The organism is Rhodohalobacter sulfatireducens (genome assembly GCF_022012475.1).
Classification (GTDB): Bacteria; Bacteroidota; Rhodothermia; order Balneolales; family Balneolaceae; genus Rhodohalobacter; species Rhodohalobacter sulfatireducens.
In genome coordinates, this window is the sequence record NZ_JAKLWS010000009.1 from 57,672 (window position 1) to 115,342 (window position 57,671).

Genomic DNA, 57,671 nt, shown 5'->3' on the forward strand with positions numbered 1-57,671 from the left:
TGCACTTACTGATAAAAAATGGAGTGAACAAGATCCCGATTACCTCTGCCGGTTGATCAGGGTTATTCGTTTGACACGTCCTGAGGTATTGGTAACAATGTGGCCGGGGCCGGGTACACATGGTCACCATCAGCTTGCGGCTCGCTCTGCAATTCGTGCTTTTAATCTCTCAGCAGATCCAAATACATGCCCATCTCTGATCGAAGATGAATACCTGGAACCGTGGCAGCCTTTAAAAATATATATCTCAGCTCCGGGGGATCGATCGAGCATTGAAGTTCCCTTGAACGAATTTTCACGTTCCGCAGGTATGACTTATGCAAATTTACGAGCCATCGCACTTAGAAATTTTAGAACACAAGGTTGGGACCGATGGAATACCGTACCGTCTCAAAGAACCGATTCTGAGAAACGATTACTTGTAAAATCTCATGTACCGGTAGGGCACCCCGAAACACATTTTCTTGAAGGAACTCACATTCCGGCTGGTTCTTCGCCCCCGGGAGTATTATTAAAGATCGACACTGAATCTTACCAGGTATCTTCAAATGATCCATTTGAGGTGCATACTGAAATTGCAAACAATACTGAAAAAACATTCGAAAATGTTACAATTGAGCTGGTATTACCGGATGGATGGAACACCTCAGAGAATAATATCTCAGCTGGAAATCTTTCAACTGGTGATAGCAAAAAACACTCATTTGTAATTTCGCCCAAAGGCCAGGTGGAAGTGAATACTCAACAGAAGGTTTGGGTAAAATACACAGCAGAGACAGATGGAAATATTGTAAGCGGTCTTAATTATACCTGGATTGAACCCACCCCTCCTATTCATGTCCAGGTTCAACCACTTTTTGATATTCAGTATTACAGAGAATTTGCAGCTGAAACAGGAACAGAGTGGCTAACTCCCAATCTTCCTACAAGGCTTCCTGTAACCATAAACGGGGATAACACCGTAACCGTCCAGGTCTCAAATACGGGTACTGAAGAAATATCAGGGGAACTTGATTTTGACCTTCCGGACGGGCTGATTGCATCCGGAAATTATTCATTTTCACTTCAACCGGGTGAAACTTCAAATATCAAAGTAGGAATTGAAGTATCAGACACTGTTCTTCCAAACAATGAGCATTCTACAGCTTTGGCTGGAACAGTAATTGCCAAAACGGGATCATTCACCGATTCTGAGGAAATAAATATCTACGCTCTTCCATCTCTTGATGTATCAAGAACTGCTGACAACCCCGTTATTGACGGAGAACTTGGAGATATGTCAAACTTCAGTTCAGGCAGAATTAACCATGTGGATACTTGGTCGGGTGAAGCTGAAAGTAATGACGATGCCAGTTCTGACTTCCATCTTGCCTATGATGAAGAACATCTTTATGTAGGAGTTGAGGTTCGAGATAACGATGTACTCTGCCACATGCCTCCTGATCGGATTCGAAACCATTGGTATGGTGATGCTATTGAGTTAACAATTGACCCATTTGGAACTAGTACAGATGTTTCAACGACTTTTAGAGCAAGTATTTTCCCATGTTCAACTGAAAGTTTCGAACCCAATGCAGCCAGGTATGGAGATGAAAATTCAGGTGCTATGTCTGATGTTTCTCCGGGTACAAGAGTTGCTTCAAGTCAAACAGAGAGTGGTTATATCATTGAATTGGCTATACCGTGGGATGAAATGCCAAATAGACCATCTCAGGGAGATAATATTCGATTTAACTTGCTGGTCTATGATGCAGATGCAGATGACCCTGATGTAGGTGGTGACTATGGAAAAAGTCGAATTGGTTGGGGATCGGTTGTGGGTGCTCAACAGGCTACAACTTATTTATGGCCAACCGTTACACTCGAGTAATTTTATAGATTGTTTTACATGATTCAGAGATGCATGGATAAAACCATGTATCCCTGTTTTATAACAGTTTGTTCTCAATTCTTCTCCAATTAATAGCATTTTAGAACGGGTAATACGTAGAATATTTTAAACTTTTAATGGCTCGTTATCTAAATTCGGATTGTATTTTAAGATTTAAAATCGATCACTACTCATCAATTTGAACTTAAATTTACATTACATGACATGAGAATCATTGAAATATTTTCTTATGATGATAGTTGTATTCTTTGAAGTGATTTAGATGTTTCTAAGCAATAACTCAAACGGATTTTAAAAAACGACTCATTTCCCTCTCGAACGGGATATATCTACAATGATATGATTTAGATTTAGCTTTTAAACGGTATTTTTATTTCGTGGGTAGTTAAATATTTTAGTTAAGGTTTAACATTCATAGTTTACAAACTATCATTATCCGTTGTTTGATAGATCTGGAAAATGCCTCTTAGACAAGTAACACGATTAATTTTTTGATTAATGTTTAAAGTAGTATCTATTATTAAATCAAGCGTTTATCGATTTCAATTTCTGAATTTATATATTTTACTTTTTATTCTATCTGCTTTATTTGTTGTTTCATGTGAACCTAAAAATGAATATCAACAAAGGTTAGAGACTGAGTTAAGTAAAGATATACGTGTTGATTCACTCTTTCTTGGTTACTACTTGGGTATGTCTCAAGAAGAATTTTATGAGCACAGTTGGCAGCTGAATAAACAAGAAATTGTCACGGGGCAACAAACAATTCACTATAAACTTGAAAATTTGAAAAGTCCTGCCAGCATGGAATTCTATCCGCAGTTTAAAGAGGGCCAGATCTATCAAATGCCCGTTGAAATACATTATGACGGCTGGGCACCCTGGAATAGAGATCTCTTTGCAGATTCCCTAATGGTGGATGTAGCTCAGCTATATGAGGAAAAATATAGTGCTGATTTTTTTCAAGCCATACATCCGGAGAGCCAGAAAAAAGCACTCATTGATATACAGGGAAATAGGCGAATTTCTATATTTAAACGTGATGACCGAATACTAACCATTGAATTCTTAGATTTAACTGCTGTTGAAAATAACCTTTAACAGTTATTTCAATTTATGAGTATGAAATCACTCAGGTTGCTTTCCTTATTCTGCGTCCTACTTTCTTTTTTTCTATTAAAAGCTTGTTCATCAAAGGAAGACTCCCTCCCACTTTTTGAATCTCTTTCATCAGATCAAACAAACATAACATTCGAAAACAATTTAAGGTCGGATTCTGATTTTAATGTATATAAATACAGAAATTTTTATAACGGTGGCGGAGTGGCCATTGGTGATGTAAACCAAGATAGCTTGCCAGACATATATTTTACATCAAACAGAGATTCTAATCGACTCTATATGAATAATGGAGATTTAACATTTACGGATGTTACAGAAAAGGCAGGAGTATCCGGTTCAAAATCCTGGACAACAGGTGCAAGTTTCGTTGATATCAATGGTGACGGATTCCTGGATATTTATGTAAGTAATTCCGGTGAATTTGAAACAGATCAGAGAAGGAATGAACTCTTTATTAATAACGGTGATGGAACCTTTACTGAGTCGGCGGCAAAATACGGCCTCGATCATCCCGGGTACTCAATTCATGCTAATTTCTTTGATTACGACCTTGATGGGGATCTAGACCTGTACCTTTTGAATAATTCCGACGCATCCATTGTTGATTTTGATCTAAGCCTTGATCATCGATCAAAGCCTGATGAATTTGGTGGTGATAAACTATTCAGGAACGACGGTGAGTCGTTCACAGATGTTACTGAAGAAGCCGGTCTTTACAGCCCCGAAATTGGATTTGCCCTCAGTGCCTCCGTATCAGATCTCAACCGAGACGGTTTTCCCGATTTATATATTGCAAACGACTTTTTTGAATACGATTACCTCTATATGAATAACGGTGATGGTACTTACAGCGAGGTACTGAAAGAACAAATAAATGGTATAAGTGCCGCTTCAATGGGAACCGATATCGCTGATCTTACTAATAACGGATGGCCGGATATCTACGTAACAGATATGCTGCCAATGTCTGACGAAAGAATGAAAATGATCACCACATATGAGAACTGGGAATTATTTTCGCAAAAGCAGGAACAGGGTTATCACTACCAGTTCACGAGAAACACTCTTCAGCTCAATAATGGGAATGGAACCTACTCAGAGATTGGCAGACTTGCCGGCGTTGAAGCATCTGATTGGAGTTGGGCAACTCTGATAGCTGATTTTGATCAAAATGGACACAATGACATTATTGTCACTAATGGACTGTTACAGGATATTACAAATCTCGACTATATCGAAGATATTAACAATCCGGATATGGTTCGTTCAATAATATCTGATGACAATGTTGATTATGATAGACTGGTAGAAATGATACCATCAACCCCGATGCCGAATGTTGTGTATGCAAATTACGGTGGTTTAAACTTCCAAAATGTAACGGAAGAGTGGGGCTTGGGAGAACCCGGGTATTCGAGCGGCGCAGCATGGGCAGACCTGGATAACGATGGAGATCTTGATATTATCATTAATGATGTTAACGGCGTGGCTAAAGTTTATAAAAACAGAGCCAATGAATCTCCGGAACAAAACTGGCTGAAGATTCGGTTACACGGCAATTCCCCCAATACCTTTGCAATTGGGGCAAAAGTTGAAGCCTGGGCTGATTCATCATACTGGTTCAGGGAGCATTATCTGCAACGAGGATACCAATCAAGCGTTGAACCCGGTATTTTTATGGGACTTGGTAATCACCAAACCATTGATTCTTTGAAGGTTCACTGGCCAAATGGCAGTGTAACCAGCTTAACGGATTTAAGAGCTTCTCAAACCATTTCTTTGGAGCAACAGGAAGCTGATGTGAATACAGGGCATCAGTCTTATAACTTGCCGGCATATATCATGGGAGATATATCAAAAGACCAAGCTGATCATACACCTTTGTTTACGGATATTACAGATGAAGTAAATTTAAATTGGTCACACGAGGAGAACGAATATATCGACTTTAACAGGGAGCCACTTCTATTACATATGAGATCTACAGAAGGGCCTGCGCTTTGTTCTGACGATGTAAATGAAGATGGTTTTGATGACATCTACATAGGTGGAGGAAGAGGTCAAGCCGGCATTCTTGTGATTCAAACGGAAAACGGTTTTCAAATACGTAACTCTCCCATTTTTGAAGAGGATTCAATTTCAGAAGATACAGATTGCACCTTTTTGGATGCGAATGGAGACGGCTTCCAGGATCTCTATGTAACAAGCGGTGGAAACTCTTTTTCTACAGGAGCCTCTGCCCTGTTTGACAGGCTGTATATAAATGATGGTAATGGAAACTTTAAAAAGGATAATACTTTCGTCTCCCCTGGTGGTTATTCAACAAACTCAACAGTTTCATCCGCCGATTTTAATGGAGATGGTTCTACAGATCTTTTTGTTGGCGAACGAATGCGACCTTTTATGTTTGGAATGCCCGTTCGTGGATTTCTTTTGATAAACGATGGCAATGGTAGTTTTACAGAGCAATCAAGTCAATGGAATGCTGATTTCGAGCAGTTAGGATTGATTACAGACTCTGTTATTCTTGATTGGGATGGAGATACACTTCCTGATCTCGCAATTGCCGGTGAATGGATGCCAATCCGTATTTTCCGAAATACTGGGAATTCATTTGTTGAAATAACCAATGATCTCGGACTTCAGAATTCGAGAGGCCTCTGGAATACTCTTCATGTAGTGGATTTAAATGCTGATGGCAGAGATGATCTTGTTGCAGGTAATCTTGGACTGAATTCCAATTTTAAAACAGATGAAGAGAATCCACTGAAACTTTGGATACAGGATTTTGAAAATGATGGTATACCGGAACAAATTCTCACCAGGTCGTATCGGAGTTCTGATTATCCATTTGTATTAAAACACGATCTTTTAAATCAAATCCCCTCTCTCCGTGATAAATATCCCGACTATTCTGACTATTCCGATCAAACGATCAGTGACTTATTTTCTGCCGAAGTTTTAGAGACTTCAAATATTTTACAAGTAGATTTATTAGAAAGTGTTGTGATATTCAATACACGAGATGGATCAGATATTAAAAAACTCCCGTTAAGAAGCCAGTTTTCTTCCATATATGATTTTTGGAGTGGAAATTTAACCGGTGATAATGCGCATTTAGTTACCGTTGGAAATCTCTTCGAGGTTAAACCAATGGCAGGACAATATGATGCCAGTTACGGTTCCGTTGTTACTTCTGAACTCAGATCTGTACCAGAACTGATCAGTGGTTTTTCTGTTGAAGGAGCCTCAAGAAGAATTATTTCTGTTGAAAATTCGGCAGGCGAAACCATTCTTGTAGTTGCCAGAAACAGTAACTCTCCCCTCTTCTATAAAATTAACAGGTAAGATCTATTTTCAGGTACCTGTTAATAGCTTAAGCAAGACATAAAAAAAGGGTACATGCCAGAAGCATGCACCCTTCAATTAATTATACCTTAAACGTATGATTTAATATCCCGGATTCTGTACGAGATTAGGGTTGGTTTCTAATTGTACACGTGGAATTGGCATTACATTCCTGGTTTCAGGAGAAACATCCTTGAATTTCCATGAATCGTTGTACTCAGTTGGACCCTCATCACCCGCAAATCGAATCAAGTCTTGGCGGCGAGTCAGTTCAAAAAACATTTCTCTCATTCGTTCTCCGAGCAATCTGTCCGCTGTAAGCTCATCAAATCCATCGACACCGGCACGTTGCCGTACAGTATTTACCAGCATCAATGCTTCCGTATCGCTTTGATTCAATCTCCAAAGGGCTTCTGCTTTCATCAACAGCACGTCAGCATAACGATAAATAACATAATCGTTATTCATGGAAGTATTAATTCCATTTTCGAATTCATATTTACCGATACGTGCTCCACACTGACGACACCCACTGAATTGAAGGTCGTTAATAAACGGAGTAAATGTGAGTGGCGGCCCGTTCAAATCTGCTTCCGGGGCAAAAACACCACCATCCGTTAATCGTTCACCTGCAGCTGAAAACTGAGGTCCAACGATTAAATTTCCTTTACGATCATCGACCGTTCCCTGAACTCTTTCTAACCCGATATCATCAGCTGTTGGCATTATACCAAATACCTCAGCTTGCGGACCCGGATTTAAATCAGGCATGATGTAATGTTCATACAACTTTTGTGATCCTGACCAACCATTCCAAGGTTGTGACTGGAAGTTATATGTTGCCTGACTTGCATAATGCAATGTCATTACATTTAAGCTAAAGCCTGGAAGAAATACTTCGTCAAATGGTACAACAAACATATTTTCAGGAGATCCTGAATTGTTAATTGCAAAATTGTCCAGATAACTTGCAGCCAAGCTGTAATTACCTGAATCAATGATAGCATCTAATTCAGTGATTGCATCTTGCCATCGTTGTGTACCTGTATATACTTCAGCATTCAGATATAATTTTGCAAGTGCCATTCTAGCTACGTATTCATTCATCCGGCCGTATGTTGAACCGACATCATCACTAAGCTTAGGTATGCTATTCAGCAGTTCCTGTTCAACAAAATTGAATACTTCCTGCCGTCCCTGCTGAAAATCAGAACTTGGCTGCTCTGGATTTTCAGGAGCATCAGCAAAGCTCGTGATTATAGGAACGTTGCCATAAACATCAAGTAGGTTCAGGTAATAAAACGCCCTGAGTGCTTGAAGTTCAGCAATAATTGGGTCGGCAAGTGATGGCTCTGCGGCCCCCGCAGCAACAGCCTCCTCGAATTGGAAAATCAGTCGGTTGGCTGCATTAACACCGGAGTACATAAAAGTCCAGGCACCGTTGAATTCATCCGGTGTCCATGTATGTGTATTCACACGAAACCAGAATCCATTTTCAAACCAATCCTGACCACGAGCCGGAATTTGTATTTCATCAGTCGTCACCTCGTTTACCTGAGCAAAACCGCCACCTTCAATACCTGTTAAAGTACCGTATGCGTCACCCAGTGCAGAGATAAATTCTTCTTCCGTTTGGAAGAAATTATCAGCAGTCACCTCCGATTCGACCTCTTCAGTCAGATCTGTACAAGATGCCATCAACACCATCATTACCAGCCCGAGGGTAGTAATGAATTTTTTATGATTTAATGATTTATAAAACATAATGTTTGTTTTTATTATTTAAACTTTTTAGAAGCTCAGGTTAATACCCAGGTTAATAGATCGCGTAGTAAACCAGTTACTTCGTCGTTCAATCCCCGGGGCTAATGCTCCACCTGTTGTGAAACCAGTTGTAAGAATTCCGGGATTTTCATCTGTATGACGAACTTCTGGGTTAATTCCGCTATAACCGGTAATTGTGAACAGGTTATTACCGGATACATAGAGTCTCAGCCTGTCAACTTGGTTGATTGACGAGGTATTAAATGTATAACCAATAGACATATTCTGAAGACGAATGTAGTCTGCATCTTCTACATAAAAACTTGAATATTGCGGACTGTCTTTCAGTTCAGGTACATCTTTGGCTGATTGCAGAATATTATAAGATGCAATCTGGCGCGGAGCCTGGTAGAACAATCCAAACAGATTTACAAGCTGATGCCCAAAGGTTCCCTGAAGGAAAATATTCATATCCCAGTTACCATAGTTGAATGTGTTTGTCCATCCAATTTGGTAATCGGGTAAACCGTTACCGAGTAATTTTTCATCTTCAAGAGTAAGATCACCAAATGGCACCTCATTTCCACTTCCGTCTAAGAAAAGCCAGTTGCCATCAGGTCCGACTCTGGAGAATTTTGGCCCCCAAATTTGTCCGATAGGCTCACCCTCTTTTATACGGATTAAATCCGTACTGTTTTGTCCCGGAGAACCGGCTGTAGCAATGTAACGTACCTCATCGGTTTCAAACTTATTCAGCATGGTTTCGCCGAATGCCGTGAAGTTAACTTGCGTGCTCCAATTCAAACCGCCTGAGGTGGATTGAAGAGCATCTAACGCCAAAGAAATTTCCAGTCCACTATTTTCGAGTTCACCAACGTTTCTCCATGTTGTACCAAATAAGTTTGGAGGAACTGGCACACCTACTTCAAAAAGCAAGTCGCTCGTTGTTGAATTGTAGTATTCAACTGAACCTCTTAACCTGTTGCTAAGTGTTTCAAAATCAGCACCGATATTAATCTCTGTTTTTTCTTCCCATTTCAGATCGGGATTGGCATTACTAACTGGACCAAATGCCTGGATAAAACTTCCGTTCACAAAGAAGTTTCCACCCGTTGGGCCAAATCGTTGGGTTGCAATACCGGGATTGGGTGCGTTGTTACCTGTCTTACCAATACTACCCCTGACTCGTAACTCATCGAGAAAACCAATTTCTATAAGGTTTGATACCTGGATTCCAAGTCCGGCTGACCAGAAATTTCCCCACTTGTTATCTACACCAAATCTTGTAGAACCTTCTCTTCGAATACTACCATTTAGGAAGAAGGTGTCATCAATGTTAAAATTTGCACGGCTAAAGAATCCAATAATTTTACTGCTGTTTCTGTAACTATTCACAGAACCCGTACCAGCATCGAAATCCTGGGCAAAACCGAAATTATTAAATTCTACAGCGTCAGTCACAAAATCTCCACCAGATGCTGAAAAACCTTCAAAGATCTCTTCGTTATACGAATATCCTGCAAAAGCTTCCATATTAACCCTATCCGAAATATCATTCATGTAGTTCAGCGTAAATTCAAACAACTCGGCTTGCTCATCATCATAAAATTGCTGAGCCAGTCCTCGACCAAGAGCAGCTTGCGTTGCACTACCCTGAATCTTGTTGTTCTTGCTGAAGAAATTTCGCTGAATCTCGTCTTTGTTTTCAATAGAATAGAAAACTGACGCTTGAAGGTTTGGTATCAAATCCCTGAACTCATAATCTGCCCTGAAAGCAGCCGTATAGTTCTTGGTTTGTTCAATGCGCTCACCTGTTTCAATAATATTAACCGGGTTGAAATAATCAAACAGGTTCTGATCGAAATATCCACCCAACGTTTCAAAGCCTTCAGCAGTAACCGGTGCGGTTGGATTCATGATAAGTGCATAACGGAATGCGTCACCAAATCCCAAGTTTTCATCCCGGCTCGTAACAGCTAATGTACCGGTCAATTTTAATTTTTGATCGAGTGACCAATGCGTAAGGTTTAATCTAGCACCGAGTTGTTCAAAACCGGTATGCTTTTGAATTCCCTGGCGATCACGATAGTTACCGGACAGCCGGTAGTTCATATTTTCTGTACCACCTGAAACGGCAAGACTGTGTACCTGGTTTGTCCCGGTTTGTGATATTTCATCAAACCAATCGGTACTGGCACCAAAATCCTGTATTTCAAAGCCTGTCTCAGATGCAAAACTACGGTACTCATCAGCACTAAGTACTTCGTTTTTATTTTCAACGGTTTCAAAAGTTGTAAAACCATTGTAATTCACTGTTAAATTCTCTACTCCTATCTGACCAGATTTTGTAGTAACAAGGATAACTCCCGCAGAGCCACGAGTACCATAAATTGCTGAAGCTGAAGCATCTTTCAGAACATCAACGGATTCAATGTCATTAGGATCAACATTATTTAAATCCGCACCGATAATTCCATCAACAACAATAAGTGGTTCCTGGTTTTCACCAAAAGAGTTCACACCTCGAAGCCGTATGGTAGCGTTGCTGTTTGGATTACCACCGGCTGCAGTCGATACCTGGAGTCCCGGAACTTTACCCTGAATCATTTCAGAAACATTTTTTACGTTTCCTGAAACAAAATCTTCTTCCTGGATACTGGAAACTGATCCCGTGATTTGTCGTCTTTCCTGGGTACCGTATCCAACAACGACTAATTCATCACCTGTAAGGGTCATAACACTCATACCGATATTGATGGTGGTTCGCCCCTGGATAGGAATTTGCTGTGTTTCGAAACCAACTGACGAAAAGACCAATATGCCTCCGTCTAATGAACTTTCAGGAACAGATAGTTGATATTCGCCATCCAAATTAGTTGCGGTTCCGGTTTCAGTACCCTGTAAAACTACGTTTACACCAGGTAAAGTTTCTCCAGTTGATGCATCTGTTACTGTTCCGCTTATTTCGGTATCCTGGAAAGCATAGGCCGAATTAAAAACGAATACTTGTAATAGAAGCACCAACATACATGCAAGAATGCTGGTAGCCTTGTTGTACATATTTGCTGTTTTTTAGTTAGGATTGATTAATTCATCGATCAGCTTCGTCCAAAAAAAAGCATACCTATCAAAAGTAAGACGTTTTGGTTAATTGTCTTGGCAGGGATTAGATACGTTTTCAGTGAGAACATTCAGCGGAGACCGATATGCATTTTCTTTAAAAAAGTTAGTTTTCAAAGAAAAAAAGCGTTTCCACATTTAAAACTGTGAGCTGTGAAAACCTTTTCATCATTATAATTTAAACACTCCATTATGTCAAGTTTTGCGGAATTTATTTACAAAGCATTGAAACTGAATTATTTAAGAAAAAAAAGATGTAAATAAGTATTGATTATCTTATGCATGAACGCTGCATGTGTTGGCCAAATAATAACCTATCTCTGTGCATTATTCCGCTAATCAATGTGTGTTTGAAAAAATTAAAAGTTGAAGAAGTTAAAAATTTATTTAGCCCGTAAAAGATTACTAAAACAACAGTACCAGTCAAATTGATTTTATCTTAAAAAAAAGATTAACCTTTACTATTGATGTGCAAATAATAATCCGGTAAAAATCATCCACTTTAGCTTCCAAGTGTCTTAATCGTTGATTAGTCTGATCACCTGTCCATATACATTACAATATGAAGGGATTTTTTTTCAATTTTTAATGCAGTAGCTTTTTATATCTACAATAATAATTCAATAAATTTTGTATTCAGTCTTATTCAGTTATTCATCAATACACGATTAGGATATTGATAAGAAAACGTTTTCAATATCTTCCCTGAATATCTATTATTTGCTATTATATTACAATAAGAACCAAGGTTCGTTGTAACCAGCAATTAGTATATTTAAAATTATTATGGATCAACCCAACCTAAAAAAAATGTTCAATAAAAATTCTTTAAAACTTATCATTTACATATGTATCACTTTTCTGCTCTTTGGATTAAGTATCCCTGATCGACTCTCCGCTCAAGATATTCCCGGATCCGAAGTGGCCGGCAGCTGGAATATTACCGTAGATACAGATGAAGGTGACAGGCCTTCCTGGCTCTATATTAAACCGTCTGGCACAAGTACACTTGTTGGTGAATTTGTAGGAATGGAAGGCAGCGCGAGACCCATATCTGAAATAAAATATTCCGAACATACAGATATTTACAGTTTTACTATACCACCTCAGTGGAAATCAACCGATTCTAATATGCATATGGAGTTTACACATTCCAATGGGCAGTTAACCGGCACCACTTCCTATGACTCAGTAACTTTTAACTGGACGGCAACAAGAGCTCCTAAATTGATACCTGAAAGTGGGCCTGAATGGGGAGAACCTATTGATCTGTTAGATACTGAACTAACCCATTGGAAACTGGCGGATAATAACCAGTTTGTAATGGAGGATGGAATCTTGATCAACAGACAGACCGGCGGGCATTTAATTACCAATGAAGATTTTTCAGATTTTAAAATTTCTCTGGAGTTTAATATTCCCGAAGGAAGCAATAGCGGACTCTATCTTCGTGGCAGATACGAAGTGCAAATTATGGATTCTTATGGTCAGGAACCCTCAACTGTTAACACAGGGGGAGTTTATGGGTTTATCAAACCTATAGTGAACGCCGCTAAACCTGCAGGTGAATGGCAAACGATGGAAGTCACATTAACCGGACGGCTCGTAACCGTTGTTTTAAACGGTGTAGAAGTGATATGCAACCGGCCTATACCCGGAACAACTGGAGGAGCTTTGGATAGTAATGAAGCAGAACCCGGCCCGATTCTTTTGCAGGGTGATCACGGCCCTGTTTCTTTTCGAAATATTGAAATTACACCTGCGAAAGAGATGTAATTTTTTTAGATTCTTCTCGCTAACAAATCTGCTACTTTATTAAAAACCCTCCGGTTTGGAGGGTTTTTTATTCAATCGACTCATCTTCTATAGTAAAAAGTTCTTAGATCTGGCGAGAAGATTCTTTTTTAAACAAACACAAACAAAAGTAACTAAGGTTTTTGCTGTGAAGCAGTATTTATTGCTCAATTTACTGAATGACTGCATTTGTTGAGTCAGCATCACTTAGGAACTTTGGATTTAATCATCAGTCGTCAGTGAATACTCGAAAAGATCATCAGCTTCTTTATTTGGCTTAACAAAGGGTCTTAGATATACTACTTTTTCTTGATTCTGCATTCGCTTCTCCCACATCTCAAGCATTTGAGGTGCGAACTGAGATTTATGACACCTTGCCATTTCAAGAGCTACATCTGCATCTTGTTCACTATAGGGTATCTGAACCGTTAAATATTTATCCAAAGTTCCTCTGTAGATCATATTCATTTCATCCAATTGTGATGATGGAAAACCCATATAAAAAAGTTGGGGTATTTTTTCCCACTTTTTACTAAGTACAACCTGCGTTGCAGACACTCCCACAATTCGATGATCGATATGATTAGAAAATCCATCAGGGCCAAATGTAACAATTACATCCGGTTGCTCATCAGAGATTATTCTGTGTAAATCTTCAAGTAATCCTTGTGATTGTGAAACAAAACCATCAAAACCCTCTGCAGTTTTAAGTTGATCTTCGTAATCCAGGTGATATAGTTTTGCCCCCAGAATATCAGCTGAACATTTCATCTCTCCCCTTCTTACCTCAGCGAGTTCATCTCCCGCTTCATAGTCGTTATAATCATTGGTCCCCAATCTACCGTCAGTTGCAGTAACCAAAACTACCTCAGCACCCTCCCTGATATATTTGTGAAATATTGTACTTGCTAAGATTTCATCGTCCGGATGAGCAAAGATTCCCATTATCACTTTGTCTTCAGGTGAATTACTTTGCGCTATACCAACATCACAAAAACCGGAATATAAAAATACGAACAGTAAAGAAACGTAAGCTAAAAAAGAAGAAGAACGGTTAAATACCGATATATTTTTAAAATGTTGTAGAGCTGTCATTATTAATTCCAATTTGCTAATCTTAATTTTTTGATATTTTTTGTTAATAGGTATTTAAAAAATACCCGCTAATCTACATTTCGCATGGGTGGGATTTCATTTGAAAACCATACACCGGTTACACGATCTGTGTGGTCATCACGAACACGCATATGCGGTGGAAAATCACCTGTATCCTCCATCCAGTCATCTAATTGGGCTGAAAGTTCTCTGGCAATCTGCCAATAATCTGGATGTGCAGCAACATTATTAACTTCCCAGGGATCTTTTTCAAGATCATAAAGCTCTACCCTGGGTCTTGGTACCTGGAATAGCCTTGATTGTGCGTGATTGAGCTCTCCCTCCTGTTTCAGCTGATATAAACTTCTGAAAGATGGACTCCCCCCAATGTCGGCAGGAGTTCCATGTGGTAAGTTTGTGTATGCTTCGTTCCGTATGACTTTATAGCGTTCTGTTCTCATACTACGCATGTGTTCATCCGAATCGTGCCAGTTGCGTTCGCTGAAAACAGCTTCCCTGCCCGGATATGATGTATCATTTAAAACAGGTTTGATACTTTTCCCCTGCATGTTATCTGGTACATCAAGTCCTACAATATCCATCAGGGTTGGCGTTAAATCGAGAATTGACGTTAACCCGTTATACTGCAGTCCCTCATTAATCTCCTTTGGCCAATGAAATATCAACGGTGTTTGTATGCCGGCATCGTATAAAGTGCCTTTTTCTCGGGGGAATGGTGCTCCGTTATCACTAAAAAATACAACTAATGTATTTTCAACAACATTTCGACGATCTAACTCCTCCATAAATCGGCCGATTTGACCGTCCATTCGAGCAATCTCATCATAGTAAAGTGCAAGGTCAGCCCTGGTTTCTTCATCATCAACCAAAAAGGGTGGTACAATTACATTTTCAGAATCATGTACCCTGGGAGCATCTCCATAATCGCGATGGGGATCGGTGAACCCAACCCATAAAAAGAATGGATCATTCGAAGCTTCATCCAGGAACTCAGGAAAATCTTCTGAAAGATTTTCACTATACCAATCAAACTGTGCATCCGCATGTGGACCATAATGAGTTTTCAACATATGTCCACTAAAATATCCGGCCTCATGAAGATAACCGGGCAGAATCTTCATTCCATCCGGAAGGGGCATGTGAAGGTCTTCCGCACCCGTTGAATGAGGATATAAACTCGTAAGAACCGATATTCTCGATGGACTACATTGGGGAGTTGTTAAAAAAGAATTCTCAAAAAGAAGTCCTCTCTCTGCAAGCTGATCAATATTCGGAGTTTTTATCGCTTCGTTTCCATAAGCTCCGAAGTCTCGAACGCTGGCATCATCTGCAACAAAGACAATGATGTTAGGTGGTTCTTCCTGCAGTTCTAATTTCGAGTTTTGATCACCGGTATTGCTCATGCTCATCATTAAGCCAAGCATCATACTTATTCCGGCGAATATTATGCCTAATAATTTCGGGCTGCTTAAATACATATAGGTTATGATTTTACATGTTAAAATTCTGGATGAGTTATAAAACTTTCATCTCTTCTGGATCCCAATGAACGACCTCTCCGGTTTCCTGACTGATGTTACATGCAAGTGCGGGAGCTGCAGCTCGTAATCCAAACGTACCATCTTGAAGTAGTTCAGTTCCGTTACGAATGGCATCGTAAAAATTTAAAAAGTGCTGTAGCCGACTATTGAAACCTTCAGGTGTGCGATATGTAAATTCGGAAGGATTAATAATTTCATGTTCCGGTTCGGGGAAATTCTCTTCATAATACGCTTTGTACTCTTCCCGAACTTCTTCGCCAAAATCGCCGATACTCATTCCGGGATTGGCCGGCATTCTTCCTTTTCTAAGAATCACTGTATCCCCGGCTAAAACCATTTCGCCTTCTGATCCAACTAAACGAGTATGTCGTCCTCCACCTGATCCATCTGTAAAATTACTTCTCAGTGAAAGGTTAAATGCTGGATGTTGCTCCGTTTCAGGATATTCAAACATACCCAGCATGATATCCGGTACATTCCGGCCGTCGTGCCAGTAACGCAATCCACCCATAGCGGATATTTTGTTTGGCCCAATTGAACCCGTGATTTTATGCAGCTCTGAAAGTAAATGCACAAACAGATCACCGGGAATCCCTGTGCCGTATGCTTTATAGTTTCTATACTGAAAGAATCGCTTTGCATCGAATGGAAGTTGCTCGGTATCCTTTAAATAGGTATCCCAATCAATATTTTCGGGAGACGCACTTGGTGGAATAGAATATTGCCAGGCACCCATTTGTGAATATCGATCAATATATGCCTCTGCAAAAATTAACTCACCAATTGCACCTTCATTATAGAGTTCCATTGCTTTTTGCTGGTCAAGTCCGCTGGTTCCCTGGCTGCCAACAATTAGCGGAAGACCTGATTCTTTTTCTGCTTCTATGACTGCTTGCCCCTCCTCAATCTGCTGAACCATTGGCTTCTCACAGTAAACGGCTTTTCCGGCATTTAAGGCATCGATTGTAATTGTATCGTGCCAATGATCTGATGTACCAACAATCACTGCATCAATATCATCCCGATTTATAAGTTCACGGTAATCTTTCGTTGTGTAAATATCATCCCCGAAGATCTCTCTGCATCGCTCAATTCGGGAATCATAGAGATCACAAGCTGCTACAATTTTTGCGCCATCTGCACTGTCTGCAACCTCAGCATCAACCTGTCCCATCCATCCGGCTCCAATTAAGCCCAGTTGGATCTGATCATTGGCTGAATAACTCTTTCTTTCTTTAGGTTTTAACTCAATAAATTCTGATTTCCCCTTTGCGTTGCCACTTAAAAAAGGAACACCGGTTAGGCCCAGGGATGCCGCTCCCACCTTTTTTAAAAATGATTTTCTTGATTGCCCTTTGTTGTCAGATTTACTCATAGGATCGAATATTAAAATAGAGTTGCTATTGTTGAGAAAGATGCTATCTAATGAACCTACTATAGTTCATAATATTTCATAAAAAAGAAACCTGGCCGGTGAATACTAAATCGCGAAAATATCCACCGGACAGGCGTAAAAATATTTTTAATAGTGGCTGCTTTGAGTGCCCATTCCATCCGGAATACCCCGGTAATAACGGAAAGACTCGTGTGGAACTCCATCAACAGCGCCCCTTTCGTATACTCGCATTCTCATTCGTTCAACATATTCCTCAGCATTTGTATAATCTTCAGGATTTGGGCCCTTATAGTCATTAAATGCTTCACGATTGAATTGGCTTATATATTTAGTGGCTGCATTCCATTTTCTTTCGGCGTAATCGGAAATATCGACTCTATAATTTACAGCTTCATCAACACTGTCGTAAAAGACATACTCATTGATACTATGAGCTTCTAAACCATCCTGGATAATTTGACCGGGAAAAATCAGGTGCCATTCCGCTGCTCTTGCGGCATCTGCTGCAAGGTATGCTGCCGCGCGATGGTCGGCCTTATGCCATGTTTGATATCCCCAACCCGGATCGAATGAAAACATAACATCCGGCTTTAGGTCTCTAATGTGATACACAATTCTCTTCACTACTTCTTCCCTGTCTGCAAACTCGACCATACCGTCATTATATCCAAGATTAATATAGTTTTCTGTCGGTAAACCAAGCTCTTCCATAGCATCTAGCTGTTCCTGGCGCCGAATCTTTGCAAGCTGATGACGTGTCATATCCGGATCGGCGGTACCTACATTCCCGGTTGTTAACAACAGGATATAGACATCATTTCCATTCTCATTCAGCATTGACAATGTACCGTGAGACATCGTGTCGTCATCTGGATGTGCACCCACTAAAAGGATGGTCTTGCCCGTCCACTCTTCAATAGGTGTTTCAGGTTGTGCAACAAGCATACAAGGTAAAAGTAGTACCGTAAGTAAAAGCAATTTGAGTTTCATAGTGATCGTATTGATTTGTATTGGTGATGTTGGTTAAGATGTTACTGTATTATTAAAGTTCTTTTATTTGAACATTTCTAATCATTACGGGTCCTCCGTGATCCTGGATTCCTATATGTCCTTCACGAACATTTCCAAATTCGTTGTGATTGGCAAATTTACTGTTACGAATCATCTCAAACCACTCCGGTGTCCATCGTTCAATTTCTACAACTGTTTCACCGTTTAACCGATGAATGACGGTTGATCCATCCACAATGATCTCTGCATTGTTCCATTCCCCGATTGGATTCATGTTTTTAGGGTTTGGCTCTACCAGGTCATACAGTCCCCCTGAGACTCTTTTTCTTGTATCCTCATTCATTTCCTCAAATACATCAGGATCAAGAATTTGATATTCCGGGCCTGACCAGTAGATATCAATGCCATCCTGTTCTAATACACCGTAAAATATCCCGCTATTACTGCCCTCTTCAATTCTCCAATCGAGTTGAAGGTGAAAATTTGTGTATTTGTCTTTTGTGATAAGATTATGTCCTCCCTCTGCACCATCATTAACGGGAGGTTCAAATACAAGCATATCGTCTTGTACTGTCCATCCGACTTCGGGAAACGAATCTGAATTATAACTTCTCCAGTGATCGGTATTACTCCCGTCAAAGAGAACGATCCATTCACCTGAATTTTGCTCAGTGTTTTGTTCTTCTGTTTCTGTCATTTCATTAGATTGAGAACTGCATGCCCCAATGATCATTAAAAGTGCAGTTATTGTTATAATATATTTCATGGTTACTAATAGTTATGTAATAATTTGCATGTTTTCCGGGTCCCAATGAACCGGTTGTCCTTCGAAGTGGCTTTTATTTGCGGCAAGTGCCGGTGCAGCAGCCCGTAAACCAAACGTAGCATCCTGCACAATTTCACCTTCACCTCGCATTGCATCAAAGAGTGTTTTGTGATGCAGTGTTGTGCCATTCACATAATTTCGAACCTGGTAAATCATTTCATTCGGTTCTTCAACCTGAGGCCCGGGATCTGGATATTTTTGTTGGTGGTATTCAATATACTCTTGCTGTATATCTTCACTAAAATTTTCAATCATCATTCCCGGAACTGATTCCATGGGCGATCTTCGAAGTGTTAACCCATCACCAAATTCTAATTCCCCATCCGATCCAACAAATCGTGTAGAATACCCTCCTCCGGAACCATCAGCGAAGTTGACTCGAAGTGAAAGATTAAATGCAGGATGATTCTGCGTCTCGGGATAATCAAACAGAGCCAGCATTACATCCGGGACATTTCTACCATCATCCCAAAAACGAATACCTCCGGTTCCATAAATTCGTTCAGGTCCTAATGAGTTTGTGATAAAGTGAAGAGCAGAAAAGTGGTGAACAAAAAGGTCGCCTGCCACTCCGGTTCCAAAATCCTGATATTTTCTCCATCTGAAGAATTTTTCAGCATTATAGGGTTCATCTTGCAGATCTTTCAGGTAGCTATCCCAATCAATATTCTCTGGCCCGGCACTCGGTGGAATGGGATAATTCCATGCTCCCATAAAAGATTGCCGATCCCAGTAACATTCCACGAAGTTCAGATCACCAATTGCACCATCTGCAATTAACTCTTTAGCCTTGGCATTTAATACCGAACTTGTAGATTGACTACCTACTTGCAAGAGACCTCCTGTTCGCTCAACCGCTTCAATAATCGGTCCTCCTTCTTCGATATGCTGAACCATCGGTTTCTCAAGATAAACGGCTTTACCGGCTTCAAGTGCGGCGATGGCAATAGTGTCATGCCAAAAATCAGGTGTGGCAATAATAACACTGTCCACATCATCCCGGGCTAATACTTCACGGTAATCCATTGTAGTATTAACCTCTTCACCCCATCGCTCCTGGCATCTTACCAAACGGCTTTCGTACAGATCGCAAGCGGCAACTAACTGAACTCCTTCATTTTCAAGAGCAGCCTCAACATCTTGCTGTCCCATGATTCCGGCTCCGATAATGGCGATATTAATTCGATCATTTGCTGCATACTTCTTTTGTTGAAGTTTGGAGTCCAGGTATTCTACATTTCCTTTTCCCTTTCCGGTAATGATGTAGGGCATTCCAATGGCACCTAAAGTTGTAGCTCCAAATTTTTTAAGAAATGATTTACGAGAAAAGTCTTTACTCATTTTATCTATTTGTTTTGGTTTTTACGGCAGGTCTCAGTTTTGCAAGCGCTTACAAACGGAAACTTTAATCTATCGAAATTATATGCAAACGTTACCACATATAAAATTTTTTTACGTCTTTTGATTTTTGATCTACTGTATTTAAAAAACAGCCAATCTGTCAACTAAAATAAGGTAGAAGTTTTAAAATGAAACAATAAATAATTCTATTCCACAACTTTTAATAAAATTGGAGTATCATCATAGCGAACAATGATAAGGTGTTGGACACCTGCAATATCAATTCGTTTAATATGCCTGATTTCTCCGGTAATATTGAGACCAGATTTTGACGCAGGCCAAGTCTGAAATCCGTTTTTATAACTGATAACCACTCCCCTGGATGCATCATACGGGCCTATTTGGGGTTTAACATCATAGAGATTCCCCCCCATTATAATTTCAGTTTTTTGATCTCGACCCAAATCAAGAATTTCTATGGCATACATTGGCGATAATTGGGCTCTCGGCGGCAATTCTTCCATTTTCATTCCGTCCGGTGTATTCAAGAAAACAGCACTCTTTAGAATAGCAGCTGTTTGAGCTGTTGCATTTTCAAGTTGTTCGGGTGAAAATATTTCATTTACCGATTTTCCGGCATAACTGGCATAAGTAGGATATTTTTCCGCCAACGATGGAATTACCTCGACTAATTCATTCCGTAAAGCTACAGGATAATACTCTCCATTTTTTGATGTGGCAATTACCCGGTCGATCATGCCATTCATTGAGAAATCACCAACAAACATCTTTACCGGGGTATCAGGATCTGGATCAAACTGAGAATTTGCACCGTGATTAGCGGCTACGATATCCACTCTGCCATCACCATTTACATCACCGGCATTAAGTGTATTCCACCAGCCGGAAATTTCAGATAATCCAAACTGTTCAGTCACCTCCGCTAACTGACCATCCTCTATTTCAAAAACACGAATGGGCATCCACTCACCGGCTATAATCAATTCCGATTGATCATCCCCTGTTAAATCGGCCCATAAAGCATCGGTAATCATGCCAAAATCCAGTAATAATGGGGCAAATTGATCTGTAATATCCGTAAACCGACCTTCTCCATCACCCTCAAGCAGATATCCGTTAACAGGAACACCCACAGCAAAAGGTTTTAACCGTATTCCAACAAACAGATCAAGAATTCCATCTCCTGTAAAATCATAGGGAGCCACAACAGAACCCGGCTCAAAACCACGGGTGGTTGGGAGTATTTGTGATGACTTTTGAAAACGGCCATTACCATCATTCCTGTAAAACCGATCTGAGAGTGCTGATGAACCGGATGAAAATGAATTTCCTCCACTTACCACATAAAGGTCATCTAAACCATTTCCTGTAGCATCAAAAAAAGCACAATCAATGTCTTCGCTGATGGCATCTGACTCAAATAAACCGGATTGATGTATATTAAACTGACCGCCTTCTTGTTGGACCCAAAGTGCTCCGGCCTGTTCTCTGGCACCACCGAAATACATATCAGTCCGCTCATCCCCATTGATATCTCCAACACAAAATGCAGGGCCTTCAGTTGAACGCATATGGGGCATGAGTCGCTCACGACTAAAATCTGAATATTCAAATTTTTCATGTCTCCAGCCGCTGATATCTCCAATCTCTACTTCTTGTAATCGTGGAGCTTCATAATCAGTTGATTTGACAGAGTACAAATCAGAAAATATTGCCGGGTCAGTCTTTCGTTTATTCTCTTTTTTAGCAGATTGAGATTGTTCAACAGTAATCGTTGAAGGTACTGAAATGTTTTGTCTACGACTGATCGAACCATTTGGCCAGCGAACCTCCAGAGAATCGATTTTAGAAATTCTACCTACCCCAATATGCAATCCGGGTTCCACACTCGACTGAAAGCCGCGTTGAAGGTAATGTTCACGAAACCAGTATTTATCTCCTGCCCAAACTTGGAGCTGCGCTCCTATTCCATATGTATTTGAACCCTTTCCTTTTAATTGTACTTTTAACCAGTTCTTATCAGGTGAAAGTTCTTCAGAGCGGTTTCTGTAGATTTTTGCTGAGCCATTCACATCATTGGTTATCAGGTCAAGGTCCCCATCGTTATCAAAATCGGCCCAGGCAGCTCCGGTAGAGAAACCCGGTTCTTCCAATCCCCAGGATTCTGTTTGATTTGTAAACCTGAATCCTCCCTCATTTCTAAAGGCAAAATTACTTAATGGTGTGGAACTCATTTGATCCATCAGGTTTAAAATTACATTCTCCTCTCCCGATTGAATCATTTGCCGCATTGCGCGGGGATTTGATACCGTTTCTATATAATCCTGGTCCAGTAGATCTTTGTAAATTCCATTTACAACAAAGATGTCATTTCGACCGCTGTTATCGTAATCAGCTATGAGTGTGGCCCAACTCCAGTCAGTTGCGAACACATTTGCGTAGCGACCAATTTCAGAAAATGTGCCATCTCCCCTGTTCCATTGAAGTGTATTCCGTGTAAATTTATGATGAAAACCTCTCGAAACATTATTCTGATATTCATCCCAAGACTCGATTGTCATTTTGGATTTTAACCTATTTTCTTCAGCAGGAAGCATGTCGGATACGTAGATTTCCGGCCATCCATCATTATTAAGGTCGGCAATGTCTGAACCCATGGAACTAAAGCTGATACTTCGAATTTGCTCTTCCAGAGACTCGGTGAATGTTCCATCTCCATTGTTTATATAGAGATAATCCCGTTCAAAAAAATCATTTGCTACATAAAGATCGGGAAGGCCATCTCGGTTGAGGTCTCCTACAGAAGTACTTAATCCAAAACCAATGAGACTACTGTATATTCCCGCTTCTTGAGTGACGTCTGTAAAAGTATCACCATCATTTCGGTATAGCTTGCTCGCACCTCTTGGGTCGGGAATTTGTCGATCTTCCCCGGTAACATTTTCGTAGCCGCCAACTTCATGAAATGAGTTGCTTATCAGGTAAAGATCAAGGAGGTTATCTCCATTATAATCAAAAAATACTCCGTGTGTAGAGAGGCCGTCGTCCATCAGATTGTATTCTTCGGCCGATTCTGTAAATGTAAGACCGGAACCATCATTATTTTCAGACCTGTCCCCGTTATTAATATAGAGTCGGTTATGTCTTTCCTCTCCACTTGGGCGCCCTGATAAAGTCACGTAAATATCCAATAGCCCGTCGCCATTCACATCGGCCATGCTTGCTCCGGTTGACCAATAACCATCAGAATTCAAACCTGCCTGATCTGTTACATCCTCAAATGTAAAATCCCCCTGGTTGATGTAAAGTCGGTTTGAGGTCATATTTCCGGTTAATAAAATATCCGGCAGTCCATTACCTGAAACATCCCCCACAGCAACTCCTCCACCGTTATAGAAGTTGCGGAATATATACATGTTGAAGTCTTCGGTAGGAGTAAGTTCATTCACAAAATCAACATTTGTTTGAGATGCATCCATTAATTCAAATAGCGGAGAGCTTGCATCATTCTCAGTTTCATTACTTGAACACTGAACCAAAACGAGCACCAACAAAAAATATACTTTACTGCATCTCATACTCTATGCTGTATCAACCTCCACAGAGTTAATTTTTACTTTTTTAGAAGATAGGATCATTCTGGATACTCACAAGAAAAAAGAGATGAATCTCATAGTTCACTATTCTCATTCTGAAAGGACTAATCTAAAAACATAATTCTTGCTTTCAAATGATCAGATTTATAGATCGAATTGCTTCTGTTTACATCTATTTTTATCCACCCATTTTCAATCACCCAGGTGCTGAAAAGACCTTAATATATAGTACTCAGATGTCATATCAGTAAATATATGGATGTTGATTATTTTGTGATTGAAGTACTATTCACATAAAAAAAGGAAACATGCCATTACTGACATGTTTCCTTAAGAGAAAATGTAAAAGTTACAGGTTTATTATTTCATTTATCCCTGGTAACCCGAGTTTGAATGTTGTACAAGATTCGGGTTGGCTTCTAATTGATTACGTGGGATTGGAAATACTGTTCTCCAGGGTTCTGAAGCGTCTTTCTCCCACCATGCATCGTTAAACCTTGTAGCATTTCCACTTTTGCTATCAAACCGAATAAGATCTTGACGACGAAAGATTTCATAGAAAAACTCACGACCACGTTCTGCAAGTAACCTGTCTGCAGTAAGTTGGCTGAATTCATCTACTTGTGCTCGCCTTCTAATCATATTAACTAACATTAACGCTTCCTGGCTACTGTTATTTAATTGCCACAGAGCCTCTGCTTTCATCAGAAGTACATCAGCATAACGGAAAATGGCATAGTCGTTACTAAGACTAGCAGTAGCTCCAAGCTCGATTTCCCACTTACCAATACGGGCACCACATTGTCGGCATGCATTTGGCTCCAATTCATTAATTGTCGGAGTCAACACTACCTGTGGTCCATCATCGTCAAATTCTGAATACACAGCGTTATCAGTGACCGGATCACCGCCGGCAGTTAACTGAGGCCCCGCGAGGAAACTATTACGTCGAACATCCTGGGTACCTTGTTGCTGTTGTCCCATAAGACCCGTTACAGGTCCCTGAGGCCCGGGATTCTCCTCCGGGTTGATAAAGGAGTCGTAAAACTCCGCCTGTGTGGAGAATCCATTCCAGGGTTGTTGTTCCATCTGAAACGTTCCCTGCATACCGTAGTGAAGAGAAGCCTGGTGGAAATTAAAACCTCCCAGGAATACCTTGTCATACGGTACAGCAAGAATAAATTCAGGTGAACCCGAATTATTCGTCACAAAATTGTCATAAAAATTTCCGGCCAAACTGTAATTGCCAGAATCAATGATCGCATTCAGATGTGTTAGTGCATCATTCCAACGAGCTGTCCCGGTGTATACTTCTGCATTCAGATACAACTTGGCGAGAATAAAGTGGGCAACCCATTTATTAGCTCTGCCATAGGTGCTCTGTACATCGGTACTTACGTCATCGATATTATTAAGCAATTCCTGCTCAACAAAATCAAATACTGCCTGACGCCCTTGCTGAAAGTCTGCGCTGGGTTGCGAGGGGGCTTCAGGAGCGTCATCAAAACTGGTGATAATTGGAACGTTACCAAACATATCCAATAACCAGTAGTAGTAAAAAGCGCGCATAATTTTTAGCTCAGAAATAAAGGCTGCTGCCTGCTCTTCGTCTGCTCCACCGCTTGCAATGGCTTGTTCAAATTGGAATATGAGCCGATTGGCGTTGTTCACTCCGGTGAAGAGTTGCTGCCACGCACCATTCAGATGAGGCTCATCGTATCTCCAGGTGTGTCTGTGCTGCCGTAGCCAAACACCCCCGTCAAACCAGTCTTGCCCGCGCTGAGGGAACACACCCTCATCAGAAGCAACTTCGTTGGAATTTTTAAATCCGGTGTTTCCTCCGAAGCCGGTAAGCGGGTTATATGCATCACCCATTGCAGAGATAAACTCCTGTGGGGTCTGGAAAAAGTTATCAGATGTTACCTGGTCGGTAACATTATCCGTGACTTCGGAACAAGACACAATGGACAACATTATCCCAAGTATCAATATCGTACAAAATTTAAATGTGTAAGAAAGTAATTTTAACATAATATTTTTTTCTCCTTGACTGATTTTATTTCTAAAAATCAAGATTGATTCCCAGTGAGAATGTCCTGCTGGTAAACCACTGATCTCTACGTTCAATACCTGGTGCCAAGGGATTATCACCATCCGCTACATCAACATATCGGGGTTCCGGGTTGATCCCTTTGTAGTTGGTAATTGTAAACGCATTATTAACCGATGCGTAGACTCTTAACCTTCTAACGCTTTCGAGCTGAGAAAGCGGAAAAGTATAACCCACCGTAATGTTTTGTAATTTTACAAAATCACCGTCCTCAACATAGACATCAGAGAACTGTGGTGACTCGCGAAGAGTGCGATTCTCCTCACCTCGGTTTACCCAATCGTATGCAGAGTCAAGGACATTGTAGGAAGAGATCTGGTTCGGAGTCTCATAGAAGAGACGAAACGTATTAACCAGTTGATGTCCAAACACACCCTGGAAAAAAAGTGTGGCGTCCCAGTTTTTATAGCTGATGTTATTCGTCCAACCGATTTGAAAGTCGGGAAGACCGTTACCCAGTACTTGCTGATCATCAAGCGTAATCTCATCGGCTGTTACTTTATTGCCGTCCTGGTCAAAGAAAAGCCAATTGCCATCCGGGCTAATCTCGGCAAATCGTTTACCGAATATTTCACCGATTGGCTCACCCTCTTCCACTTTAATCAGTGGGGTGGCATTCAAACCGGGTGAACCGGCATTTGAGATAAACTGGGTTTCATCTGCAATATACTCGTTCAGGATATTCGGGCTCATCCAGGTGAAAGTTCCTCCCGTACTCCAGTTCAGGTCAGTATTTTGTACCACATTATAGTTCAGGGCAACTTCAACACCACTGCTTTGCAGCTCTCCAATGTTATCCCATGTCTGTGGAAAAAGGTTGGGCGGTACGGGTACCGAAACAAGAAAGAGTAAGTCATCAGTAACTCTGTTGTAGTATTCAGCGCTACCGCTCAGACGCGACTCCAGCATTTCAAAATCGACTCCTACATTCAGCTCTTTACGCTCCTCCCATTTCAGATCCGGATTGGGATTACTGATAGGGCCAAAGCTTTGAATGAAGTTTCCATTTGCAAAGAAGTTACCTACAGGATTAAAACGCTGTCTTGAGATACCGCTGAAAGGAGCATCTTGTCCTGAAACACCGTAACTACCGCGTAATTTAAGTTGGTCAAAAAAGGCAAGATTCAACAGACCTGTAAGATCTACACCACCTCCAACAGACCAAAAATTACCCCATTTATTATCTTCACCGAACCATGAGGAAGCTTCTCGTCGGTAACTGGCATTCGCAAAATAAGTATTGCCCCAGTTTAGGTTTACGCGACCGAAGGTGCCAATAACTTTATGAATATTTTGATAACTGCCGATATTACCTTCTCCCTGGTTAAAATCCTGGGCATAAGCCAGGTTGTTCCAGCCAACAGCATCAGTTACAAAATCACCACCAGAAATGTTGTTTCCTTCCTCAACAATATCGGTGTAGGAGTATCCTGCCAGTGCTTCAATGTCCAGATCCTGAACATTAGTTGTATAGTTCAGGGTCGATTCAAACAACTGCTCTTGAAAATCATTCGTATTCTGATAGGCATTACCGGTTCCAAAAGCAGTAGTAGTTGCACCGCCTCCCTGCTTACTTTCTGTGGAGGCAAATCCCCTGAAAATTTCTCTGTGATTCTCCAGAGAGTAAAATACTGAAGCCCTGAGCCCCGGTATGAGATCACTGAATTCGTACTCTCCGCGCAGTGACCCGGTAAAGATTTGTTCCTCTTCTTCTTGCTCTTGTGTGTTAATAATAGCAACAGGGTTGAAATAGTCGAACAGCGGCAGTTCAAAATAGTTACCTACTGTTGCAAAACTATCAACTTTAACAGGAGCAGTCGGGTTGAAGGTTTGGGCATAACGGAAGGCCTGCGGAAACCCCTCGTCTTCTTTCCTGCTGGTGATACCGATGTTAAGATCAAACTTCAGTTTTTGGTCGAAGGCATATTGAGTCAGATTGACACGGCCGTTAAGTTGCTCAAAGCCTGTTTGTCTCTGTATACCTTCCCTGTCACGAAAATTTGTGGAGACTCGGTAGAAACTGTTTTGTGTTCCCCCTGAAAATGCCAAATTATGCACATGGCTGTATGCATCTTGTGTAATTTCATCAAACCAGTCTGTATTACTGTTAAACGAAGGTGCATCTATGCCCATAAGCTCCGCCAGTTCGTTGTATTCATTAACGTTTAATACATCATTTTGGCGTTCAATACTCTCCAGTGCTCCATAGCCATTATAACTTATGGAGATCTGTTCCTGGCCCAATTGCCCGGATTTTGTGGTTACTACGATAACACCGGCAGAAGCCCTGGTTCCATAAATGGCGGCTGCAGAAGCATCCTTCAAGACATCAATTGATTCAATGTCGTTAGGGTCAATATTGTTAAGATTACCGCCGATAACACCGTCAATAACGACCAACGGATCCTGGGTAGATCCAAATGAAGAAATCCCACGTAAACGAATAGTAGGATTACTGTTTGGGTCACCTCCGCCGGCTGAAGATATCACAAGACCGGGTACTTTACCCTGAATAAGTTCAGAAGCATTATTAACACTTCCTTTTACAAATTCATCAGCGTTAACACTGGAAACAGACCCTGTAATCTGTTGACGTTCCTGGGTACCGTATCCCACAACAACTATATCATCGAGTGTTCTGACATCAGGTTGCAATTCAATATTTATCTCTGTACGACCATCAATCGCAACCTGTTGGGAAATATACCCAACAAAGGATACAGCCAATGTATTTAAATTTTCAGGTATCATTAGAGAAAAAGCACCATCTATATCGGTGGTAGTTCCGATTGTAGACCCGGTAGCCTCATCAGATCCCTGGACAATAATGCTGGCACCCGGAAGTGGACTGCCATCATTTGCATCAATTACTGTTCCTGTTATTTCTACTCTTTCCTGAGCTGATAGTTGATTAGCACTAAATCCAATAACTAAGAGCAAAGAGAAGCAAGCTTGTAAAACAAACTTTGAAAGCTCTTTGAAATTGAAGTCTGTTATGGTTGAAATCAGCTTATTAGATTTGGAAAGAATAGGTATTCGTAGCTTAATACCATTCATATCTAACAAGTTATATTATTGTTTTTATTTATTTAAGAGAATTGAATGTTTGCAGAAGATACATGTGGCAGAGAGTATAATTTGAATAGCTTTTTCTCCTGTGCATAACATGAATCCTAACAATCATTCGTACCATTTGAATAGTTATCTAATTTAAAAAAAGCCCTTCCAAAAATAAAAATTCAGATCTTAGTAAGAGAATGTTTTGGTAAGGGAGATAGCAGAATAGGAGAAGTGCGCTATTAAAGTGAATTATTTTCAGGTAAAACAATTGAACGATTCATGATTGATTTATTATATATGTAAATAGTAACATTTTATAATTTAAATAAAATCAAAGCCTTATAGATGTATAATTGAATACTTAATTTTTTCAGAATACTAAAAGAGAAATAAGAGTAGATAAAAATACATTTTTATATGAAATATTATTGTTGAAAATTTCAACAATGATAAACATTCATTGAGAATAGAACTCTTGAATAAATTTTTTTTATTCGAACCGTTTAAACTGAGAGTGGCTAATTTATATCAGACAGATTCAGGCCTGTTTTCTTCCTTACCTTCTTTCCATTCCTTCCAAAGAGTTGTTCCGATAATTGCTATCGGTCCAACAATAAAAAGCGCATAGAATGGTGCGTAAACAGCCTCGCCTAAGCGGAAAAAGAATTCAACAAAAGCGATAAGAAATGCAACGATATTCTGGCCGGTTTTTGACTTTAAGGTGGTTTTAGGATCTGTGATCATAAATAGTACAAAGAGTTGATACATTGGACCGGTGAGAGGTGCAATTTCAGCAAGAAAGAGATCGCCTGTAATCATACTTCGAATCCAGGCAAAGCCGATAAATGAGGCAACATATGTGATACAGATGTTAGCAAGGTTCACTTTAGAAATAACCGCGAGACCAACAATCCATATCGCTATCATCGCCCACATATTGTTCCCCCACTGAATACTCAGCACAGCCATGCTGTCGGAGGCAATCAACAGCATAATTACGATCCCGAAATTGGTTGGATTCCAGATATGCGATCCGCGAAAACGAAAGACATATTTTGATGCAATAGAGATGGCTGCACATAAAGCGAACGGCCATAAAAATGGAGATCGGACGAGTATTCCCGCACTATTACCGGAAATATATGCGCTTGAAAGATTTCGCCACTCCCCCACTACTATTTTATGAAGTGCCGATTCCGTGACAACTGCTGCCAAGAGTGCTGCCGCAAATTTTTCCCACCCATCCAGTACTCCAAACGAAACATGCGCAGCAATGACTATGGCCGTAATTAAGAGAGGCCCTATAAAACCGGGGGGAATTTTGATCTTTTTTAACGCCTCTAAAGGCTGTGATACTTCGATGGAGCTCAATTTGTTTCCGATGGTTCTTTAATAAAATGTTTCTGGTTTACTTCTGGCCCCTCGATAACCTGAACCTTTCCGGACGGCCATCGAATTTCTACTTTTTCAACTTGGTTTACTTCACCGAGTCCAAAGAAGACAGGACGCTGACTTTGAGAGCTAAACGCTTCACCTGCCGTTACACTTCTTCGGGTTTGTTTATCATCCCAGTGAAGTATAACAGTTGCACCAACCGCACTTCGGTTACTTATCGTACCTTCAAGGTCAAAACTAACCCAATTATGATCGGGGTCAACATAGTTTCTAAATATTTTTACCTCTTGGTGTTGATTTGCTACAATCAGATCAAGAGAGCCGTCTCCAAAGAGGTTGGCATATGCTACTGAACGGCTATCCAATTCGAGGGCACCTCCAACATTATTCCCAACTTCACGGAATCGACCGGCACCATCGTTCAACCATAATTTATTAGCCTGGTAGCCCGAAAATGTTCTGTTTTCCATATCCGGCCAGTTATTGGCATCAATAATTATCGACCGGTTTCCGCCGACCACTTTTGCGTAGTCGTACCAGTAATCCGTATCCGGTTCGGCAGAGACGTATCCGTTTGCTACATAAAGGTCCAGGTTTCCATCGCTATTAAAATCTAAGAACTGACCGCTGTATCCCCACTGGCCAATTTCTACTCCTAAATTTCCGGCCAAATTTCTATATGATGGGGTTTCTGTTGACTCTACATCATTTTCAGGAACCCACAAATTATTACCCTGCATCAATACACCGGCCTCAGAAATATTCGTGATATAAATAGCCTGTTTTCCCTGGTTCAGAACATCTCCAAATGAGACACTCATACCACTTTTCGGGGTAAAACCAACCCCTGAAGCTTCCCCTACATTCGTAAAACTTTCACCATAATTGTTGATATAGATCTCATCTACCCCATAATCATTCGCTAATACAAGATCGGGGTACCCTGAATCATTTATATCCGTTATTGAAGAGGCTAACGTCCATCGGCGAGTTTCCTGCAAGCCAACTTCTTCGGCTACATCTACAAATGTACCATCTCCCTGGTTTTCATAAAGGTAATTGAGTCCGCCATTCGTGGCATACTCGTAACTATCGGGCATCATCTGTGTACTCTCGAGATCGAAAAGATTTACATCCTCCTTGAAATATCCCCCCAGGAAAATATCCAGTAAACCATCATTATTATAATCGAGCCAGGTGGCTGTATTTGCATTCACATGGTCAGGAAAGCCTGCATTTTCTACCTCAGTAAAGGTTTCACCCCCATTATTTTGAAAGAGAGAAGGTTTACCCCATCTGTAGATAAAGAGGTCCTCATACCCATCGTTGTTATAATCAGCCCATATGGCACCCATAGAAGCTCCATCTTCCCGTCTATTTAAATCTGCGATTCCGAGATCAGCAGCTACATCAATGAAAGTGCCGTTCCCAAAATTTTTGTAAAGGGCATTATTTGAACCAAACTCGCTATTTGTGAGGTAGAAATCCTGAAGTCCGTCTTCATTGAAGTCTACAACTGAAGCCGAAGCGCCCACTGAAGCTATTTGAGGTGAAATATGATCGAGTTTTTCGTCTACAACCGGGCGCCTGTGAACAAAATCCACACCCATATTGTCCGTCACATCCTCCAGGAAGAATCCGTATCTCTCAATAATTTCAGACCTGTTTTCGAGCTTATCTGAGTTCACAAACTCCTCGTACTTTTTCATTCCAAACGGAATCGAAACGAGAATGAGAAATATCAGTATTACTACCGATTTCTTAACGTGTTCTTTCTTCATACCAACTGATTTATTGAAACATCAATACAATATAAAAATTTGCACCTTCAACTTCCTCTACTCATCAAACAGCAGTGCAGACCGAAACGAGCGTGGAGTAATATAGCGTGTGTGATAATTCACCCAATCTTCTTTGTGTTTTTGAAAAACGGGATCATTCCAAAGGATTGTATTTCCGCCATATTCATAATCTTTTTGTCCATGGTATGGCAATGGCAAAACTGTTGCCGATGCTTCAGTATTGTAATCACCGTCTTTTTCCCAGCCGTCGGATATAAACACGTAACTTCGTTTGTAACCATTACGGGGTGATTCCAACGCTTTAAATTCAAGTTCAATTTCGTCACCGGCATTCATGATGACATAACGATCATCCACCTCGGCAAGCAATTCACTTACATCACCAAATCGTGTATGAAAACCTTCCAGGTCTCTCCAACGTTGAGCCGTACTCGAAATTTCGTTGTAATTAGCTAACATTGGGGAAGTTGAATCCGCACGCGACCATTCTGAAAAACCCCTGTATTGAAGATCCATTTTTAGAGGCTCAAGAGTTGTTTCTTCCATTTTAGATTGATCCAGTTTTTGGGCCTGGAAAATTCCATCCCAATAGGTTTCAGTCGTTGTGGTTAAACGGACTGTACGATCGGTTTGATTTGAAAAAATCCCCTCAAGATCAAGCAATATTGTTTTCGTCTTACCCGCAGGGAATCCAAAATTCTCGTGAAGTAAATCCCAGCTTCCAGATTCATTTTTATACTCGACCCTTAAACCTTTAGGAGCTTGAATGCTGCCCTGGCTCAATGCCAAATTGATCGAACTATCCGTTGGCCGTAACCAGCCATTGAGAACCAACAGATCAGATTCATCATCTTTCAAAGAAATTTCGATAGAGTGTTCCTTCGCTAATCCCTGGTATTTCGTTTTCTCGAAAGGTTGAATATATTTTTTATCCACTTCGGAAACTTGTGTCGTTAAATTGTTCCCGTTTTCATCCACAACATTTTCGACTTGCTTAAGATTGCTCATCAACTTTGTAGAGAGATCAGGAACCGGAAATGCAAACCGTTCATCAACAAAAATTTCGGTGTTCTCGGGATGATCTACTGCCACCAGTTGAACATGATCAAAGAAGTGTGATTCCCAAAGCTCTGCCGTAATACTAAGTTTATAAACACCATCTTCTGCTTCAATCATCTCTGAGGGTATTTTCACTCGATCCAGAGTTTGAGCAACACCTGCTGTCTCCTGTGCGTTGATGCGAAGTCCCAGAGGTGAACGCCATAAAATATCTGTAACAAACTGCATCTCTTCACCATCATGAGAGAACAGCCAAGGACAGGAGCCTTTTAAAATCTGCTCATTGAAAATAGTTGAACCCATTCCCAACTCAGCAAACTCAGCCTGGACGGATCCATTTGGCCAGATAATTCGTAACATTTGAGCTTCCTCATATTCACCCAAACCAAAATGGACAATAGGTGAAGAGATCAGCTGTTTTTGGTAAAGTAAACCGGAGCGAATTTCCATCTCTCCCCCAATTCCAAATGAGTTAATTCGCTGATCACCGGTTGAACCTGACGCCTGGGCACGTATAGATCGTGCAAAATATTCCAGCGTTGTTTCCGTCTTCAGGTAAAATGGAGTCAGATCATCTGTAATTCCAAGCAGATCCAGTTTTTCATCTCCTTCAACATCAAATACAGAATAGATTTTACCCGGATATGTGCTATCTAATTTTACAGGATTTCTTTGCTCATCGCCCAGCCAAACATGGGTCTGTTCATCTGTTGAAAGTACCAGGTCAATTGAACCGTTGTTGTCAAGATCCGCAGTAAATAGATAGGGAGATGTAAGACCCGTTACATCACTGTCAAAATAATCGGAGGTTTGCCATTCTCCTGTATCAAATGAATAGTTATGGCTGGTAAATAGTCCGCTTTCATCAACAGAAATAATCTCAAATTGCGCATTTGCATCCATATCGGAAACAGCAATGGCCGTTTGATCCTCGGCCATCTGTACACCTTGGCCGAATTCTCCACCCCGCAGGTTTCGATAAATAATTACAGACCCGGTTTCTGTAAGTACAGTCGCTTCGGGGGTGCCTTCTCCATCCAAATCGGCCCATAAAAACTCTTTAATCGTTTGATTTTGATTGAATGGTGTTGTTTGAGTAAAACTGCCATCACCATTATTTTGAAGAACAAACGATGATCCGCTTGTGAAGGAAAGAAGCAGATCCAGATCGCCGTCCATCTCTACATCAAAAGCCCAAACTCCCGAGTAACTTCCATTCAAAATTCCGGCATTTAATCCAAGGTCTGCTGTTACATCTGTGAAGGTCTGATCTTCATTCAATTGATAAAGCCTGAATCCATCCGAACCGGCAACGGCCAGATCATTTCTGAAATCATAATTAAAATCGATCTCTGTAATGGCATTTTTTGATAATTTTGAACCGGTGTCTCCGGGAAATTCCAGATCAAGCTGTTCGTCGATTAATACCGAACCGTCTGCAACTGAAATTGGAAATGGTGGCGATTCGCTTGACAGTGTAACCCCCTTTACCCAAACAGCTTCTGATGCTTGCAGATCAAGAGATTGACGTGTTAGTTGCATCTCCAAATCAGGTTCAGCGGCTTGTACCTCCGGCTGTTCTAAATTGATAAACTCCGTGATTAAAAAACCCACTTCTGTCGGTGAAAGCCGCACCTGAGACAGATCGGCCTGGAAGCGAGGCTGTGATTCTAAGCCGCTTCTAAGAAAAGAAAGCTCAAGAGACAGATCCGAAAAATTTTGCTCTTGTAGCAATTCAAAAACAAGGTTCAACTGTTCTCTATTTTGTGTTTCCCAGCTATCTGAAAGTTCTTCTAATTGGTTTAAATACACCTCGGCTTGTTCTGCATTCTCCTCCCGGATAGCAATTCGGGCCAATTCTAACAATACAACTTGATTGTTCTCATCATTTTCAAGCAGGGAGCGTAGAGTACCTTTAATCTCCTCCGAGTTTGTGTCAGGGTCTTCACGCTCCAGTTCCTGTGCAAGTGCATACAGAATTCGAGGATTGTCGGAAACTTGTGAAGCCTGGTTAAAGTAATCGATCGCATCTGATGTATTTCCCTGCCGGCTGGCGATCAATCCTGCTAGATGCAGTACATCAGGGTGGTCAGGACTACGTTCGAGTGCCTGCCCGATTCGCTCATTGGCAAGTGTAAAATTTCCCTGGCGCATCGCAAAAACTGCAAGATTTGCCCACGCTGCTGTTTCTTCCGGAAATGCCTGGGCTACTTCATTCATTTTATTGAATGCAAAGCGAGTTTGATCGGTTTCACTCGCACCCAGGCTCATATAAAAATCAGCCACAGCCTGATCGTAGGTTGCTTCGGGTTCCGAGGAGTCTTCAGTACTTTCTCCAGATTCTCCGCAAGAAATGCATGTGATGATCAGCAGGAATCCTAAGATCAAGATCCGATGAGTTCTGTTGATTATTGTAGACATGTGTGAAAAAATATGAGATTTGTCAATATGGACGGTTCATAAAATACAATTCTGACAGATAAAACGATTCAATTATTTTGATTCTAATGACGGAAAATTAGAGGACTGTCATCATTTCTTGCAATAATCAAATAATCAGTATTATTGTTTATTCCAATCGACCGTATACTTCGAACCTCGCCTTCAATAAAGAAACCGGATTCGGAGTGAGGTATTGACCTGAAATTCCCGTCACCATCTCCTAAAAGTACCAACCCATAACCGGCATCTTGTCGTCCTCCCATGCTTGGTTTCACGTCATAAATATTACCGGCAAGGATAAGATCTTTGTTACCATCTGAGTTCAAATCCATCGAGTGAATGGCCATGACGGGAAATAGCTGAGATTCAAATGGAAGAGTTTTAACTGAAAATTCTTCATCCACGCTATTCATTAAAACCACAGAACGCAGACCATTTACTTCTTTTTGAAGTGCACTGTCAAGCTTGGCTGGTAAAAACAGTTGCTCGAGATTTTTATTGGCATAATCACGGTAGCTGCGAATCTTCTCCTGTACATCAGGTAGCTGAGCTAAAATTTCATCGAGTTGCTCAAAGGGTCGATCTTCTCCGTCAGGATTGTAAGCAATAATTGGAGCTGTCTGCCCATCCTCGTTAAAATCATTCACAAACAATTTTAGAGGTGATTCGTCTGAGGCTTGAAGCCTGCTATTTGTGCCGAAATTTCCAAGAACGATATCCATCAAACCGTTTCCGTTCAGATCAGAAACATAAATAGACTGCCACAATCCATTTAAACCGTCCAAACCTTTTTCTTCCGTAAGGTCATTGAATTGCCCACCCTGGTTTTCAAAATACATCGGGTTCATCCACTCACCGGCAACGATTAAATCCGGTAATTGCCCATCAGGTTTTTGGATCCATGAAGCGGCTGTAATATTACCGATAACTTCAAGATCCGGAGCAACCTGGGAAATTACATTGCTGAATACTCCCTTCCCGTTGTTTAGCAGAAGTTTATTCTGAGGCCCAACACCGTAGCTCCAGGGAACGGAATGACCGGCAACAAACAGGTCTATATGACCATCACCATCAAAATCTGCTGCTGTTACACTTGAACTATTTACAGGGATCTCCGGAACGCTATTTGTTGATTTACGAAAGTCACCTTCACCAAGGTTGATATACAGCCTGTCAAGTAGTTCTTCAGAGGCCCCTGTGTATTCATTCCCCCCGCTAACTACGTAAAGGTCTTTCAAACCATTACCAGTTGCATCGAAAAACAGGGCATCTACATCTTCACTCGCACGATCGAATCGAAAATCATCAACTTCTAACAGTTGAAATGATCCATCGCTTTGCTGAACATAAAGTTGACCCGCAAAGTCTTTTGCACCGCCAAAATAATAGTCGTCTAAACCATCTTCATTGATATCTGCTACCGCCAAAGCTGGCCCAAGGGTTGACAGCTTGTAGGGCATCAGCGGTTCACGATCAAAATCATTAAAAACGTTTTCCCGATGCCTGTGATCGATCCCTGCTTCCTCTGTAACATTTTCAAAAAGCAAGGTTCCTTTGGATTGATTAAAGAACTGATAATCGAATTGACCTGATGCTTCGCTATGCAGAACTTCAATTGTTTGATCGGCCTGGATATTTCGCAGTGTTTGATATCTTCTGTCCGGCCATATAACGACCATCGAATCAAGTTCTGTGGCTTCTCCCAGTCCAAAATGAAGGGTATGATCGACGGATGATTGGAATCCACGTGTTGGGCTCTGTTCCCGATATTTCACCTGCTCATCGTGATAAGCAAAAAGCTTCGCCCCGATTCCCGAACTATTTCTATTTTCCCCTCCTAAAGTCACTTTCAGGTAATGTGTTGAATCAGCCGAAGAGTTTTTATTCTCAAATATAGATGCCCGGCTGTTGATATTATTGGTTACAAGGTCCAGTTTTCCGTCATTATCGAGGTCTGTGTAAACAGCTCCATTTGAATATGTGGGTTCGTCAAATCCCCAGTTCACAGAAACATCTTTGAATGTTAAGTCTCCCTGGTTTTTAAACATATAATTTGGAACGTGAACAGAAGACATTCTTTCGATTAAAGCATAGGTTTGATCATCTTGTTCTTCACCTGAATACTGACTCCTGATGCGTCTGAGGGCAGATACATAATCTAATTCATTCGGACGTTTTGGAAGTCCGTTTGTTACGAAAAGATCCTGGAAACCACTGTTGTTAAAATCAGCCAGTAAGGCAGCCCAACTCCACTCCGTCCGGGCCACTCCGGAAGCAAATGCCGTTTCACTGAACCTGGGTAAGCCATCATCTCGAATACCCCGATTTACTTGCAGTGTATTTCGATTGTTATTTGCGCCAAATCCGAATTCAGCTTTCGTATCAGATACCACTACCAAATCAGGTCCACCGGAGGTCATGAATTCTTCATGTCCATTTGGCATCATATCCAGGGAGACCAAATCCGTTAAACCATCATTATTGATGTCACCGGTATCATTTCCCATTGACGCGCTGCTTGTATGGCCCATAATTTGGTACAAAGATTCGGAGAATGTGCCATCTCCATTGTTGATATAAAGATAGTCGTCTTCATGAAAATCATTCCCGACATAGATATCCATCCAACCATCGCGGTTGATATCTGTTACAGCCACCCCCAGTCCATAGCCCAATGCACTGCTAATTATGCCGGCCTGACCGGTAACATCTGTGAAAATATCCCCATCATTACGGAATAGTTTGTCTCCTGCTTTGGGATCTTGTTGTTGCCGCAACTGAGCCGCTTCTCCATACGTATTTTCGCTGTGAAAGGAGTGATTGAGCAGGAACATGTCGAGATCACCGTCATTATCGTAATCAAAAAATGCGGCTTGCGTTGAATACCCCTCAAAATCGAGCCCGAACTCTTCAGCTCTCTCCGTAAAAGTTGAATCGCCATTGTTAATAAAGAGCTGATTAACGCCCGACTTATTTAGATAATTCACACGACTTACATAGATATCCAGGTAATTATCTCCATTGATATCAGCCATTGTTACACCGGTTGACCAACTATCAGGTTCATGGATGAATCCAGCCGATTCTGTGATATCTTCGAACTCAAAATCTCCCTTGTTCAGATAAAGTCGATCCGCTACACTGTTTCCGGTAAAGAAAAGATCTGTCAATCCATCGTTATTTATATCTCCTGCGGCAACCCCTCCACCATCATAAAAATAGAGATAGTTCTGGATATTGAACTCCGGAGTGTTTTCCAAATTATTTGAAAAATCGATGTTGGTTTGAGATGAGCTGAGTTTGACAAAATTTGTATTCCGCTTCTCAGAACAGCTTATTATCAAAAGAGAGCAGAATAAAAGAGAAAGAAAAAATCGAGCTGAGATGATCTTCATATAGAAAATTTGGATGCCGAAAGCCTTAACTCATGGTAACTACGTTTTATTGAAGATACTGTAGAGTAATGAACCCTTCAATTCTATTCGTGATGAATAGACATGGTATTTTTATTACCACTTTGAACGATGCTAAGAGAGAAATTTCATTTTAGTTTGGACTATATTCCGGCATGGAAAAATACCATGTCTCAGAGAAGCCTGATCAAGCATCCACAGCTTCTTGCTTGCTGTAGTTATCAATAATATAATCTTCCAGGATTTTTCGGAATTCGGCTCCAATATTATCTCCACGCAGCGTTTTAAAGTGATCGCCATCCACGTAAACAGGTGCCTTCGGTTCTTCAAAGGTTCCTGGTAACGAAATTCCGATATTGGCATGACGAGATTCCCCGGGTCCGTTAACCACACACCCCATTACGGCAACATTCAAATCCTCAACTCCGGGGTAAATTTCCCTCCAGATTGGCATCTCTTCTACGATATATTTTTGAATTTCATCGGCCAGCTCCTGGAAATAGGTGCTTTTAGTTCGTCCACAACCCGGACAAGCTGTAACCTGCGGTATGAAATTACGAATGCCCATCGACTGAAGAATCTGCTGACAAATCCGAACCTCCTCTGCCCTGTCTGCTCCCGGCATTGGAGTGAGTGAAACCCTGATTGTATCTCCAATCCCTTTTTGCAGAAGTACAGCGAGGGCTACAGAGCTTGCTACTGTCCCTTTCATACCCATGCCGGCTTCGGTCAGACCAAGATGTAGAGGATAAGGAAGATCTTCCGCAATTCGCTGGTAAACGTTAATCAAATCCTGCACGCCGGACATTTTACAGCTTACAATAATCTTATTTGACGGCAGCCCAACCTCCTCAGCTAACTCCGTGGATCGCCTGGCACTTTCTACCATGGTGTCCAGCATTACAGCTTTGGATGACTTTGGGTTTTCTTTCTGGTTATTCTCATCCATCTTTTGAGCCAGTAACTGCTGGTCGAGCGAACCCCAGTTTACACCAACTCGTACCGGTTTATCGTATTTAATGGCTTGCTCTACAATCGTACAGAAATTCTCATCACGAGTTTTTGTGCCTGTATTTCCCGGGTTGATCCTAAATTTAGCCAAAGACTTGGCCATTTCGGGATACTTCGTTAAAAGTAAATGACCGTTGTAATGGAAATCCCCGATCACCGGAACGGTCACACCTCGATTAATTAATTTCTCTTTAATATGAGGAACCGCTTTGGCGGCAGCATCATTGTTCACTGTAATTCGTACAAGTTCTGAGCCGGCCTGATTTAGGTGATCTATTTGATCTACAGTTTCATCAATATCTGCGGTGTCCGTATTCGTCATACTTTGTACAACAATTGGGTTATCACCACCTACAGATACATTTCCAACCTGAACAACAATCGATTTTCTTCTTTTTATTGGATTCATAAAACAGTTGACAATTAACAGTTAGCAGTAGGCAATTTTATAATTTGCCTACTATCAACTTTTCTATTTATTAATTCTTTTTACTTAACTCAAATAACTTCTTCTTCTCTTCCTTTGTAAGACCGTCATATCCTTTTTTGGAGATCTTTTCCAAAATCTCATCAAGCTCAGATTGGTCCGTTTCTTCAACGATTTCAACGTCACTCACTGAGTACATATTCTGATTTCGTTTCCGCTTTTTTTTCTTAGGTTTTTCTTGCCATAAACGCTCGATAGGTCGGATATAAGCCGAAAGATCTTTCCCCTGGTAATGAGCTTTAATGAGCAAATACCCAACTCCGGCACCGCCCAGGTGAACCAGTCTTGCCACATTGTCTCCTGCTCCGATAAACAACACATCCAGGGCAATCAATCCCGCAACAACAAATCGGGCTTCAATGGGCGGAAGAAAAATTAACATGATGGGAACACGCGGGAACATGTAAGCGAACGCTACCATTACCCCGAACACTGCTCCGGAGGCTCCAATCACATAACTGGTTCCATATAAGAATGAGAGTGCGATATGGAAAAAGGCACCACCAATTCCGGAACCGAGAAAAAGTACTGTAAATGAACGCGGGCCGATCGCCTCCTCAACCGAGCGTCCCATCCACCAAAGCCAAAGCATATTGAAAAGCAGGTGAAAGCCACCCCCATGGAGAAAAATGTATGTGATGAATCGCCAGGGTTGTGTTACGGCCGTCAACAGATTTGGATCAAAAGCTAAATAATCGATGAAATATCGATTTAGGGACACATTTCCAACCTGGATAGATCCAATCACCGCCTGAATGATAAACACTATTACACTGATAGCAATAATCGTACGGATGACGGTCGGGATTCGCATGAATCCACGTTTAAATGCCTCGAAAAATGATTCTTGCTGATACATTCTCATAAGTTATGAATAATAGCTGCCTTCACCCTTCAGCCCCCAATATTTAATCAGAATAAACCCGACAACCATTCCTCCTAAGTGGGCAAAATGAGCAATTCCGCTATCAGGCCTCATTAATCCCGAGAAGAGCTCAATGACTCCAAAAATAGCCACAAAATATTTTGCCTTCATGGGAATAGGCGGTATTAAAAGCATGATATAACGGTCTGGAAACATCATTCCAAAGGCTAACAGTATCCCGTAAACGGCCCCTGAAGCACCAACTGTGGGAGCACCGGACCCTCCAACCCACATGTGAAGCAGAGCTGCGCCAATCCCGGTTAAAAAGTAGTAGATCGTAAATCGCTTGGTTCCCCAATAGTTTTCAATGCCCTGGCCAAAAATCCATAAGGCAAACAGGTTAAATAAAACGTGACTAAAACTACCATGCAGGAACATATAAGTAACCAACTGCCAGGGCGCAAACAAACCTGAACCGATGGGCCATAATGCACCGAAACGCATCAGGAAGTTTTGAAACATCGGGTTTACCAATGCTACAAACACCAAAAGATTAATAATCAGCAGGTGTTTAACTGCCGGTGGAAAAACTGAGAACTGAGTATTGGGTGAATAATTATCCTGGTAATTCAAAGAATTTTCTGTTATTGAATGTTTTTTTGACTCTTAAATATACGTTGTATCCGCTTAAAGTTACGCCTGGAATTCCCTGGCCAGGGAAAACGGTATCACCACAAAGATATAAACCGCTGAATGGTGTTTGAGCCGGTGTCCAGTCGATTAAAGACCTCATCATACTCTGAGGAATTCCACCCACACGTCCTTTTTTTCGATAGACCCAATTCTGCCAGGTTACGGGTGATGCTGAAAATACCAATTTTAGCTCTGCTTTTGAAAAACCGGGTAACTTCTGTTTCAATATTTCTACAACCCTGTTCTGAACATGTTTCTTCGTCGTTTCATAATCTCCATTCAGATTAAACCAAAAAGATGGGTCAGTGTGAGCGGATACGTTTAAAACCCGCTCTCCTGCGGGGGCTCGTAGCGTGTCGTCTCTATCTGAAAATGAGACAAATACAGACCCAGATTCCAATCCCTGAATCGATTCATCTTCATTTAAATGAACCTGGTGATGAATGGACATTTCAGCCGGGTATGGATCATCAGTTACAATACCGAGTGTAAATGCACCCCAGGCTTTTTGATATTTGTCTGATTCCTTTTGAAAATAATCAGATATTTCACCTGTGGTAACCTCGCTCATGTTCCAAACCGGAAGATTGGAAATCACACGTTTTGCGGTATAACTTTTACCTTTAGAAGTTCTAACCTGGAAGTTAGTTCCTGTTTGTTCAATACTCAGAACCTTTTCTTTGGTATGAATTTTACTTCCCTTTTTCTCGATAAAATCTTGCAGAGTTTCCACCATTTTAATCAGTCCGCCCTTCACATAATAGTTAGTGTAATTTGTATATGTGATGGCCGGTGCTCCGAATAAAAAAGGAGTATCATTTGAGATAGACTGTGCTGAGATCATTAACTGTTCGTCTAAAAAGCGAAAAAAATCAGGATTGGAAATTCCAATATCCAAAGCTGCATCCCTGACAGATTTTAAGGTATATGGAAGAACCCAAAGATCACGAAGGTCATTTTTTAGAAGATGAAGTACTTCATTTAAAGCTCTAGGTGGAAAAAAATTATTCTTTCTTGAAACCCTCCATACTACATCTGAAATATCAAATGCCAATCGCCAAAACTTATCCTGCTCAGATTCCTCTCCAAAATGCTTTTTCGACTCTGAAATCCATTTTTCACGATCCAGCCATCGAACAATCTTTTTATCATCCATATGAATTGTCATGGATGGTTCAATCTTTTCTTTTGGCAACGTTATTCCTAAATGATCCTCCAATACCCGAAGAGGCTGATTTTCGTCGAAACCAATTAAAGTTGTAGCCCCGGATTCAAAAATATATCCCTTTCGTTTATAGGAGGAGCTGCAACCACCGGGTACATGAGCAGCTTCTAGTACAAGAACAGAGTACCCGTCATTAGCTAACAAGCTCGCTGCCGTCAAACCGCCCATTCCGGCTCCAACAACAATCAGGTCAAAAGTTTTATTAGTAGATGATTTCATACTCCGCTTAACAAAACGGAGAGCGGGTTGGTTTCCGATTGTTCAAAATTTTGAAAGATGTGATCAATAAAATTATGCTTCCTGAAGTTGTATCTCTTTATTTGCAAGAGTTGGACTCTCAACTTTCTTATCGAGCTCTATCTTCCCATCACGCAATCTTATAATTCTGCGAGCGTAATTAGCAATATCTGGTTCGTGCGTGACAATAATGATTGTATTCCCTCCCCGGTGCAACTCCTCAAAGAGAAGCATAATTTCATCCCCTGTTTTCGTATCGAGGTTACCGGTAGGTTCATCGGCAAGTAATATGGAGGGATCATTTACGAGTGCGCGTGCAATCGCCACACGTTGTCTCTGTCCCCCGGAAAGTTCATTTGGTTTATGATCGAGTCGATCACCCAGGCCAACTTTGGTAAGAGTTGTGGTTGCCTGCTTTTTTCTCAATGAACTTTTCATGCCGGAATAGATCAAAGGTAATTCCACATTACTCAGGCAGTCGGTCCGTGGAAGTAAGTTAAATGTTTGGAATACAAATCCAATTTCACGATTTCTGATCTGGGCAAGCTCAGCATCATCGAGTTCACTAACCCGTTGTTCATTTAAAATATACTCGCCTGTTGTCGGGGTATCTAGACACCCAATGAGGTTCATAAGTGTAGATTTACCAGATCCGGACGGACCCATAATGGCTATGTATTCATTTTCCCGGACATTAAAAGTCACACCATCCAGGGCTCTTACAAGAGTCTGCCCCATCTGGTAATGTTTTGTCAAATCTTCAATTTCAATTACGTTCTTTGCCATTTTGTATCCCGGCTTTATGGTTTAATTATTATTACTGACCACTATCTTATCACCATCAGAAAGTTCTCGCGATAGAACTCTGTAACTGCCCGTAACAATCTCCTGACCGTCTTCCAGCCCACTCATAATTTGAATAAATGCATTGTCACTGATACCGGTTTCAACTTGAATCCTGTTTGCAGTACCATCGTTATTAACAAATACCACTTTTCTGAAATCCTCTCGGCTTCCCAGTTGATTTGGAGGGCTCTCCCCTGTTGATGTGGTATCTGACTGGGCAGTGCTGTCAGAAGCAAAATCTCGGACTGTCACAGACTGTATAGGTACAGAAATAACGTCGTAAACAGTGTTTGTTTTGATATCAACGGTAGCAGACATTCCCGGTTTAAAATTGGGCGTAAACTCTACAGCCGGATTTTCGCTCACATTCATCGCTACAAAATCGGCCGTGGATTGTTCAAGGTTATGCGGGGTAGTAATTCTGACTTTAACCTTGTAATTGGTTATCTGCTCAGCAGATCCCTGTCCTGTAACCTCTGCAGAGTTCGCAATTTCGGTAACCACGCCTTCAAAAGATCGATTCGGATAGGCATCCACTTCAAGGCTTGCGGTATCGGCCAGGCTTACATTTACAATATCATTCTCATTTACATCAACTTCTATCTCCATCTGCTCCAGCCGTGCTACGCGCATCATCTCCGTACCCGACATTTGTGCTTGACCAAGTACCCGTTCACCCTGTTCAACAGCAAGTTGAGTAATGGTACCATCTTGCGGGGCACGAACAACGGTTTGTTCAAGTTCTTCTTCAGCTTGTCTTAACTGAGCTCGGGCACTCTCTATCTGGTACTCAGCGGCCTTGAAGTTTGCTTTTTGAGCCTCGTAATTGTTCAGGGATTGCCTGTACTCAAGATCTGAGATCAAATCCTGGTCGTACAATTGTTGATTTTTCTCAAATTCAACTTCAGCCTGCAGCATATTTGCTCTTGCCTGTTCCATTCGGGACTGTTGTGTGAGTAGTGCTGCGTTCAGGTTATCGATCTGGGCTTGATAAATATCCGGTTTGATTCGTACAAGCAGATCGCCTTGCCTTACAAAATCACCCTCATTTACTGCTAATTCTATAATCTCTCCTGACACATCAGGTCGAATAATTACTTCTGTTTCCGGTTGAATTCGACCTGAAGCTGATACGATTTGAGTGATAGTCCGTCGTTCAATGATATCTGTCTCCACCGTTTTCTCAGCCGGCCCTCGATCTAACCAACCGGCTGTCTTCGCTATAACTCCAAGTACTACAACAACAAGAAGTAGAATACCGAGAATCTTTAGCAAACTTTTGGTAGACGATTTCTTCTGTGCCATTTTTTACCCCTTTTACTTATTCTATTCGCTTTTAAAATTCTACATCCTCGCCAGTAAACTGACCGAGGTAGTAGTCAAGTAGTTTCTCCTGGAAAATTAAATTATATCTTGACTGAGTGTAGTTCGACTGTGCTTCAACGTAGCTGGATTGAGCTTCGCTAAGTTCAATTAAGGTGCTTGCACCTACATTATATCGTTCTTGCTGTGTCTCAAAAGCTTTTTCACTTGCAATCAGTGATTTTTCAGCAGCATTAAATTCCTGCATATAAGAATCGTAATCATTGAATGCCTGTGTAACTTCCTGTATTACCTGCAACTTTGTGTTGTCTAAAGAGAGCTGAGCATTCTTTAACTGCACTTTCGCCGATTGAATATTGTTCATACGATTCCAGTTCTGGAAAATGGGAATACTTACAGAAAGCCCCAGAGAACGGTTCACCTGTTGATCAAAAAACTGATCATCAAAAGGTACATCTTCTCCCGCTAACGAATACTGATCACTGTAACGTGAAGAAAGACCCGCACTTGCTGAAATGGATGGGTATAAGCTCCCTTTTGTAATTTTTAATTGGTATCGCAGATTATTGATATCAGCCTCTTCGCTTTTAATGTCAGCTCGATTCATCATTGCCTGATCAACCAAATCATTCAGATCATACATGGAAAGCATTGAAACATCTTGTTGGTCTGGGAGATCCGGAACTACAAATTCGTATTGTCTCTGGGGATCAATCTGAAGCTGACGAATTAGAAGAAGTTTACTCATATTAAGAGCATTATTGCGCTGTGTGACACTCAATTCGTCATTTGCAACCTGGGCTTCCTGGTTGAATAAATCTACCGTTGGAAGCGAACCAACTTCTACTTGTGCTTCTATTTGTTCCAGCTGTCTTTGAGATGTGACAAGATTTTCCTGAGCAATTTCAAGTAGCTGCATATCCAGCAAAACTTGCAGGTATCTTGACGCGGTATTAAAAATTACATTTTCTCTTGCTCTGCGAAGACTTTCCTCACTCGATATTTTTGACTGTTGACTGGCTCTCAAAGTTAGAATATTGTTAAAACCGTCAAACAGTGTAACATCTGCCCCTACTCTACCACTTACTGATTGAGAAGTGACGTCTACAAATGGATCGAGTCCTTCACTAAAACGGTCAAAAATAAATTGCTGTCCAGCCGTTCTGGATCCGTTTAAATTACCAGAAACAGATGGGAGAAAATCAGCATATTCACTCTTTATATCGTTTTCAGCCAGGTTAAGGTTATTTTCAGCCTGCTTAAGTTGGTAATTGTTTTCAAGAGCCAAGTCGACAGCCTGTTGAAGGGTAATTCGTTCTGTTTGAGCAAACGAAACCAACGGTACAATCAGAAAGCACGTAAGTAGATAGAATATTCTTTTCATAAATATTGTAGTAGATTTTTTATTGCTTGTAACATCTCTTTAGACGTAGACAAGTCTATAGCGTTTGGTTTTGAATTTAGACGAATAAGAGTAAACAGAGTTTCAAAATAATGTAGGCTCTACTACAAATAAATACGTTTTTTTACATTTAATAAATGAAGGAACCAAACAGGTATTTATTTTCCTCTCGAAATACGTTCATCTATAAACTCAGACAAGTATGTAGCAGCTTTGCGTGCAGCAACTCTCTTGACTTCATTAAACAGGAGATCGAATAGTTTCTCTTTATGACTGTCATCTATTGCAGAAGTATTCTCTTCTGTTGACTTTTCTCTACCCATCAAGCCAAGTGCTATGCCAACCAAAACGGATGTACCCACTGCTTTAAATGGATTTTCTTTGATCAAGTTAATGGGTTGCAAAGGGCCTAATACCCTTTTTTGTGCACTGGATATCCGGTCTTCAAAGTCTTCCTCGAGAAGGTCTAAATCGTCCTCAAGTTTCTTTTTTCTTTTTCGAATATCAGCCATTGATATGTTTTTATGTTTCTTCAACGGTTTTCCCTTCAATTTTTTCAGGTTCCTTGTCACTTTCAAAATCATCAATCACTTTGCTGATGAGTTGAGCCTGAACTTTTTCAGTGAATCCTTTAGAACTTCTGTTTAATAGCAAATATCCTATCAAAAAAAGCGGAAGTGATGCAATGGCAAATCCAAGACTTATACTGCCGATCAAACTGCCAACCCAAAATCCGACAGCAAACCAAAAAAAGAAAAGGGCAAAACTCAGTACAAACAATCCAAGTATTTGTTGAAATGATTCAGCTAGAAGACGGGAAACCTGTTCGGCAATAGTGAGTGAAAATAGCTCAAGTCGCTTTTCCACATACTGGCGCACTTCATCCGTTATCTTCTTTTTGGCTTTGCCGTTTTTTCGATTTTCTTCTGCCATTCAAATAGCTATTTCAAAAGTTTAGCTAAAATATATCCCACTGCAGCACCCGCTAAAACACTGGTAATTGGATGTTTCCGTATCAGCAGCTCAGCTTCAGTTTTTAGCTCTTCGAGCTTCTCCTCCAATTCTGCATCATTCAACAGAGAGTTTCCTTCCTCAATAACACTTTCCAGCTCTTCATTCAAATCGTTGATAATATTTTCGTCCATAGTATATACCGTTGATATTTACATCCTTCTATTTTAATCAAAATAACATCTTACAGGGAAATGGTAAATAAAAGAAAACAAACTCTGAAGCCTTTTTTCTAAAATTCAAACGATGAGTTTGTTTTGAGGTTCCCAAATTTAATCTTGAAGGCGGTTCATTCGTAACGCAAACTCTCAATTGGGTCTAACTGGGCCGCTTTATATGCAGGATAAACCCCAAATACGATACCTACGACAGTCATTCCAATAACGCCTCCCACGGCAGCACTCCAGGGAATAACGATACTCGCTTCAAGCCAAACAGCTGCGGCATTTCCTAAACCAACGCCAATAAGAATTCCAATGGCTCCACCGAACTGGCATATGGCAATAGATTCCATCAAAAATTGGGAAATAATTGCTTTTTTAGTTGCACCAACCGCTTTTCTTACCCCAATTTCACGTGTTCTCTCTGTTACCGAAACCAGCATAATATTCATCACACCAATTCCTGCTCCCAAAAGTACAATACCGCCAATAACAAAACCTACCATGTAGAGTATACCTGTAAATTGATCAAACACCCCACCCAGTGATTCATTCGTCGTAATCTCAAAATCATTTTCATCTCCGGGTTCTACTTTTCTTATCGCTCGCAGTATACCCGTTAGATCGTCGATAACCGCCTCTACCTTCTCTACTGAACCGGCACGGACCTGGATTCCAATATTCTGATTTTTCCCGTATAGACCAGCAAGGTGGGTGTAGGGTATCACAACAAAGCGATCTAATGTTTGACCAAAAACATTGCCCTTGGCTTCTGTAATACCAATAACTGTGTAAGGTCGCCCCTCTACTCGAATCGTTTTGCCGATGGGATCAACCTGTTCAAAGAGAGCAGAAACAACATCCGCCCCGATAATAGCAATGGGCCGGGCATAGTCGATATCTGCCTGGGTAAAGTTCCGACCGCTTTCAATTTCGTATGCATTGTTCGATAGATATTCTTCATTTCCACCTCGAATACTGATATTCGGCTCTGTTTGCTCTTCTTCGTACGATACACGAGTTGTAGTATAGGATCGGTTTGGCCCAATACCTGATGCAGAGGCTGCCAGTTCATCAAGGGTTTCCATCTGTTCGATCGTAATATCCTGGCGGTTTCGGTATTTATCCCAATCAGTGGGCCCCATACTGATCGATGGATATTTTGAAATGGAGATCACATCTCCTCCCATCAAGCTCAGGGTATCTTTAAAATAGTTATCTAAAACCAATACAGCAGTATTTGCGCTAATGATGGCAAATACTCCAACAGAAATAGCCAGTAACGTTAGAGACGAGCGAAGTTTATTAGCCCGGATTGAGTCAAATGCCTGTTTAAATACTTCAATTACGTTCATATCTATTCGTATCTCAAAGATTCAATTGGATCAGATTTAGCTGCTTTACGAGAAGGAATAAAACCGAACAAGATTCCAACAAATGCACAAATTAGAATTGCATTCAATACAGTCGTCCAGTTCAGGTAAGCCACGAAAAACTGGTTGATCAGTTCAGTTACCCCAATGGATAAAAACACGCCGATCACTCCTCCGACAAGACAGATGACGATCGCTTCCATCAAGAATTGCAGAAGGATTTCCCAGGATTTTGCGCCCACCGCTTTTCTTATACCGATCTCCTTTGTGCGCTCTTTCACAGAAACAAACATGATATTCATTACTCCAATCCCACCAACAAAAAGTGCCAGGCCGGTAAGAAAAATTCCAATTCCGTAAATGGCTACTTTCATGCTTTGGAATTCTTGTTCAAACAGAGCCGCTTTATTGATTGCAAAGTCGTTTTCTTCAAGCGGATCAAGCTGGCGGATTTGCCGCATAGCCCCAATCACCTCGTATTCCCCCTCTTCCATTGTTTCCTCATTTGGAAACTGCACAGCTAACTGAATTCCATATCGGAGGCTGTATAAAGTTCCATAGGCAGTGATCGGTATAATCATCTGGTTATCCACATCTTCGAGCCCCAGGAAACTGCCCCTGCTTTCGAGAATTCCAATCACTGTGAAACGCTGACCATTGATTCTGACATTTTTTCCGAGGGGGTCTTCATTATTCAGAAATAACACATCTACAACACTACTTCCCAAGACAACTACGCGCGCAGCCCTGTTTACTTCAGCTTCGCTAAATGCACGTCCATCTGCAATATCTAAACCCGCTGTTTGAAAATGACTCTGTGTTACACCGCTTAATCCAACATTTTCGGCAATTTTGTCGTTATACCGGATCGCTGTATTTCGGTCGGCCGAAGCGGATACATTGGAAGCCGATGTTGTCAATTGGCGTAAATCATCTACATAATCCAACCTCATTTCCCGTCGGTTTCGATACTCCCACCATTTGTATTCACCGCCAAATCCCCAGGGCCATTTTGCAACATACACGACATTACGGCCCAACATATCCATACTTTCTTCAAATGACCTGTCAATACCATCAGAAATAGTATTCATGGCGGTAACGGAAACTATACCGATCACAATACAGGTTGTGGTAAGAATTGCACGGGTTTTATTTGTCCATATAGCAGATATCGCTATTTTGGACCCCTCGATGAAACTGATCAGAATTCGATTCATGAATATATTATTTAGCTGCTGATCTTTGAAACAATAACTATTTTTTAAGTTTGGTATCAAAGACTATCTACGGTTTGGAACTCAAATCGTTTCAGTATATTAACCAAATTTTACATAAAAGGACTAACTGATGGAAATTGATGTTCTGGCTTTTGGAGCCCACCCAGATGACACTGAATTAAGTTGTGCCGGCACACTCGCAGCGCTCATAAAATCCGGTAAAAAAGTGGCCGTTGTAGATTTAACCCGTGGAGAAATGGGATCTCGCGGAACCCCTGAACTCAGAAAGAAAGAAGCCCAAAAAGCTGCTGACATACTCGGGCTGCATGCACGTGAAAATGTTGGGCTTCCCGATACTGAACTTGAGAATAACAGGGAACATCAAAAAGCGATCATTCAAAAAATCCGGCATTTTCGTCCGCATATATGCCTGATCCCAACTCCAAAAGATCGCCATCCCGATCATGAAAAAGCATCTGCATTGTTGATTGATGCAATTTTCTACAGCGGCCTTCCAAAAATCGAAACAAAAGGTCCTGATGGAAAAAAACAGGATCATTTTAGACCGTCACACGTGCTACACTTTATGCAGCATGACCACTTTGATCCTGACTTTGTATTTGATATAACCGACACAATTGAGGTTAAAGAGAAGGCGATTATGGCATTTTCGTCTCAATTTAATGTAAATGATCCGGGTGATGAGCCTGAAACATATATCTCTGATCCTACTTTCTTTGAAGCACTGAGAGCTAAAGCAAAATACTTTGGACAGTTGGCCGGCTACAAATATGGAGAAGGGTTCCTGTATGCCCAAAAACCCTTCCCGGTAAGTAACTTTGATTTTTTATTTGATACTACCCCAAAACGGTAGCTCTTGTAAAACGGACTCGCCCCTAATTTAAATCGCAATCGGCTCAGGTGAGCCGATTTACATTTTAGTGAGCTTCCGCCGCCAACGTTTCTTCAATCACCTGTTTTTGGATATCGTGCGGAACCTGGCCATAACTGTGGAATTTCCGCGAGTAGGTAGCACTTCCCTGTGTCATAGATTTGAGTCGAGTTGTGTACTGGTCCAACTCCTGGAGCGGTACAACAGCTTTAACTTTCTGAATCGATCCTTCAGCATCCATTCCCTGGATTTGGCCTCTGCGAGAACTCAGGTCACTCATCACATCGCCCATATAATCAGCCGGAAGTGTCACTTCAATTTCATAAAGCGGCTCAAGAAGCTGTGGCTTTGCTTTCATAAAGCCATCTTTAAACGCCATGAGTGCTGCTGTTTTGAAAGCCGCTTCGTTTGAATCTACGGAGTGCATAGAGCCGTCATAAACAGAAACGCGAATATCCCTGGCCCGACAACCGCTCATGGGTCCGTTTTCCATTTTATCCATAATTCCTTTTAAGATGGCCGGCATAAACCGGTTATCAATCACGCCGCCTACAATACAGTTCTGGAATACAAGTTTTCCTCCCCATTCAAGTTCAATTTCCTGGACATCACGAACTTTAATGTCCGTTCTATCCGGTATTCCTTCATACCAGGGTTCTATGGATAGATATACTTCAGCAAACTGACCGGCTCCCCCACTCTGTTTTTTATGTTTGTAATGTGCATCCACTTTTTTGGTGATAGTTTCCCGGTAAGGAATTTTCGGTTTAACGAACTCAACATCCAGATTGTAATTTTCTTTAAGCTGATGAAGAATTACATTCAAATGTTCCTCACCCAGTCCATGTAAAATTGTTTGCTGTAGTTCCTGGCTGTGCTCAACTACAAGAGATGGATCTTCTTTTTGAATTTGGTTGAGCGCGTTACCGAGTTTATCCTCATCCCCCTCAATTTTAAGTTTTATAGCATTTCGAATTGTTGTATCTGGGTACTCAATCTCTGAAAACTCAATTCCACTGTCTTTTGGTGCTATAGTGTCACTTGTATGCAGTTCTTTCAGTTTTACGGCAACGGTTAAATCTCCTGCATGTACTTCAGGTACCTCTGTGCGATCATGCCCCTGGTTCACATACAAAGATCCAACCCGCACACTGTTCCCGGTTCGCTGATTCACCAAATCCATTCCCGGGGAGATACTTCCGCCCGTAACTTTCAGATAGGTAAGATCTCCCACATGCATTTCCGAGGATGAACGAAATACAAATGCACTTGGGTCAGAATCAATTGAGATGCCGTAAGAATCTCCATTTTTTAATTTCATTTCGGATTCTAAAGGAGAGGGCGCAACATTACCAAGAAAACCTAAAATTCGTCCTGTTCCCATATTTCGGGATGCACAGGCACAAAAAAGTGGAAAGATGTCCCTGTTTCGAAGGCTCATTTGGAGGCCGTCACGCATTTGGTATTCATCTAGCTCGCCATTTTCAAAGTAGAGATCCAATAGTGTCTCATCATTTTCTGCAACGGCTTCAACCAATTCATTATGCAGCAGTTCTGCCTGTGCTTTTTGCGACTCAGGAATAGGTAGTTTATCAGGCCGGCCTCCATCTTCGGGAAATTCATACATGGTCATTTTTAAAACATCAATAATGGCATGAAAATCATCCCCTTCGCTATATGGATACTGAACCACAACCACTCCGCGGCCAAAATGTTCTTTTGCCATGTCCACGGCTTTTTGAAAATCCGATTTTTCACTATCTAATTTATTCACTACCAATATTGACGGCAGATTTCGGCTCTCTGCTGCACTCCAGAACGCATCGGTACCTACTTCAATACCTGCGTCAGAATTCACGACAAACATGGCTGTATCAGCTACATGAAGTGATTCTGAGACCTGTCCCCAAAAATCATTGGATCCCGGAGTGTCCATTAAATTCATTTTTGTTCCCCGCCAGTCCAGGTGGAGTAATGATCCATAAATCGATTTCTCTTTATCTTTTTCTATACCGTGGTAGTCTGATAGTGTATTTTTCCCCTGAATGCTCCCTCTTTTCCTGGAAGATCCGGATTCAAAGATCATTGTCTCAGCAAGTGTTGTTTTACCGGATCCAGAGTGCCCAAGGAGAGCAACATTTCTAATATTTTTAGGCTCGTATACTTTCATTCTAACTCCATTTTTTCTTTTATAACTGCATGTAAGCTCTTCGATTTAGCCTTATCATAGAAGGATGAAGAAGAGTCCTCTTTTCAATATGTATTCTTATTAAAATTATACTTTATTTCAGACCGTGAGTCAAAACGGTTTTTATAATTTAGCAGGCTTGATGATCAAATCAACATGAAAAATATTTTACTTCTTCAAACGGGCGGTACAATTGCCATGCATTTCGATCAAAATGGGAATGAACTGGACCCTGATAAATGGACTGAAGTTCTCTATGGTGAAATGCCGGAACTCTCGAAGATTGCTGAACTCGATATCAAAAAAGTTCTCTTTGAAGACAGCTCAGATATAAACCGGCACCACTGGAAAAAGTTGAGTCAAGTCGTTGATGATAACTTTGATGATTACGATGGTTTCGTAATTCTGCATGGAACAGATACCATGGCTTACACTGCTTCTGCACTTTCATTCGCACTACAGAACATCACAAAACCGGTGATTTTGACAGGAAGCCAGGTACCCATGAGTAATATCAGGAGTGATGCAAGACGAAACCTGATCAACTCGATTGAACTTGCTACATATGGAATTCATGAAGTTACCATCTGTTTTAATGATCACCTCTACCGTGGTAACAGAAGCACAAAAATGAGTATTGGTGATTTTGATGCCTTTACATCTCCAAACTACCCTCCTCTTGCCGAAGTTGGAATTCGGATAGAATTGTCAGAAAGTTTACTTGAAAATCACACAGGGAAGAGAAAATTATATTCCGATTTCGATGATTCTGTCCAAGTGATAAAAATTTATCCTAACCTGAACCCATCTTTCTTGCACTCTATGGACCTGAGTCATACGAAAGCAGTTATCCTTGAAGCGTTTGGCAGCGGAAATATTCCAAGTAAAGGTCCCTACAACCTGCTTCCTTTCGTAAAAAAATGTATTGATCAAAATTGCCATGTTCTTGTAAACTCCCAGGCTGCTTATGATTCTGTGGATTTAACTCATTATGCAAGTGGTAAAGCCCTAAAAAAGATGGGGGCACTCAGTTCAGGCGAGATGACATTGGAAGCAACTTTAACGAAAACCATGAATTTACTGGCTCGCAATCTTTCTGATTCCGAATTTATTAATACATTCCATAGATCAATTGCCGGTGAGAGAGACTGAGCGGTAACAATGTAGGGTCTGATTTCAGGCGGTTGTTGAGTTATAGAACTTCAAATGTTTCGGATCTGAAGAATTAACAGAAGACTTTGAGACCTTAAGCAATCTTGAAGTTTCAATTAAATGCTAAGCTTGGTAAATCTATAATAGAACGTATGTTTTTTGTATTTGATGTTGAAACCGTGCCGGATTTCCAATTCATTAGAAATGTTGTTAGCGAACCTGATCTCGACGAAGACGAGTTGTTGGTTCTGGCCAGTGAGGAATTGGCTCGAAATGCATCGGGGTTCTTACCTCCGATGTACCACAGGATGATCTCATGGGTTGGTCTTTGGGTTGAAAACGGCGGTAAACCTCTTAAAAAAATTGGCTGGCATGGAGAGGATGAAAAAGAAGGGCTAAACGAACTATTCGATGCACTTCTCACCTACAAGGATTTTGGTTTGATTCATCACAATGGGCGCGGGTTTGATCTGCCTTTGATCACTTACAGAGCAATGAAGCATAACCTGCAGATGCCTGTGCGGCTGAACCACTACGACATCCGCTATCGGTTCAGTAAAGTAAACATAGACCTGATGGACGAATTTAGTAATTATGGAGCAAGTTCATATCCCAAATTAAAGCACCTTGGACAATTGATTGGAGTCCCCTTCAAGCAAACTGCTGAAGGAAACGAAGTATTGAAGATGTATCGGGAGGAGAAACTTGAAGAGATTGAGCATTACTGCTATGAAGATGTAATGGCAACATATGTCGTTTGGTTACAGATGAAATATACCGTCGGTGATATTACGAAAGAGGTCTATGAAAATTTAAATGAGAGAGCGATAGGTAAACTGAAAGAAATTCAAGCGGATAGCGATTAACAGACATTTCAGAAATACCTTGAATAATATTAGGAAAACACTAAAACTAATTGATACAAAATATTTTACGGTATTTTGGTCAATCATATTAGTCGCTTTATCACTCAGAATATTTATATCGTTTTTTACCGGTTTATCTTGGTATTCTGTCGATTCATATACATACCTGGATATGGCAGATGCAATATTGAATGGAGAGCCCTATTCACGTTTCCCCAATGGTCTTCCACTCTTAATTGCTGGTTTAAAAATATTTTTACCGACTTCATGGATTCCTGCTTCTATTATTTGGACAAATATTCTCGCATCTACGGCTGCAGTTGGTTTGACAATAGGAATTTCAAAAAAAATTACAGGAAACACTTTTTTAGCGTGTTTAGCCGGGCTTATTCTTGCAATTTATCCCAACCAGCTGAACTACGTCAGGCAAATTCTGACTGAAGCACCTGCTACTTTTTTTCTCGTATTCCATGTATACCTATTTTTCCACAGAAGGTACTTTAGTTCGGCTGCCATCCTATTTATTGCAGTCCTGTTTCGTTCAAGTCTCTTACCACTAATTCCGTTAATGCTGATCTTTGCATTTGCCTTTGAAAGGTCGGGAAATCCAAAGATACCCATTTTAAAATTTATTGGAGGTTTAGTGTCTATCACTTTGATATATATGCTATTCGTGATATTTGAAATAGTAAAACCTTCCGCAAACCTGAGTGCGAACCTACTCATCTCAATAAGTTCTTACGGCGGCAATATTGACTATACTCTTTCGGGATTTACGAACGCAGAACTAGATTCAGCTTTGAATACTTATTTCACCTTTGCTGTCGAACATCCCTGGGAGTACATTAAACAACGAATATTATCATTCAATGAGTTGTGGGGCTGGCCGTCAACCGGGGAACCACAGAGAAGTTTCGCCAAAAAATTACTTATTGCTTTACGTATCCCTTTCTTTATCGGTGCTGTGGTTGCTTTCTGTCAAAATTTAAAAAAACCAGAGATATGGGTTCTATTCTCTCCGGTTCTTATTATTACTGCAATTCATACAATGTTTTTCTCAACAACCCGGTTTAGTTACGTTGCAGAGCCGTTTATCATAATTTTGACCCTTATTTTGCTGGAAAGTATCTACAAGAAGTGGTTTAATAAGGCTAAATATCTAAGCGTCTGAAAATCGTCTCAGGAATAGACTTGACTATGAACATGATCAGTCGCCAAACCGGGTATACATAAATGATGTTTCTCTTTTTGAGTATTCCCTTGTAAATGGCTATTCCAACATCTTTGGGATCTGCAGTTATCATCCCGGGCAGATCTCTATTCAATGTCATTTTTGTTCTTACAAATCCGGGCTTTACCGTCATTACGTGAATATCAACTTTGTAAAGCCTTTGTCTTAACCCTGATAAATAAGCGGAAAAACCGGCCTTTGAGGACCCATAAATATAGTTTTCTTGTCTTCCTCTTTCACCCGCTACAGAACTGATTCCCACAATGAAACCGGTTTTACGTTCAGTAAAGTCTTCAGCAATAATCTCCAGGATACTTACC

Annotated in this window: 37 protein-coding genes (2 of these 37 cut by a window edge); 8 read left to right on the forward strand and 29 right to left on the reverse strand. The window is 40.9% G+C overall.

The window, feature by feature from the left end; all coding sequences use genetic code 11:
• The 3 genes from L6773_RS09030 to L6773_RS09040 form a co-directional block, all read left to right on the forward strand.
• A protein-coding gene (locus tag L6773_RS09030; RefSeq protein ID WP_237853568.1) for a PIG-L family deacetylase crosses the window boundary here: on the forward strand, positions 1-1,870 show its 3' portion. It extends 269 nt beyond the left edge of the window; only the last 1,870 of its 2,139 coding nucleotides appear in the window; its start codon lies off the left edge, out of view; the stop codon is at positions 1,868-1,870.
• 519 nt (positions 1,871-2,389) lie between these two features.
• Positions 2,390-2,992 (forward strand): hypothetical protein, encoded by a 603-nt coding sequence (locus L6773_RS09035; RefSeq protein WP_237853570.1) that lies wholly within the window; start codon positions 2,390-2,392, stop codon positions 2,990-2,992.
• 21 nt (positions 2,993-3,013) lie between these two features.
• Positions 3,014-6,361 carry a VCBS repeat-containing protein gene (locus L6773_RS09040; RefSeq protein ID WP_255727732.1) on the forward strand — a complete coding sequence of 1,116 codons (3,348 nt, stop codon included), beginning with the start codon at positions 3,014-3,016 and terminating at the stop codon, positions 6,359-6,361.
• Positions 6,362-6,463: 102 nt separating this feature from the next.
• On the opposite strand, the gene L6773_RS09045 is transcribed toward L6773_RS09040, so the two are convergent.
• Entirely contained in the window at positions 6,464-8,125 is a 1,662-nt protein-coding gene (locus L6773_RS09045) for a RagB/SusD family nutrient uptake outer membrane protein (RefSeq protein ID WP_237853579.1), read from the reverse strand.
• Between the two features lie 27 nt (positions 8,126-8,152).
• A complete protein-coding gene (locus L6773_RS09050) occupies positions 8,153-11,185 on the reverse strand; it encodes a SusC/RagA family TonB-linked outer membrane protein (RefSeq protein ID WP_237853586.1) in 3,033 nt (1,010 codons plus the stop codon).
• Between the two features lie 870 nt (positions 11,186-12,055).
• Between L6773_RS09050 and L6773_RS09055 the strand changes: the two genes are divergently transcribed.
• Positions 12,056-13,021, forward strand: a complete 966-nt coding sequence (locus L6773_RS09055; RefSeq protein ID WP_237853588.1) for a 3-keto-disaccharide hydrolase — start codon at positions 12,056-12,058, stop codon at positions 13,019-13,021.
• 240 nt (positions 13,022-13,261) lie between these two features.
• Here the strand turns inward: L6773_RS09055 and L6773_RS09060 are convergent, their stop codons facing one another.
• From L6773_RS09060 to L6773_RS09180, 25 genes are all read right to left on the reverse strand, one after another.
• Entirely contained in the window at positions 13,262-14,134 is an 873-nt protein-coding gene (locus L6773_RS09060; protein WP_237853590.1) for a PIG-L deacetylase family protein, read from the reverse strand.
• 68 nt (positions 14,135-14,202) lie between these two features.
• A complete protein-coding gene (locus tag L6773_RS09065; RefSeq protein ID WP_237853592.1) occupies positions 14,203-15,633 on the reverse strand; it encodes a sulfatase family protein in 1,431 nt (476 codons plus the stop codon).
• A 37-nt stretch (positions 15,634-15,670) separates the two neighbouring features.
• Positions 15,671-17,071 carry a Gfo/Idh/MocA family protein gene (locus tag L6773_RS09070; protein WP_237853594.1) on the reverse strand — a complete coding sequence of 467 codons (1,401 nt, stop codon included), beginning with the start codon at positions 17,069-17,071 and terminating at the stop codon, positions 15,671-15,673.
• Positions 17,072-17,218: 147 nt separating this feature from the next.
• Positions 17,219-18,082 (reverse strand): PIG-L deacetylase family protein, encoded by an 864-nt coding sequence (locus L6773_RS09075; RefSeq protein ID WP_237853596.1) that lies wholly within the window; start codon positions 18,080-18,082, stop codon positions 17,219-17,221.
• A gap of 52 nt (positions 18,083-18,134) precedes the next feature.
• Positions 18,135-18,869 carry a 3-keto-disaccharide hydrolase gene (locus tag L6773_RS09080; protein ID WP_237853597.1) on the reverse strand — a complete coding sequence of 245 codons (735 nt, stop codon included), beginning with the start codon at positions 18,867-18,869 and terminating at the stop codon, positions 18,135-18,137.
• A 12-nt stretch (positions 18,870-18,881) separates the two neighbouring features.
• Complete coding sequence (locus L6773_RS09085) at positions 18,882-20,270, reverse strand: Gfo/Idh/MocA family protein (protein ID WP_237853599.1); 1,389 nt, start codon at positions 20,268-20,270, stop codon at positions 18,882-18,884.
• 206 nt (positions 20,271-20,476) lie between these two features.
• Positions 20,477-23,869, reverse strand: coding sequence for a VCBS repeat-containing protein (locus tag L6773_RS09090; RefSeq protein ID WP_237853601.1), 3,393 nt, complete (start codon positions 23,867-23,869; stop codon positions 20,477-20,479).
• 387 nt (positions 23,870-24,256) lie between these two features.
• Positions 24,257-25,849, reverse strand: coding sequence for a RagB/SusD family nutrient uptake outer membrane protein (locus L6773_RS09095; RefSeq protein WP_237853610.1), 1,593 nt, complete (start codon positions 25,847-25,849; stop codon positions 24,257-24,259).
• A 100-nt stretch (positions 25,850-25,949) separates the two neighbouring features.
• Positions 25,950-28,937 carry a SusC/RagA family TonB-linked outer membrane protein gene (locus L6773_RS09100; RefSeq protein ID WP_237853612.1) on the reverse strand — a complete coding sequence of 996 codons (2,988 nt, stop codon included), beginning with the start codon at positions 28,935-28,937 and terminating at the stop codon, positions 25,950-25,952.
• Positions 28,938-29,585: 648 nt separating this feature from the next.
• Entirely contained in the window at positions 29,586-30,428 is an 843-nt protein-coding gene (locus L6773_RS09105; RefSeq protein WP_237853613.1) for an RnfABCDGE type electron transport complex subunit D, read from the reverse strand.
• Positions 30,425-32,233 (reverse strand): CRTAC1 family protein, encoded by a 1,809-nt coding sequence (locus tag L6773_RS09110; RefSeq protein ID WP_237853615.1) that lies wholly within the window; start codon positions 32,231-32,233, stop codon positions 30,425-30,427. Before L6773_RS09110 ends, L6773_RS09105 begins: the two co-directional genes overlap by 4 nt.
• Before the next feature lie 57 nt (positions 32,234-32,290).
• Positions 32,291-35,734, reverse strand: a complete 3,444-nt coding sequence (locus L6773_RS09115) for a CRTAC1 family protein (protein WP_237853617.1) — start codon at positions 35,732-35,734, stop codon at positions 32,291-32,293.
• A gap of 83 nt (positions 35,735-35,817) precedes the next feature.
• The gene (locus tag L6773_RS09120) at positions 35,818-39,015 is read right to left on the reverse strand and encodes a VCBS repeat-containing protein (protein WP_237853619.1); all 3,198 of its coding nucleotides are present in this window, start codon (positions 39,013-39,015) and stop codon (positions 35,818-35,820) included.
• A 340-nt stretch (positions 39,016-39,355) separates the two neighbouring features.
• The gene (ispG, locus tag L6773_RS09125; protein ID WP_237853620.1) at positions 39,356-40,588 is read right to left on the reverse strand and encodes a flavodoxin-dependent (E)-4-hydroxy-3-methylbut-2-enyl-diphosphate synthase; all 1,233 of its coding nucleotides are present in this window, start codon (positions 40,586-40,588) and stop codon (positions 39,356-39,358) included.
• Positions 40,589-40,658: 70 nt separating this feature from the next.
• Positions 40,659-41,525: a rhomboid family intramembrane serine protease gene (locus L6773_RS09130; RefSeq protein ID WP_237853622.1), complete on the reverse strand. Its 867-nt coding sequence runs from the start codon at positions 41,523-41,525 to the stop codon at positions 40,659-40,661.
• Between the two features lie 9 nt (positions 41,526-41,534).
• Positions 41,535-42,164, reverse strand: a complete 630-nt coding sequence (locus tag L6773_RS09135; protein ID WP_237853623.1) for a rhomboid family intramembrane serine protease — start codon at positions 42,162-42,164, stop codon at positions 41,535-41,537.
• Positions 42,148-43,668 carry a phytoene desaturase family protein gene (locus L6773_RS09140; protein WP_237853625.1) on the reverse strand — a complete coding sequence of 507 codons (1,521 nt, stop codon included), beginning with the start codon at positions 43,666-43,668 and terminating at the stop codon, positions 42,148-42,150. Before L6773_RS09140 ends, L6773_RS09135 begins: the two co-directional genes overlap by 17 nt.
• Positions 43,669-43,740: 72 nt before the next feature.
• Positions 43,741-44,472 carry an ABC transporter ATP-binding protein gene (locus tag L6773_RS09145; RefSeq protein WP_237853626.1) on the reverse strand — a complete coding sequence of 244 codons (732 nt, stop codon included), beginning with the start codon at positions 44,470-44,472 and terminating at the stop codon, positions 43,741-43,743.
• A 21-nt stretch (positions 44,473-44,493) separates the two neighbouring features.
• A complete protein-coding gene (locus L6773_RS09150) occupies positions 44,494-45,837 on the reverse strand; it encodes an efflux RND transporter periplasmic adaptor subunit (protein ID WP_237853627.1) in 1,344 nt (447 codons plus the stop codon).
• Positions 45,838-45,868: 31 nt separating this feature from the next.
• Complete coding sequence (locus L6773_RS09155) at positions 45,869-47,239, reverse strand: TolC family protein (RefSeq protein WP_237853629.1); 1,371 nt, start codon at positions 47,237-47,239, stop codon at positions 45,869-45,871.
• Between the two features lie 176 nt (positions 47,240-47,415).
• The gene (locus L6773_RS09160; protein WP_237853631.1) at positions 47,416-47,769 is read right to left on the reverse strand and encodes a hypothetical protein; all 354 of its coding nucleotides are present in this window, start codon (positions 47,767-47,769) and stop codon (positions 47,416-47,418) included.
• Between the two features lie 10 nt (positions 47,770-47,779).
• Positions 47,780-48,190, reverse strand: coding sequence for a phage holin family protein (locus tag L6773_RS09165; protein ID WP_237853633.1), 411 nt, complete (start codon positions 48,188-48,190; stop codon positions 47,780-47,782).
• A gap of 8 nt (positions 48,191-48,198) precedes the next feature.
• Positions 48,199-48,402, reverse strand: coding sequence for a hypothetical protein (locus L6773_RS09170; protein WP_237853635.1), 204 nt, complete (start codon positions 48,400-48,402; stop codon positions 48,199-48,201).
• 155 nt (positions 48,403-48,557) lie between these two features.
• Positions 48,558-49,784 carry an ABC transporter permease gene (locus L6773_RS09175; RefSeq protein WP_237853637.1) on the reverse strand — a complete coding sequence of 409 codons (1,227 nt, stop codon included), beginning with the start codon at positions 49,782-49,784 and terminating at the stop codon, positions 48,558-48,560.
• A 2-nt stretch (positions 49,785-49,786) separates the two neighbouring features.
• A complete protein-coding gene (locus L6773_RS09180) occupies positions 49,787-51,022 on the reverse strand; it encodes an ABC transporter permease (RefSeq protein ID WP_237853639.1) in 1,236 nt (411 codons plus the stop codon).
• A gap of 130 nt (positions 51,023-51,152) precedes the next feature.
• Here L6773_RS09180 and bshB1 point away from each other — a divergent pair, with 130 nt between their 5' ends.
• Positions 51,153-51,896: a bacillithiol biosynthesis deacetylase BshB1 gene (gene bshB1, locus L6773_RS09185; RefSeq protein ID WP_237853641.1), complete on the forward strand. Its 744-nt coding sequence runs from the start codon at positions 51,153-51,155 to the stop codon at positions 51,894-51,896.
• 64 nt (positions 51,897-51,960) lie between these two features.
• On the opposite strand, the gene L6773_RS09190 is transcribed toward bshB1, so the two are convergent.
• A complete protein-coding gene (locus L6773_RS09190) occupies positions 51,961-54,084 on the reverse strand; it encodes an elongation factor G (protein WP_237853643.1) in 2,124 nt (707 codons plus the stop codon).
• Between the two features lie 174 nt (positions 54,085-54,258).
• On the opposite strand from L6773_RS09190, the gene L6773_RS09195 reads away from it, so the two are divergent.
• The 3 genes from L6773_RS09195 (at position 54,259) to L6773_RS09205 (ending at position 57,291) form a co-directional block, all read left to right on the forward strand.
• Positions 54,259-55,254: an asparaginase gene (locus L6773_RS09195; RefSeq protein WP_237853645.1), complete on the forward strand. Its 996-nt coding sequence runs from the start codon at positions 54,259-54,261 to the stop codon at positions 55,252-55,254.
• Positions 55,255-55,406: 152 nt separating this feature from the next.
• Positions 55,407-56,120, forward strand: coding sequence for a ribonuclease H-like domain-containing protein (locus L6773_RS09200; RefSeq protein ID WP_237853647.1), 714 nt, complete (start codon positions 55,407-55,409; stop codon positions 56,118-56,120).
• Positions 56,121-56,292: 172 nt separating this feature from the next.
• The gene (locus L6773_RS09205) at positions 56,293-57,291 is read left to right on the forward strand and encodes a hypothetical protein (protein WP_237853648.1); all 999 of its coding nucleotides are present in this window, start codon (positions 56,293-56,295) and stop codon (positions 57,289-57,291) included.
• Here L6773_RS09205 and L6773_RS09210 read toward each other — a convergent pair.
• Positions 57,272-57,671, reverse strand: the 3' portion of a protein-coding gene (locus L6773_RS09210; RefSeq protein ID WP_237853650.1) for an SDR family oxidoreductase. 338 nt of this gene lie beyond the right edge of the window; only the last 400 of its 738 coding nucleotides appear in the window; the start codon falls outside the window, past its right edge; it ends in the stop codon at positions 57,272-57,274. The two genes, L6773_RS09205 and L6773_RS09210, sit on opposite strands and share 20 nt — an antisense overlap.

Coding starts and splice junctions, on each gene's coding strand:
- L6773_RS09195 (WP_237853645.1), top strand. CDS start 54,259: ATGAAAAATATTTTACTTCTTCAAACGGGCGGTACAATTGCCATGCAT.
- L6773_RS09170 (WP_237853635.1), bottom strand. CDS start 48,402: ATGGACGAAAATATTATCAACGATTTGAATGAAGAGCTGGAAAGTGTT.
- L6773_RS09080 (WP_237853597.1), bottom strand. CDS start 18,869: ATGAAATATATTATAACAATAACTGCACTTTTAATGATCATTGGGGCA.
- L6773_RS09130 (WP_237853622.1), bottom strand. CDS start 41,525: ATGTATCAGCAAGAATCATTTTTCGAGGCATTTAAACGTGGATTCATG.
- L6773_RS09175 (WP_237853637.1), bottom strand. CDS start 49,784: ATGAACGTAATTGAAGTATTTAAACAGGCATTTGACTCAATCCGGGCT.
- L6773_RS09085 (WP_237853599.1), bottom strand. CDS start 20,270: ATGAGTAAAGACTTTTCTCGTAAATCATTTCTTAAAAAATTTGGAGCT.
- ispG (WP_237853620.1), bottom strand. CDS start 40,588: ATGAATCCAATAAAAAGAAGAAAATCGATTGTTGTTCAGGTTGGAAAT.
- L6773_RS09090 (WP_237853601.1), bottom strand. CDS start 23,869: ATGAGATGCAGTAAAGTATATTTTTTGTTGGTGCTCGTTTTGGTTCAG.
- L6773_RS09150 (WP_237853627.1), bottom strand. CDS start 45,837: ATGGCACAGAAGAAATCGTCTACCAAAAGTTTGCTAAAGATTCTCGGT.
- L6773_RS09155 (WP_237853629.1), bottom strand. CDS start 47,239: ATGAAAAGAATATTCTATCTACTTACGTGCTTTCTGATTGTACCGTTG.
- L6773_RS09050 (WP_237853586.1), bottom strand. CDS start 11,185: ATGTACAACAAGGCTACCAGCATTCTTGCATGTATGTTGGTGCTTCTA.
- L6773_RS09045 (WP_237853579.1), bottom strand. CDS start 8,125: ATGTTTTATAAATCATTAAATCATAAAAAATTCATTACTACCCTCGGG.
- L6773_RS09200 (WP_237853647.1), top strand. CDS start 55,407: ATGTTTTTTGTATTTGATGTTGAAACCGTGCCGGATTTCCAATTCATT.
- L6773_RS09070 (WP_237853594.1), bottom strand. CDS start 17,071: ATGAGTAAATCTGACAACAAAGGGCAATCAAGAAAATCATTTTTAAAA.
- L6773_RS09205 (WP_237853648.1), top strand. CDS start 56,293: ATGGCAGATGCAATATTGAATGGAGAGCCCTATTCACGTTTCCCCAAT.
- bshB1 (WP_237853641.1), top strand. CDS start 51,153: ATGGAAATTGATGTTCTGGCTTTTGGAGCCCACCCAGATGACACTGAA.
- L6773_RS09165 (WP_237853633.1), bottom strand. CDS start 48,190: ATGGCAGAAGAAAATCGAAAAAACGGCAAAGCCAAAAAGAAGATAACG.
- L6773_RS09180 (WP_237853639.1), bottom strand. CDS start 51,022: ATGAATCGAATTCTGATCAGTTTCATCGAGGGGTCCAAAATAGCGATA.
- L6773_RS09115 (WP_237853617.1), bottom strand. CDS start 35,734: ATGTCTACAATAATCAACAGAACTCATCGGATCTTGATCTTAGGATTC.
- L6773_RS09145 (WP_237853626.1), bottom strand. CDS start 44,472: ATGGCAAAGAACGTAATTGAAATTGAAGATTTGACAAAACATTACCAG.
- L6773_RS09075 (WP_237853596.1), bottom strand. CDS start 18,082: ATGAAACTCAAATTGCTTTTACTTACGGTACTACTTTTACCTTGTATG.
- L6773_RS09035 (WP_237853570.1), top strand. CDS start 2,390: ATGTTTAAAGTAGTATCTATTATTAAATCAAGCGTTTATCGATTTCAA.
- L6773_RS09110 (WP_237853615.1), bottom strand. CDS start 32,233: ATGAAGAAAGAACACGTTAAGAAATCGGTAGTAATACTGATATTTCTC.
- L6773_RS09055 (WP_237853588.1), top strand. CDS start 12,056: ATGTTCAATAAAAATTCTTTAAAACTTATCATTTACATATGTATCACT.
- L6773_RS09040 (WP_255727732.1), top strand. CDS start 3,014: ATGAAATCACTCAGGTTGCTTTCCTTATTCTGCGTCCTACTTTCTTTT.
- L6773_RS09060 (WP_237853590.1), bottom strand. CDS start 14,134: ATGACAGCTCTACAACATTTTAAAAATATATCGGTATTTAACCGTTCT.
- L6773_RS09140 (WP_237853625.1), bottom strand. CDS start 43,668: ATGAAATCATCTACTAATAAAACTTTTGACCTGATTGTTGTTGGAGCC.
- L6773_RS09160 (WP_237853631.1), bottom strand. CDS start 47,769: ATGGCTGATATTCGAAAAAGAAAAAAGAAACTTGAGGACGATTTAGAC.
- L6773_RS09190 (WP_237853643.1), bottom strand. CDS start 54,084: ATGAAAGTATACGAGCCTAAAAATATTAGAAATGTTGCTCTCCTTGGG.
- L6773_RS09065 (WP_237853592.1), bottom strand. CDS start 15,633: ATGTATTTAAGCAGCCCGAAATTATTAGGCATAATATTCGCCGGAATA.